This is a genomic window from Micromonospora sp. CNZ297 (assembly GCF_007827625.1).
Genome location: NZ_VISU01000002.1, coordinates 346,499 through 402,738, shown reverse-complemented (window position 1 = coordinate 402,738; position 56,240 = coordinate 346,499). Strand labels below are relative to the sequence as shown.

The 56,240-nt window shown below is 73.5% G+C and carries 57 protein-coding genes (1 of these 57 cut by a window edge); 31 read left to right on the top strand and 26 right to left on the bottom strand.

Annotated elements, in window-relative coordinates:
• Both macS and FB454_RS05325 read left to right on the top strand, forming a co-directional pair.
• On the top strand, nt 1-200 hold the 3' end of the coding sequence (gene macS, locus FB454_RS05330) for a MacS family sensor histidine kinase (protein WP_013475260.1). The gene continues 922 nt to the left of window position 1, outside the view; only the last 200 of its 1,122 coding nucleotides appear in the window; its start codon lies beyond the left edge, outside the window; the stop codon is at nt 198-200.
• A gap of 11 nt (nt 201-211) precedes the next feature.
• On the top strand, nt 212-844 hold the full coding sequence (locus tag FB454_RS05325; RefSeq protein ID WP_030275127.1) for a response regulator: 633 nt from the start codon (nt 212-214) through the stop codon (nt 842-844).
• Nucleotides 845-848: 4 nt separating this feature from the next.
• On the opposite strand, the gene FB454_RS05320 is transcribed toward FB454_RS05325, so the two are convergent.
• The 3 genes from FB454_RS05320 to FB454_RS05310 all read right to left on the bottom strand — a co-directional run bounded on the left by FB454_RS05320 (nt 849) and on the right by FB454_RS05310 (nt 3,227).
• Nucleotides 849-1,421 (bottom strand): DUF5709 domain-containing protein, encoded by a 573-nt coding sequence (locus tag FB454_RS05320; protein ID WP_013288384.1) that lies wholly within the window; start codon nt 1,419-1,421, stop codon nt 849-851.
• Between the two features lie 79 nt (nt 1,422-1,500).
• Entirely contained in the window at nt 1,501-2,172 is a 672-nt protein-coding gene (locus FB454_RS05315) for an ATP-binding protein (protein ID WP_083791369.1), read from the bottom strand.
• A 56-nt stretch (nt 2,173-2,228) separates the two neighbouring features.
• Nucleotides 2,229-3,227, bottom strand: a complete 999-nt coding sequence (locus FB454_RS05310; protein ID WP_013288382.1) for an SDR family oxidoreductase — start codon at nt 3,225-3,227, stop codon at nt 2,229-2,231.
• A 192-nt stretch (nt 3,228-3,419) separates the two neighbouring features.
• Between FB454_RS05310 and FB454_RS05305 the strand changes: the two genes are divergently transcribed.
• Nucleotides 3,420-4,688, top strand: coding sequence for a glycosyltransferase (locus FB454_RS05305; RefSeq protein WP_013288381.1), 1,269 nt, complete (start codon nt 3,420-3,422; stop codon nt 4,686-4,688).
• Here the strand turns inward: FB454_RS05305 and FB454_RS05300 are convergent.
• The 4 genes from FB454_RS05300 to aroA form a co-directional block, all read right to left on the bottom strand.
• Nucleotides 4,571-5,536, bottom strand: coding sequence for a hypothetical protein (locus tag FB454_RS05300; RefSeq protein ID WP_030275121.1), 966 nt, complete (start codon nt 5,534-5,536; stop codon nt 4,571-4,573). The genes FB454_RS05305 and FB454_RS05300 overlap by 118 nt on opposite strands.
• A gap of 60 nt (nt 5,537-5,596) precedes the next feature.
• The gene (hisN, locus tag FB454_RS05295) at nt 5,597-6,415 is read right to left on the bottom strand and encodes a histidinol-phosphatase (RefSeq protein ID WP_013288379.1); all 819 of its coding nucleotides are present in this window, start codon (nt 6,413-6,415) and stop codon (nt 5,597-5,599) included.
• A gap of 60 nt (nt 6,416-6,475) precedes the next feature.
• On the bottom strand, nt 6,476-7,411 hold the full coding sequence (gene rsgA / locus FB454_RS05290; protein ID WP_013288378.1) for a ribosome small subunit-dependent GTPase A: 936 nt from the start codon (nt 7,409-7,411) through the stop codon (nt 6,476-6,478).
• 163 nt (nt 7,412-7,574) lie between these two features.
• Nucleotides 7,575-8,876, bottom strand: coding sequence for a 3-phosphoshikimate 1-carboxyvinyltransferase (gene aroA, locus FB454_RS05285; protein ID WP_047892768.1), 1,302 nt, complete (start codon nt 8,874-8,876; stop codon nt 7,575-7,577).
• Nucleotides 8,877-8,978: 102 nt separating this feature from the next.
• Here aroA and FB454_RS05280 point away from each other — a divergent pair, with 102 nt between their 5' ends.
• The 5 genes from FB454_RS05280 (at nt 8,979) to rsrA (ending at nt 12,328) form a co-directional block, all read left to right on the top strand.
• Entirely contained in the window at nt 8,979-9,686 is a 708-nt protein-coding gene (locus FB454_RS05280; protein ID WP_013475266.1) for an SOS response-associated peptidase, read from the top strand.
• Nucleotides 9,687-9,898: 212 nt separating this feature from the next.
• On the top strand, nt 9,899-10,291 hold the full coding sequence (locus FB454_RS05275) for a WhiB family transcriptional regulator (RefSeq protein ID WP_013288375.1): 393 nt from the start codon (nt 9,899-9,901) through the stop codon (nt 10,289-10,291).
• A gap of 97 nt (nt 10,292-10,388) precedes the next feature.
• Nucleotides 10,389-11,000: an alpha/beta hydrolase family protein gene (locus FB454_RS05270; protein WP_013288374.1), complete on the top strand. Its 612-nt coding sequence runs from the start codon at nt 10,389-10,391 to the stop codon at nt 10,998-11,000.
• 228 nt (nt 11,001-11,228) lie between these two features.
• Entirely contained in the window at nt 11,229-12,038 is an 810-nt protein-coding gene (locus FB454_RS05265) for a sigma-70 family RNA polymerase sigma factor (RefSeq protein WP_013288373.1), read from the top strand.
• Nucleotides 12,039-12,040: 2 nt separating this feature from the next.
• Entirely contained in the window at nt 12,041-12,328 is a 288-nt protein-coding gene (gene rsrA / locus FB454_RS05260) for a mycothiol system anti-sigma-R factor (RefSeq protein WP_013288372.1), read from the top strand.
• A 79-nt stretch (nt 12,329-12,407) separates the two neighbouring features.
• Here the strand turns inward: rsrA and FB454_RS35285 are convergent, their stop codons facing one another.
• On the bottom strand, nt 12,408-12,482 hold the full coding sequence (locus tag FB454_RS35285; RefSeq protein WP_369752275.1) for a 50S ribosomal protein bL37: 75 nt from the start codon (nt 12,480-12,482) through the stop codon (nt 12,408-12,410).
• A 238-nt stretch (nt 12,483-12,720) separates the two neighbouring features.
• Between FB454_RS35285 and FB454_RS05255 the strand changes: the two genes are divergently transcribed.
• Entirely contained in the window at nt 12,721-12,936 is a 216-nt protein-coding gene (locus tag FB454_RS05255; RefSeq protein WP_013288370.1) for a biotin/lipoyl-binding carrier protein, read from the top strand.
• Entirely contained in the window at nt 12,933-13,445 is a 513-nt protein-coding gene (locus FB454_RS05250) for a GNAT family N-acetyltransferase (protein ID WP_013288369.1), read from the top strand. The genes FB454_RS05255 and FB454_RS05250 overlap by 4 nt, the downstream gene beginning before the upstream one ends.
• Nucleotides 13,446-13,451: 6 nt before the next feature.
• Here FB454_RS05250 and FB454_RS05245 read toward each other — a convergent pair whose 3' ends face one another.
• A complete protein-coding gene (locus tag FB454_RS05245; RefSeq protein WP_013288368.1) occupies nt 13,452-14,027 on the bottom strand; it encodes a TetR/AcrR family transcriptional regulator in 576 nt (191 codons plus the stop codon).
• A gap of 119 nt (nt 14,028-14,146) precedes the next feature.
• On the opposite strand from FB454_RS05245, the gene FB454_RS05240 reads away from it, so the two are divergent.
• Complete coding sequence (locus FB454_RS05240; RefSeq protein WP_145822591.1) at nt 14,147-15,745, top strand: MDR family MFS transporter; 1,599 nt, start codon at nt 14,147-14,149, stop codon at nt 15,743-15,745.
• Between the two features lie 87 nt (nt 15,746-15,832).
• Here FB454_RS05240 and FB454_RS05235 read toward each other — a convergent pair whose 3' ends face one another.
• On the bottom strand, nt 15,833-17,434 hold the full coding sequence (locus tag FB454_RS05235) for a tetratricopeptide repeat protein (protein ID WP_030275112.1): 1,602 nt from the start codon (nt 17,432-17,434) through the stop codon (nt 15,833-15,835).
• 185 nt (nt 17,435-17,619) lie between these two features.
• Here FB454_RS05235 and FB454_RS05230 point away from each other — a divergent pair, with 185 nt between their 5' ends.
• On the top strand, nt 17,620-18,648 hold the full coding sequence (locus tag FB454_RS05230) for an SIS domain-containing protein (protein ID WP_030275110.1): 1,029 nt from the start codon (nt 17,620-17,622) through the stop codon (nt 18,646-18,648).
• Nucleotides 18,649-18,673: 25 nt separating this feature from the next.
• On the top strand, nt 18,674-20,266 hold the full coding sequence (locus FB454_RS05225) for a PAS domain-containing sensor histidine kinase (RefSeq protein WP_145753018.1): 1,593 nt from the start codon (nt 18,674-18,676) through the stop codon (nt 20,264-20,266).
• Here FB454_RS05225 and FB454_RS05220 read toward each other — a convergent pair.
• Nucleotides 20,241-22,112 (bottom strand): glycosyltransferase family 39 protein, encoded by a 1,872-nt coding sequence (locus FB454_RS05220; RefSeq protein WP_486485395.1) that lies wholly within the window; start codon nt 22,110-22,112, stop codon nt 20,241-20,243. The two genes, FB454_RS05225 and FB454_RS05220, sit on opposite strands and share 26 nt — an antisense overlap.
• 624 nt (nt 22,113-22,736) lie before the next feature.
• Here FB454_RS05220 and FB454_RS05215 point away from each other — a divergent pair.
• Genes FB454_RS05215 through FB454_RS05205 form a run of 4 tightly spaced genes read left to right on the top strand, consistent with a single transcriptional unit; the run spans nt 22,737 to nt 26,078 of the window.
• Nucleotides 22,737-24,446 (top strand): nitrite/sulfite reductase, encoded by a 1,710-nt coding sequence (locus tag FB454_RS05215; RefSeq protein ID WP_145822590.1) that lies wholly within the window; start codon nt 22,737-22,739, stop codon nt 24,444-24,446.
• Nucleotides 24,443-24,601, top strand: a complete 159-nt coding sequence (locus FB454_RS34780) for a hypothetical protein (protein ID WP_013288361.1) — start codon at nt 24,443-24,445, stop codon at nt 24,599-24,601. Before FB454_RS05215 ends, FB454_RS34780 begins: the two co-directional genes overlap by 4 nt.
• Complete coding sequence (locus FB454_RS05210) at nt 24,598-25,347, top strand: phosphoadenylyl-sulfate reductase (protein ID WP_013288360.1); 750 nt, start codon at nt 24,598-24,600, stop codon at nt 25,345-25,347. The genes FB454_RS34780 and FB454_RS05210 overlap by 4 nt, the downstream gene beginning before the upstream one ends.
• Nucleotides 25,329-26,078, top strand: coding sequence for a sirohydrochlorin chelatase (locus FB454_RS05205; RefSeq protein WP_030271875.1), 750 nt, complete (start codon nt 25,329-25,331; stop codon nt 26,076-26,078). The genes FB454_RS05210 and FB454_RS05205 overlap by 19 nt, the downstream gene beginning before the upstream one ends.
• A gap of 63 nt (nt 26,079-26,141) precedes the next feature.
• Here FB454_RS05205 and FB454_RS05200 read toward each other — a convergent pair whose 3' ends face one another.
• Nucleotides 26,142-26,399, bottom strand: a complete 258-nt coding sequence (locus FB454_RS05200) for a WhiB family transcriptional regulator (RefSeq protein ID WP_013288358.1) — start codon at nt 26,397-26,399, stop codon at nt 26,142-26,144.
• A 450-nt stretch (nt 26,400-26,849) separates the two neighbouring features.
• On the bottom strand, nt 26,850-27,800 hold the full coding sequence (locus tag FB454_RS05195; RefSeq protein ID WP_030271872.1) for a diacylglycerol/lipid kinase family protein: 951 nt from the start codon (nt 27,798-27,800) through the stop codon (nt 26,850-26,852).
• A gap of 43 nt (nt 27,801-27,843) precedes the next feature.
• Between FB454_RS05195 and FB454_RS05190 the strand changes: the two genes are divergently transcribed.
• Complete coding sequence (locus tag FB454_RS05190; RefSeq protein ID WP_041784529.1) at nt 27,844-28,245, top strand: hypothetical protein; 402 nt, start codon at nt 27,844-27,846, stop codon at nt 28,243-28,245.
• Nucleotides 28,246-28,356: 111 nt separating this feature from the next.
• On the opposite strand, the gene FB454_RS05185 is transcribed toward FB454_RS05190, so the two are convergent.
• From FB454_RS05185 to sodN, 3 genes are read right to left on the bottom strand one after another with little or no spacing between them, the layout of a single operon-like run.
• Nucleotides 28,357-28,764, bottom strand: coding sequence for an ATP-binding protein (locus tag FB454_RS05185; RefSeq protein WP_047894358.1), 408 nt, complete (start codon nt 28,762-28,764; stop codon nt 28,357-28,359).
• A 33-nt stretch (nt 28,765-28,797) separates the two neighbouring features.
• On the bottom strand, nt 28,798-29,322 hold the full coding sequence (locus FB454_RS05180) for a GNAT family N-acetyltransferase (RefSeq protein WP_047894357.1): 525 nt from the start codon (nt 29,320-29,322) through the stop codon (nt 28,798-28,800).
• Nucleotides 29,319-29,723, bottom strand: a complete 405-nt coding sequence (gene sodN / locus FB454_RS05175; RefSeq protein WP_047894356.1) for a superoxide dismutase, Ni — start codon at nt 29,721-29,723, stop codon at nt 29,319-29,321. Before sodN ends, FB454_RS05180 begins: the two co-directional genes overlap by 4 nt.
• Nucleotides 29,724-29,801: 78 nt before the next feature.
• Between sodN and FB454_RS05170 the strand changes: the two genes are divergently transcribed.
• From FB454_RS05170 to FB454_RS05160, 3 genes are all read left to right on the top strand, one after another.
• The gene (locus FB454_RS05170) at nt 29,802-30,140 is read left to right on the top strand and encodes a S24/S26 family peptidase (protein WP_047894355.1); all 339 of its coding nucleotides are present in this window, start codon (nt 29,802-29,804) and stop codon (nt 30,138-30,140) included.
• Nucleotides 30,141-30,297: 157 nt separating this feature from the next.
• Nucleotides 30,298-31,473 carry an NAD(P)-dependent malic enzyme gene (locus FB454_RS05165; protein WP_013288351.1) on the top strand — a complete coding sequence of 392 codons (1,176 nt, stop codon included), beginning with the start codon at nt 30,298-30,300 and terminating at the stop codon, nt 31,471-31,473.
• 76 nt (nt 31,474-31,549) lie between these two features.
• Entirely contained in the window at nt 31,550-32,512 is a 963-nt protein-coding gene (locus tag FB454_RS05160) for a zinc-binding dehydrogenase (RefSeq protein ID WP_049800099.1), read from the top strand.
• Between the two features lie 78 nt (nt 32,513-32,590).
• Here FB454_RS05160 and FB454_RS05155 read toward each other — a convergent pair whose 3' ends face one another.
• The 3 genes from FB454_RS05155 to FB454_RS05145 form a co-directional block, all read right to left on the bottom strand.
• A complete protein-coding gene (locus FB454_RS05155; protein WP_145822589.1) occupies nt 32,591-33,556 on the bottom strand; it encodes an alpha/beta hydrolase in 966 nt (321 codons plus the stop codon).
• Nucleotides 33,557-33,596: 40 nt separating this feature from the next.
• Nucleotides 33,597-34,139: a nucleotidyltransferase domain-containing protein gene (locus FB454_RS05150; RefSeq protein WP_145822588.1), complete on the bottom strand. Its 543-nt coding sequence runs from the start codon at nt 34,137-34,139 to the stop codon at nt 33,597-33,599.
• A 165-nt stretch (nt 34,140-34,304) separates the two neighbouring features.
• A complete protein-coding gene (locus FB454_RS05145; RefSeq protein ID WP_047894697.1) occupies nt 34,305-35,423 on the bottom strand; it encodes an alpha/beta hydrolase family protein in 1,119 nt (372 codons plus the stop codon).
• Between the two features lie 181 nt (nt 35,424-35,604).
• Between FB454_RS05145 and FB454_RS34775 the strand changes: the two genes are divergently transcribed.
• Nucleotides 35,605-35,778 (top strand): hypothetical protein, encoded by a 174-nt coding sequence (locus FB454_RS34775; protein WP_186461534.1) that lies wholly within the window; start codon nt 35,605-35,607, stop codon nt 35,776-35,778.
• 59 nt (nt 35,779-35,837) lie between these two features.
• Here FB454_RS34775 and FB454_RS05140 read toward each other — a convergent pair whose 3' ends face one another.
• Both FB454_RS05140 and pta read right to left on the bottom strand, forming a co-directional pair.
• Nucleotides 35,838-36,950: an acetate/propionate family kinase gene (locus FB454_RS05140; protein WP_145822587.1), complete on the bottom strand. Its 1,113-nt coding sequence runs from the start codon at nt 36,948-36,950 to the stop codon at nt 35,838-35,840.
• Nucleotides 36,947-39,022: a phosphate acetyltransferase gene (gene pta / locus FB454_RS05135; protein ID WP_085985949.1), complete on the bottom strand. Its 2,076-nt coding sequence runs from the start codon at nt 39,020-39,022 to the stop codon at nt 36,947-36,949. Before pta ends, FB454_RS05140 begins: the two co-directional genes overlap by 4 nt.
• A 93-nt stretch (nt 39,023-39,115) precedes the next feature.
• Here pta and FB454_RS34770 point away from each other — a divergent pair, with 93 nt between their 5' ends.
• A complete protein-coding gene (locus FB454_RS34770; RefSeq protein ID WP_186461532.1) occupies nt 39,116-39,649 on the top strand; it encodes a hypothetical protein in 534 nt (177 codons plus the stop codon).
• Nucleotides 39,642-41,972, top strand: coding sequence for a bifunctional polysaccharide deacetylase/glycosyltransferase family 2 protein (locus tag FB454_RS05125; protein ID WP_145822585.1), 2,331 nt, complete (start codon nt 39,642-39,644; stop codon nt 41,970-41,972). The genes FB454_RS34770 and FB454_RS05125 overlap by 8 nt, the downstream gene beginning before the upstream one ends.
• Before the next feature lie 35 nt (nt 41,973-42,007).
• Here the strand turns inward: FB454_RS05125 and FB454_RS05120 are convergent, their stop codons facing one another.
• The 5 genes from FB454_RS05120 to FB454_RS05100 form a co-directional block, all read right to left on the bottom strand.
• Nucleotides 42,008-42,187 (bottom strand): DUF6104 family protein, encoded by a 180-nt coding sequence (locus FB454_RS05120; RefSeq protein ID WP_013288341.1) that lies wholly within the window; start codon nt 42,185-42,187, stop codon nt 42,008-42,010.
• A 66-nt stretch (nt 42,188-42,253) separates the two neighbouring features.
• The gene (locus FB454_RS05115; protein ID WP_145822584.1) at nt 42,254-45,997 is read right to left on the bottom strand and encodes a multifunctional oxoglutarate decarboxylase/oxoglutarate dehydrogenase thiamine pyrophosphate-binding subunit/dihydrolipoyllysine-residue succinyltransferase subunit; all 3,744 of its coding nucleotides are present in this window, start codon (nt 45,995-45,997) and stop codon (nt 42,254-42,256) included.
• 258 nt (nt 45,998-46,255) lie between these two features.
• The gene (locus tag FB454_RS05110) at nt 46,256-47,083 is read right to left on the bottom strand and encodes an ABC transporter permease (RefSeq protein WP_013288339.1); all 828 of its coding nucleotides are present in this window, start codon (nt 47,081-47,083) and stop codon (nt 46,256-46,258) included.
• Nucleotides 47,080-48,021, bottom strand: coding sequence for an ABC transporter ATP-binding protein (locus tag FB454_RS05105; RefSeq protein ID WP_013288338.1), 942 nt, complete (start codon nt 48,019-48,021; stop codon nt 47,080-47,082). The genes FB454_RS05110 and FB454_RS05105 overlap by 4 nt, the downstream gene beginning before the upstream one ends.
• A 138-nt stretch (nt 48,022-48,159) precedes the next feature.
• Entirely contained in the window at nt 48,160-48,816 is a 657-nt protein-coding gene (locus FB454_RS05100; RefSeq protein WP_145822634.1) for a hypothetical protein, read from the bottom strand.
• A 173-nt stretch (nt 48,817-48,989) separates the two neighbouring features.
• On the opposite strand from FB454_RS05100, the gene FB454_RS05095 reads away from it, so the two are divergent.
• The 7 genes from FB454_RS05095 to FB454_RS05065 all read left to right on the top strand — a co-directional run bounded on the left by FB454_RS05095 (nt 48,990) and on the right by FB454_RS05065 (nt 56,115).
• The gene (locus tag FB454_RS05095) at nt 48,990-49,766 is read left to right on the top strand and encodes a GNAT family N-acetyltransferase (RefSeq protein ID WP_013475288.1); all 777 of its coding nucleotides are present in this window, start codon (nt 48,990-48,992) and stop codon (nt 49,764-49,766) included.
• The gene (locus FB454_RS05090; RefSeq protein WP_091330855.1) at nt 49,763-50,647 is read left to right on the top strand and encodes a lysophospholipid acyltransferase family protein; all 885 of its coding nucleotides are present in this window, start codon (nt 49,763-49,765) and stop codon (nt 50,645-50,647) included. The genes FB454_RS05095 and FB454_RS05090 overlap by 4 nt, the downstream gene beginning before the upstream one ends.
• A 124-nt stretch (nt 50,648-50,771) precedes the next feature.
• Nucleotides 50,772-51,602 (top strand): DUF4097 family beta strand repeat-containing protein, encoded by an 831-nt coding sequence (locus FB454_RS05085; RefSeq protein WP_013475290.1) that lies wholly within the window; start codon nt 50,772-50,774, stop codon nt 51,600-51,602.
• Nucleotides 51,599-52,219 (top strand): PadR family transcriptional regulator, encoded by a 621-nt coding sequence (locus tag FB454_RS05080; protein WP_030271849.1) that lies wholly within the window; start codon nt 51,599-51,601, stop codon nt 52,217-52,219. The genes FB454_RS05085 and FB454_RS05080 overlap by 4 nt, the downstream gene beginning before the upstream one ends.
• Before the next feature lie 64 nt (nt 52,220-52,283).
• Nucleotides 52,284-52,985, top strand: coding sequence for a response regulator transcription factor (locus FB454_RS05075; protein ID WP_030271847.1), 702 nt, complete (start codon nt 52,284-52,286; stop codon nt 52,983-52,985).
• Nucleotides 52,982-54,538: a sensor histidine kinase gene (locus FB454_RS05070; protein WP_013475292.1), complete on the top strand. Its 1,557-nt coding sequence runs from the start codon at nt 52,982-52,984 to the stop codon at nt 54,536-54,538. Before FB454_RS05075 ends, FB454_RS05070 begins: the two co-directional genes overlap by 4 nt.
• A gap of 62 nt (nt 54,539-54,600) precedes the next feature.
• Nucleotides 54,601-56,115, top strand: a complete 1,515-nt coding sequence (locus FB454_RS05065; protein ID WP_145822583.1) for a trypsin-like peptidase domain-containing protein — start codon at nt 54,601-54,603, stop codon at nt 56,113-56,115.
• Nucleotides 56,116-56,240 lie beyond the last annotated feature (125 nt).

The window sequence follows — 56,240 nt, the reverse complement described above, 5'->3', positions numbered from 1 at the left end:
AGACGGTGACCGTCTCGGTACGCGACGAGGGACCGGGCATCCCGGAGGGGCGGCTGGCGGAGGCCGCCGCGCAGGGGCGGCTCGGGGTGGCGCAGTCCATCCGGGGCCGGGTGGCCGACCTGGGCGGCGAGGTGCGGATCGTCTCCGCGCCCGGCGCCGGCACCGAGATCGAGCTGGTCGTGCCGAGGAGCCGCGGGTGAGCATCCGGGTGATGGTGGTCGACGACCACCCGATGTGGCGCGAGGGTGTCGCCCGTGACCTCACCGAGGCGGGCCACCAGGTGGTGGCGACCAGTGGTGAGGGGCGGCAGGCGGTAAGGGTTGCGGCCGCGGCCCGTCCCGACCTGGTCGTGCTCGACCTCCAGCTGCCGGACATCTCCGGCGTCGAGGTGATCCGGGGCCTGCGCGCCGCGCTGCCCGACGTGCGGGTGCTCATGCTCTCGGCCAGCGGCGAGCCGCAGGGCGTGCTGGACGCGGTCAAGGCCGGCGCCACCGGCTACCTGATCAAGTCGGCCGCACCGGCGGAGTTCCTGGACGCGGTGCGCCGCACGGCGGCCGGTGAGCCGGTGTTCACGCCCGGCCTGGCCGGGCTGGTGCTGGGGGAGTACCGGCGGCTGGCCGCGGAGCCGCCCGCCCCGCACGACGACGCACCCCGGCTCACCGAACGGGAGACCGAGGTGCTGCGTCTGGTCGCCAAGGGGCTGTCCTACAAGCAGATCGCCGACCGGCTGAGCCTGTCCCACCGGACCGTGCAGAACCACGTGCAGAACACCCTGGGCAAGCTCCAGTTGCACAACCGGGTCGAGCTGACCCGGTACGCCATCGAGCGGGGCCTGGACGACTGAGCGGTCAGCGCGCCTCCGGCGGCCGGGTCTCGTGCACCGCCAGCTCCTCCGCGCTGGCCCCGCCACCGGCCGCGCCCGCGTCGTACGCGACGTTGTCGGTCTCCTGGTCGGTGTGTGCGCCCTCGTCCGGCTCGACCAGCCGGCCCACCTGGTGGTCGGCGACGGTACCGAGCTGGCCGTGGTCGTACACCGACACCGGGGAGTGCGGGTCCGAGACCGGGCCCGGGTCGATCACGTCGGCGTCGAGCTGGGCCTGCGCGGCGGCCTCCTCGCTGTCCGCCTCGGCGGCGATGTCCGGGTCGACCGGGCCGGCGAGCGGGTCGTCGGCGGGACGCTCGTACTGCTCGCGCTGGAGCTTGTAGTCCAGCGACTCGCCGTCGAGCTGCTCCTCCGCCGTGGTGCCGAACTGGTCCACGGCGACCGGCGTGCGGTCACCGGGGAGCTGGGCCGGCTCGGGGCCGTCCGCCTCGCGCCCGGTCAGCACGTCGTCGTTCGCGGTGGAGTCGTCGTCGGCGGTGTCGGGCAGGCCCGCCGCCTCGGGATCGGACACGGGGGTGGGGTACTCGTCGTCGCGCATGCCCGGGAACTACCCACTGCGCTACCCGGCCTAACCGCGACCGGCCGGGTGGATCGGGAGAAACAGTGCGAAAAGCACCTCAGTTGCGGTACGCCGCCTCGTCCTCGGCGTACAGCACGCACCACACCACCTTGCCGTCGGGCAGCGCCGTGCTGCCCCAGCGCCGGGCCACCGTGTCGATGAGCAGCAGCCCCCGCCCGCCCACCGAGTCCACCGGCGCCGGACCGCCGTACGTGGGCCGCCCGGTCGAGTGGTCCCGCACCGCAAGATGCAGCGCGCCGCCGCGCGGGGCCAGCCGGAGCGTCATCGGCGTGACCGCGTGCGCCACCACGTTGTTGACCATCTCGGTGACCGCGATGCAGGCCGGCTCGGTCAGCTCCGGCAGTCCCCACCTGGCGCAGCCGCCGGCCACCAGCACCCGCGCCTCCCGGGCGGCCTCGGCCACCGGGGGCAGCTCGGCGTCGAGCGGCTCGGGCGGGGCGTCCGGTGGCGGCCCGTGCGGGTCGAGCAGCAGCCGCGCGGCGGGCCAGTCGTCGACCGCCCGGCAGACCTCGTCCAGCGCGTCGCGTGCCACCGGGTCGGGGATCCGCACCCCGGACAGGTCCACGAGCAGCACCCCGGGGTGCCGCCACAGCCGGGCGAGCAGCGCGTCCCGTACGGCCTCCACCTCGGAACGGTCGAGGACCCCGGTCAGCCGGACCGTCGGGGAGGACTCGTCGGTCTCCACCAGGCAACGCGCATCCGTCGGCATGATCGCCCCATTGTGCACGTCGGTCCGCGCCCGCGCACCGGTCCGGTCGACGGGACTCACGGCCGGCCGGCCCGGGACCGGCGGCTGAGCGCCGCCACCGTGCCGACAGCCGTGCCGGCGGCCAGCCCGACCGCCGCGGTCAGCCGCAGCACCTGCCCGCGCCGGCCGGACCATCCGTCGGTCCGCTCCGCCGCCGAGTCCGGCGTGAACACGGCGCCTGTGGAGTCGTCGCGTACGCCGGGACCGAACTGGGTGCGCGCGGTGTACCAGCCCAGCGCCCGCTCGGCCAATGCCGGGGCGAGCCGCCACTGGAGGCCGATCAGCCGGGCCGCGCCGCCCGCGTACGCCTCGCGCCGGGGCCGGCGCAGCAGCCGGACGATCGTCTCGGCGACCATCTCGGGCGGGTACACCGGCGGCGGCGGGGTCAGCTCCCGGCCGGAGTGATTGGCCGCGTGCCGGAAGAACGGCGTGTCGATGGTGGCGGGCAGCACGGTGCAGATCGAGATGTTCCCCCGGCCGGTCACCCGTAGTTCCTGCCGCACCGTGTCGGCCAGCCCGCGGATCGCGTGCTTCGTCGCGTTGTACGCCGACTGGTACGGCATCGCCACCTCGGCCAGCACCGAGGCGTTGTTGACGAGCACCCCGCCGCCGGCCGCGCCCAGCCAGGGCAGCGCGGCCCGCGTCCCGTACACGGCGCCGAGCAGGTTCACGTCCACCACCCGGCGGAACTCGGCCACCGGGATCTCGTCGAACAGTCCCACGGTGCCCACTGCCGCGTTGTTGATCCACGCGTCGATCCGGCCGAACTCGGCCACCGCCCGCCCTGCCAGCCGCTCCACCGCCTCCGGGTCGGTCACGTCGGTGGGCACCACCAGGGCGCGCCCGCCCAGTTCCCGGCAGAACGACGCGACCCGGCGCAGCGCGGACTCGGTCCGGGCGGCCAGCACCACGTCGGCGCCCCGGCGGGCCAGCGCGTACGCGGTGGCCGCGCCGATCCCGCTGGAGGCGCCGGTGATGACGACTGTGGCGTCGGAGAGGCTGCGGGTCAGCGGCATTCCCCGTCGGTACCCCGGGCCGGGGCGGTCATGCCGACCGTTTTCGCCGGTGATCGGCATCGGTCGGCTGTCCCGCCCACGGGACGCACTGGCCGGGTGACCCCGATCTGTCAGGTTTGGACGCACCGGACCTGGGTTAATGGGACGCTCTGACCGGAGACCCCGCTCGCGAGAAACGCATGGAGGTGCACCATGCGCGTCGGCCTTGTATGCGCGCACGCCGGCTCGTCCACCGACGGTCCCACTGTCGGGACGCAGGAGCACATTGCGCGCGTGGCGGCGGAGCTCGCCGCCCGGGGCCATGACGTCCGCGTCTACGAGCGTCGTGCCGCGTCCGCCCAGCCCGCCCTGACCGAACTCGACGGCTACCGGGTGGAACGTGTCCCGGTCGGCCCGCCCGACATGCTCTCCACCGCCGAGCTGGTCCCGTTCGTCGCCGAGTACGGCCGCTGGCTGGCCGGGCAGTGGGCCGGGGACTGGACGCCCGACGTGGTGCACGGGCACTACTGGGTCGGCGGGCTGGCGGCCGCCCACGCGGTACGCGCGACCGACATCCCGGTGGTGCAGACGTTCCACTCGCTCGGCGTGGAGCAGTTGCGTCACCTCGGCCGGGAGTACAGCGGGCCGGGGGAGCGCATCCCGCTGGAACGGGCGCTGACCCGGGCCGTGGACGTGGCGGTGGCCCAGTGCAACGACGAGGTCGACGAGCTGACCCGGATGGGCCTGCAACGGACGTCGGTGGCGATGGTGCCGACCGGGGTGGACACCGGCCAGTTCCACCCGGACGGCGAGGCGGCGCCGCGGGACCAGCGGCCGCGGATCCTCTCCGTCGGCGGGCTCGCGCCCGGGCACGGCCAGGACGACCTGATCCGGGCGATGCGGCTGGTCGGTGACGCGGAGCTGGTGATCGCGGGCGGCCCGCCGGCCGAGCGGCTGGACGGGCACGCCGAGGCGCGCCGGCTGCGCGAGCTGGCCGAACGGGCGGGCGTGGCGGAGCAGGTGAAGCTGGTCGGCGCGGTGCCGCACGACCAGATGGCCACCTGGTACCGCTCCGCCGATCTGGTGGCCTGCACGCCGCACTACGCGTCGGCCGGGCGGGTGTCGCTGGAGGCGATGGCCTGCGGCGTGCCGGTGGTCGGCTACGCCATGGGGGGCATCGCGGACGCGGTGGTGGACGAGGTGACCGGCAAGCTGGTGCCGCCGGGTGACGTGCGCATGCTCGGAGTCACGCTGCGCCGGCTGCTGTCGGACAACGCCGGCCGGTTCGCGTACGGGCACGCCGCGGTGGACCGGGTCCGGTGCAGCTACACCTGGGAACGGACCGCCGCCGCGCTGGAGCGTCTCTACGAGCGGGTGATCGGGCGGCGCCGCCCGGCTACGCCGATCGAGCCGACGCCGGTCGAGGTGACGCCGCCGGTCGAGGTGGTCGTCTCCGAACGCGGGCCGGTCGAGGCGGCCTGAACCGGCACCATCCCGGCGCCCACCATTGCCTTCTGGCGGGCGCCGGCGTGGTGGTGCTGCGGTTCGGCGTACCGGGTCAGGCCGACCACCGCCGCGAGCGTCACCAGGAAGCCGAGCCCGGCCAGCCACTCCCGGCCGGGCCAGATCTTGTCGTTGAGCAGCAGCAGGCCGACGATCGCCGCTGGCACCGCGCCGGCGGCGTCCATCGCGGCCACCGCCGCCGTGGTCGACCCGCGCTGCATGGCCAGCCCGAGCAGCAGCTGGCCGATCACCGAGTGGACGATCAGCAGGTAGAGCAGCGGGTCACGGACGAACGCCTCCACCGACCCGGCCGAGGCGAGCGGGCGGGCCGCCACCGCGGCGGCGGAGAACGCCATCCCGGCCAGTGAGCCGAGCACCACCGACCCGAGCGCGCCGTGCAGCCGGGCGGCGAAGAAGCCGGAAGCGGCGATCGCGACCACCGCCACCGCCAGGCCGACCAGCCCGGCGGTGCCGAGCTGCCGCGACGGCGCGGGCTGGGCGGAGAGGACGAGCGCGGTGATGCCGGCGAACAGCAGCACCAGCAGCACCACCTCGGCTGCGGGCAGCCGCCACTTGAGCACCAGCACGCCGAGGACGGCGGTCACCCCGAGCCCGGCCGCCACGCTGGCCTGGACCAGGAACAACGGCAGGTCACGGCGGGCCAGGAAGGCCAGCACGAAGCCGACGACCTGGCAGGCCAGGCCGATCAGGTACGTCCGGTGCCCGGCGAGGCGCAGCAGCAGCCCGGGATCGAACGTGTGGTGCACTGTGGTCCGCGCGGCTGCGACCGACTGGAGAAGGTTGGCGAAGCCGTACGCGATGATCATCGCCGCCAGGAAGCACCAACCGGAGGAAACCACCTGGCGAGGATAGAGGCTTCCCCCGGGTCAGCGCTCGGCTGGACGGCCGAGCCGGGCCAGGATGTCGTCGTGCAGCGCCCCGTTGCTGGCCACGGCGCTGATGTCGGCGGAGTCGGCGCCGGCCGGGGCGGGCCGCCCGGCCAGGTCGGTGACGATTCCGCCCGCCTCGGTGACGATCGGGACCAGCGCGGCGATGTCCCACAGCGACAGCTCGGGCTCCACCATCACGTCCAGTGCCCCCTCGGCCAGCAGCATGTAGCCGTAGAAGTCGCCGTACGCCCGGCTGCGCCAGGTGTCGCGCATGAGCTGGAGCACCGCGTCCAGCCGCCCGGCCTGCTCCCACCCGGTCAGCGACGAGTAGCAGAAGCTCGCGTCGCCGAGCGCTGTCACGCCGGAGACCCGGATCGGCGTGCCGTCCGCCGGACCGGTGCCGGCGAACGCGCCCGCGCCGAGCGCGCCCCACCAGCGGCGGCCCAGCGCCGGGGCGGAGACCAGGCCGAGCACCGGCCGGTCGTGCTCCAGCAGCGCGATCAGGGTGGCCCAGACTGGTACGCCCCGGACGAAGTTCTTCGTGCCGTCGATCGGGTCGATCACCCAGCGCCGCCCGTCGGGGCCGGCCGGCGGCTGCTCGCCGTACTCCTCGCCGAGCAGGCCGTCACCGGGACGGTGCTCGGCCAGCAGCGCCCGGATCTCCCGTTCGACGGCGGTGTCCGCGTCGGAGACCGGCGTCAGGTCCGGCTTCGACTCGACGCGCAGGTCGAGCGCGCGGAACCGGGCCGAGGAGACGGCGTCCGCGGCGTCGGCGAGCAGGTGGGCGAGGGCGAGGTCGTCGGCGTACCCGGTCATGACTGACACGCTAGTGGCGGCGGCCCGGCCTTCGACGGCGGGTCGCCGCCGGTCCGCCGCTCAGGACCCGGCGAGCGGGTCGCCGGGGTTGCGCTCCGGCTCGCGCGGGTCGCCCTCGCCGCTGCGGGAGGCCAGCAACCGGCGGTACGAGGCGAGCCGGCGCGCGTCGGCCTTCCCGGCGGTCACCCAGGCGTCGAGCGCGCAGTCCGCCTCGTCGGCGGTGTGCGGGCAGTTGGCCGGGCAGTCGACTGTCGCCTCGACCAGGTCGGGGAAGCCGTGCAGCAGGCTCTCAGCGGACACGTGGGCCAGCCCGAAGCTGCGTACCCCCGGGGTGTCGACGATCCAGCCGGTGTCGCCCTCGGCGCCGGGCTCGGCGGGCAGGCGCAGCGCGACCGCGCTGGTCGAGGTGTGCCGGCCCCGGCCGATCGCGCTGACCGTGCCCACCGCCCGTTCGGCTTCCGGGACGAGGCGGTTGACAAGCGTCGACTTGCCCACCCCGGAGTGGCCCACCATCACCGAGACCCGGCCGGCGAGCAGCGCCCGCAGCGCGGCCAGGTCGGAGTCCGGGCGGATCAGCACGTACGGCAGCTCCAGCTCGGTGTAGTAGCCGAGCACCGCCTCCGGGCCGGCGAGGTCGGCCTTGGTGAGGCAGAGCAGCGGCTCGATGCCGGCGTCGTACGCGGCCACCAGGCAGCGGTCGATGAACCCGGTACGCGGCGGCGGGTCGGCGAGCGCGCTGACGATCACCAACTGGTCGGCGTTCGCCACCACCACCCGTTCCAGCCGCCCCTCGGCGGTGGTCTCGTCGTCGTCGGCGGTACGCCGCAGCACCGAGGTCCGCTCGGCGATGCGCACGATGCGGGCCAGCGCGCCCGGCGCACCGGAGGTGTCCCCGACCAGCCCCACCCGGTCGCCCACCACCACCGACTTGCGTCCCAGCTCGCGGGCGCGCATGGCGGTCACGAGCGGCGCGTCCGGTCCGGCGCCGGGGATCACACAGGTGTAGCGGCCCCGGTCGACGGCGATGACGAAGCCGTCGACGGCGTCTGCGTGCCGGGGCCGGGTGCGTGTACGCGGGCGCGAGGACCGGCCCGGTCGTACCCGGACGTCGTCCTCGTCGTACTCGCGCCGCTTCGTCGTCAGGACGTCCCCCCCGCTGTCAGTTCTTGCCTGTCACCATCCCCGACCATAGTGCCGGGAACTCCGGCATGGTCTTGGAGGTGCACGCCACGTCGTCGACCTCGATGCCGGGGACGGCGAGCCCGGCCACCGCCGCCGCGTGCGCCATCCGGTGGTCGGCGTACGTGCGGAACGTCCCGCCGCGCAGCGGCCGGGGCCGGATGTCCAGGCCATCGCGGGTCTCGGTGATGTCCGCGCCGAGCGCTGTGAACTCCTTGGCCAGGGCGGTGACCCGGTCGGTCTCGTGACCGCGGATGTGGCCGATGCCGGTGAGCCGGGACGGGCCGTCGGCGAGCAGCGTGAGCGCGGTCAGCACCGGGGTCAGCTCGCCCACGTCGGAGAGGTCGGCGTCCAGCCCGCGCACGGTGCCGGTGCCCCGCACCGTCAGGCCGTCGGTGCCGAGGCTCACCTCGCCGCCCATCCGGTGCAGCAGCTCGCGGAGCTGCTCGACCGGCTGGAGGCTGCTGCGCGGCCAGCCCTGGAGCGTCACCTCGCCGCCGGTGACCAGCGCGGCGGCGAAGAACGGCGCGGCGCCGGACAGGTCCGGTTCGATCTCCCACCCGCGCCCGGACAGCGGGCCCGGCTCGACCGTCCAGACGTCGGGCGTGGTGTCGTCGACGGCGGCGCCGGCGGCGCGGAGCATCTGCACCGTCATCCGCAGGTGCGGCGCGGACGGCACCGGCGGCCCCTCGTGCCGGACCACGACGCCCCTGTCGAAACGCGGCGCGGCGAGCAGCAGACCGGAGACGAGCTGGCTGGACGCGGAGGCGTCGATCACCACGTCACCGCCGGTCACCCGCCCCGCGCCGAGCACGACGAGCGGCAGGCTGCCGGCCGCTGGCGCGTCGATGCGGACGCCGAGCGTGCGCAGCGCGCCGATCAGCGGCCCGAGCGGGCGGGTCCGGGCGTGCGGGTCGCCGTCGAACGTGACCCGCCCGGCGGCCAGCCCGGCCACCGGGGGCAGGAAGCGCATCACGGTGCCGGCCAGGCCGACGTCGACGTGCGCCGGGCCGGCCAGCGGATAGGGACGGACCAGCCAGCGGTCGTCGTCCGAGATCGACATGTGGGCGCCGAGTGCGCGCAGGCCACCGGCCATCAGTTCGGTGTCCCGGGCGCGCAGTGGACGGGCGAGTGTCGACGGCCCGCCGGCGAGTGCGCCGAGCACCAGGGCCCGGGCGGTCATCGACTTGGAACCGGGCAGGCGCAGCGTCGCGGCGACCGGGTCGCTCGCGGTCGGCGCGGTCCACGGCTGCGGCGGACTCGTCGCGGTCGGATTGCTCACCGTTACATTCTGCCAAGCTCACGGGCCGGTGGAACCGCCCGTCGCCGCTGCTCCCGTTGGGCGGGACAGCCGGAACGTCCGGATGCGGCTAGCGTGGGCGCCATGTGCGGGAGGTACGCCACGACCCGGAGCGCCGCCGATCTGAGCGCGCTGTTCGAGTCGGCCGACGAGACCGGTGGGGTGGCGCCGGACTACAACGTCGCGCCGACCGACCCGGTGCCGCTGGTCCGGCTCGCCCCGGAGGGGCACAGGCTGCTCTCCCTCGGCCGCTGGGGCCTGCTCCCGCAGTGGTCGCGCAGCGCCGCCGGAGCCGCCCGCATGATCAACGCGCGGGCCGAGACGGTCGCCACCAGCCGGGCGTACGCGCCGTCCTTCGCCCGCCGCCGCTGCCTGGTCCCCGCCGACGGGTGGTACGAGTGGGTCCGCCTCGCCGACGGCGGACGCCAGCCCTACTTCATGACACCGCGGGACGGCTCGGTCCTGGCCTTCGCCGGCATCTGGTCCGTGTGGGAGTCGGCGGGTGCGGCCCGGCTCACGTTCAGCGTGCTCACCACCGCTGCGGTCGGCGAGCTGGCCGAGGTGCACGACCGGATGCCGCTGCTGCTGTCGCCGGAGCGCTGGGCGGAATGGCTCGGCCCGGCCGAGGAGCCGGCAGAACTGCTCGCGCCGCCGGACGCCGGCCTGCTCGCCGGGCTGGAGATCCGGCCCGTGTCCCGGGCCGTCGGCGACGTCCGCAACGACGGCCCGGAGCTGATCGCCGCGGTGGCTCCGGCGGGTGTCGGGACGGCCGCCGGACCGACGCTCTTCTGATCACGCTCCGCCACATTTGCGTGCCCCGTTTGCCGGGGTTGGGCCGGAAAAGTCGCCCGGACGTTCAGTCAGTTTCATTGAAGACTCTTGTCCTTGCGTATTCGAATGCGATAGAACACAGCGCCGGTGATGGGCGTCTGTTCGCACGGGGCGGATGACACCCATCGATCTTGTAAAGATCTACGCCGGTTCCCACGGGGGAGGTGGGTGTATTGACACGGGCACGTATGCCGCGTCCGCACGAGGTAGCCGCCGCGCGGCGCGATCCGCGACTGCTGCGGGCGCTGAGCGAACGACGCCAGGACGACGCGTGGCGCACCAGAGGCACCTGTCAGAACGTCGATCCGGAGACGTTCTTTCCGGCACCGAACGAACCGGCCGACGCGGCGGTGGCGCTCTGCCGCACCTGCGACGTCCAGGGCTCCTGCCTGGCCTGGGCGCTGGAGGTGGGCGACTGTCACGGCGTCTGGGGCGGCACCACGCCGCGTGAGCGGCGCGCCATGCTGGTGGCCTGGCGCAGCGAGGTGCAGCCGGATCCGGACGCGCTCGACGACGCCGGTCCGCCGGTGCGCGACCGCCTGCTCACGCTGGTCCCGCTGAGCTGATCCCGACGTCGCCCGTGGCCCGCTCCGGCAGGCCGCGGGCGACGTCCGTTTCCGCGCCCGATCACCGGCGGGCCGGCCGGCCGCGCAGAATGAGCCGGTGCGGCACGACGACGAGATCGACACACCACGGGGGCCCGCCCGGCTCCGGTTCGACCCACCCGCCGACGGCACCACGGTGCTGGTGCTCGGTCACGGCGCCGGCGGTGACGTGGACGCGCCCGACCTGACCGCCGTCCGGGACGCGGTGCTCGCCGCCGGGGCCGGGGTGGCCCTGGTGACCCAGCCGTACCGGGTTGCCGGGCGACGCGCGCCCGCTCCCGCCGGGCACCTCGACGAGGCGTGGACGGCGGTGCTGGCCGACCTGCGCCGGCGTGCCCCGCGGGTTCGCCACTGGGTGGTCGGGGGCCGGTCCAGCGGCGCCCGGGTGGCCTGCCGTACCGCCGCCGCCGTCGGGGCGGCCGGAGTCGTCGCACTGGCGTTCCCGCTGCACCCGCCGGGACGACCGGAGCGATCCCGGGCCGGGGAACTGCTCACCGGCCTGCCCACGCTCGTCGTCAACGGCGACCGGGATCCGTTCGGCGTGCCCGAGTCCGGCCCCGGCATCGAGGTGGTGGTCCGGCCGGGGGAGCGCCACGACCTGCGCGGCGACCCGGCCGGCACGGCCGCCGTGGTGCGGGACTGGCTGCGCGTACACGGGTGGTCGTCCTGACCGGGCGGCGCGCGCCGTGACCGTCCGCCGCGGCGGGTCGTTGCACCGGTTGGTGCCGGCCGCCCGGTTCGGGCGCGCCGGGGCCACCCTCCCAGGCCCTTCCTGGTCCCAGCGTCGGTCGCGGCCGAGGCCGGGACCAGGATCGGGTGGGGCCGGAGGAATGCCATGCCCCACAACTCGCGTTATCTCCCTTGGACGACGACAGAGCCAGCGCGAGGGGGGTGACCGGTGCCGATCGAGACACGGAGCCGGGAACGGGACGAACGGGACGAGCGTCAGCTCCGGCGGCTGCTCGACGCGCCGGAGTGGCCCGCGGCGGCGTCGGTCGTGAGCACCGGCACACACTCCGGAAGTGAATCTGCCGGTAGGTGGGTACGCGTATCCTCGGCGGGAAAGCATCCGACGCGAGGGGATGTGCGGTTGACCACCGAGAAGACGGACGAGCGCAGGGCCCGCTTCGAGCGGGACGCGATGCCCTTCGTCGATCAGCTCTACGCTGCCGGACTGCGGATGACCCGCAACCCGGCGGACGCGGAGGACCTGGTTCAGGAGACGTACCTGAAGGCGTACGCCGCCTTCCACCAGTTCGAGCAGGGCACGAACCTGAAGGCCTGGCTCTACCGGATCCTGACCAACACCTACATCAACACCTACCGCAAGCGGCAGCGCCAGCCCATCCAGGCGCCGACCGAGGAGATCACCGACTGGCAGCTCGCCGAGGCGGAGTCGCACACGTCCAGCGGCCTGCGCTCGGCCGAGACGGAGGCGCTCGACCGGCTGCCGGACAGCGACGTCAAGGAGGCCCTCCAGCAGTTGCCGGAGGAGTTCCGCCTGGCCGTCTACCTGACCGACGTCGAGGGCTTCTCCTACAAGGAGGTCGCCGACATCATGGGCACGCCGATCGGCACCGTGATGTCCCGTCTGCACCGTGGCCGACGTAATCTGCGGAAGCTGCTGGAGCAGTACGCGGCGGAGCGGGGTTTCAGCGCCGCCTCGTCGAAGAAGGGTTCGACCGCCGCCGCCGGCCGGGAGGTGTGACCGTGAGCTGTGGACAACCGCACGAGACGGACTGCCGCGAGGTGCTCGCCGAGGTCTACCTCTACCTCGACCTGGAGTGCGCCGAGGAGCGCCGGGTGCTGATCCGGCACCACCTGGACGAGTGCGGGCCGTGCCTGCGCGAGTACGGCATCGAGCAGGAGGTCAAGGCGCTCGTGGCCCGGTGCTGCGGCAACGAGGCGGCCCCGGAGAAGCTGCGTGAGCGGTTGCGCCTGCGGCTGACCGAGCTGGTGGTCTTCGAGAGCACCGAGTCCCGCGAACTGGCCGACTGACAAGCGACGCAACGGCCCGGGTCCGATCACGGACCCGGGCCGTTGCGCTGTCCGGCGACTGCGCCGCCTGATCGGATGATCAGGAGTTGGGGCGCTTGCCGTGGTTGGCGCTGCTCTTCTTACGGGCCTTCTTCTTGCGGGCCTTCTTCGCCATGCTCTGCCTCCTTGTGCTGGTCACGGTTCCGTCCGCGGCTGGGCGCGGCGGAGGTCGCGGTGCGGCCCTCCGGGCTCGCCGGTGGCCGACCCGCACGATGCTAGTGCCGTCGCCGGCGGTCGGGGCGCGGCGGGGCGGATCGCGCGCGGCGGTGGTGCGCGGCCCGGCGTGACCGGCGTCATGATTGGATACCGTTCGCAGGATTGTCGGGGAGCTGTCGGGGAGAGGGAGGGCCGAGATGGCCGAGGAGATCCGCGCCGAGATGGTGGCGAACGTCTGGAAGGTCGTCGTGTCGGCCGGTGACACGGTGTCCGAGGGCGACACCCTCGTCATCCTGGAGTCGATGAAGATGGAGATCCCGGTGGTCGCCGAGTCCGACGGCGTGGTGCAGAAGCTGGCGGTCAACGAGGGCGACGTGGTGCAGGACGGCGACCTGATCGCGGAGATCGGTTGACCGGCCTCCGGGTGCGCCGCGCCGAGCCGGCGGACTTCCCGGCCGTGGCCCGGCTGACAGTCGCCGCGTACGAGGCGGACGGCCAGCTCAAGGACGAGAGCGGGTACGCGCCGGTGCTCGCCGACGTGGCCGGCCGCGCCGAGACCGGCGAGGTGCTGGTGGCCGTCGACGACGCCACCGGCCAGGTGCTCGGCGCGGTGACGTTCGTGCTGCCCGGCACCCCGTACGCCGAACTGGCCGGCCCGGGCGAGGCCGAGTTCCGGATGCTCGCTGTGGATCCGGCCGCGCAGGGCCGGGGCGCGGGCGCCGCGCTCGCGGCCGCGTGCGTGGCGCGCGCCACGGAGCTGGGCTGCACCGCCGTGGTGATCTGCGTCCGCGCCGGGATGGCGGCGAACGCACACCGCCTCTACGAGCGGCTCGGTTTCGTCAGGTACCCGGAGAAGGACTGGACGCCGCTGCCCGGCATCGACCTGCGTGGCCTGCGGCTGGATCTGACCGCGGCGGGCTGAACCGGCTCAGCCCTGGCCGGTCTCGCCGATCTTGGCGAGCAACTCGTCGGCCACCTGGAGCGCGATCCGCTTGCGCTCGTCGTCGGTGATGCCCGGCACGCGTACCGCGAACCAGCTGCTGTGCACCGCGAACAGCGTGAGCGCGGCACGGAGCTGGGCGGCGGGCGAGTCGTCGCCCCGGCACAGCTCGTGCGCCAGCCGCATCATCCGGTCCCGCATCTGCTGGCCGGCGACCAGGCTCTTGAGCACGGTCTGGTTCTGCTCGAAGAAGCGCATCACCTGGGGCAGGTCGCCGGCGAACATGCTGTCGGCGTACCTGCCGATCAGGGCGCGCCGGGTAGCCAGGGTGGGCGGCTGGTCGGCGGCCCAGGCGATCAGCTCGTCCATCCGGCGCAGCCGGTCGTCGACCAGGCTGGTGACGATCTCGTCCTTGCTCTTGAAGTGGTAGTAGAGCGCCGCCTTGGTCACGCCCAGCCGCTCGGCGATCTCCCGCAGCGACGTCTTCTCGTAGCCCTGCTCGGTGAAGAGTTCCAAGGCGACGGCCTGGATCCGCTCGCGCGTGCCACCTGTGGTCTCCCTCACCGGCCGACATCCTTCCAATCCGCTTGACGTGCGCCCGCCATCAGCTTACCGTCCGGCTAGTAAGCAAACTAGCCGGGCGGCAAGTAAGTCGATCATCCGATCTGCGGGGGAGCCTACCGATGAGTCAACCAGCCCAGGTGACCACGAGACCCAATGTCCGGGTCGTCCTGTTCGGTCTGATGATCGCGATGATGCTCGCGATGCTCGACAACATGATCGTCAGCACCGCGCTGCCGCGGATCGTCTTCGAGTTCGGCGGCGCCGACCACTTCACCTGGGTGGTCACCGCGTACGTGCTGGGCACGACGGTCTCCACGCCGATCTGGGGCAAGCTCGGCGACCTCTACGGCCGCAAGACGGTCTTCCTCACCGCTGTGGTGGTGTTCCTGGTCGGCTCCGCGCTCTGCGGCATGTCCGGCTCCGGCGTCTTCGGCGGCGCCGACACCGGCATGACCGAGCTGATCGCCTTCCGCGCCGTCCAGGGCCTCGGCGCCGGTGGCCTGATGGTCGGCGTCATGGCGATCATCGGTGACCTGGTCCCGCCGCGCGAGCGGGGCCGCTACCAGGGCATGATCGCCGGGATCATGGCCATCGCCATGGTCGCCGGTCCGCTCGTCGGCGGCTTCATCACCGACAACCTCTCCTGGCGCTGGGCGTTCTACGTCAACCTGCCGCTGGGCGGCGCGGCGCTGCTGATCCTCGCCACCACCATGCACCTGCCGAAGTACCGCACCGAGCACAAGATCGACTGGTTGGGCGCGGCGCTGCTGTCCGTCGGCATCACCGCGATCGTGCTGGTGACCACGTGGGGCGGCAACGAGTGCGACTGGGTATCGCCACAGATCCTCGGCCTCGCCGTGCTGGCGGTGCTCGCCCTCGGCGCGTTCGCGGTGGTGGAGCGGCGCGTGCCGGAGCCGATCCTGCCGCTGAGCCTTTTCGCCAACCGCAACTTCGCGCTGATCTCGGTGATCGGGTTCCTGCTCGGCTTCGCCATGTTCGGCGCGATGAACTTCCTGCCGCTCTACCAGCAGACCGTCCAGGGGGCGTCGGCCACGAACAGCGGCCTGCTGCTGCTCCCGCTCATGTTCGGCATGCTCGTGGTGTCGCTCGTGGTCGGCCGGACCATCACCAGGACCGGCCGCTACCGCGTCTTCCCGATCGTCGGCGGCGTGGTGATGGTCGCCGGGATGGGCCTGCTCAGCCTGCTGGACGTGGACACCAGCAAGGCGCAGTCCTCGATCTACATGATCGTGCTCGGTGTCGGCATGGGCTTCCTCATGCAGACCTCGATGCTGATCGCGCAGAACAGCGTGGAACAGAAGGACCTCGGCGCGGCCAGCGGCGCTGCGACCTTCTTCCGGTCCATCGGCGGCTCGTTCGGCGTCTCCCTCTTCGGCGCGATCTTCGCCAACCGCCTCGCCGACTCGGCCGCCGGTTCCGCGTTCGCGGGCTCGGGCGGCGAGGGCGGCGAGGGCGGCGCGATGGACCTGGAGGCACTCAAGAAGCTCACCGGCCCGATGCGCGAGGCGGTGCTCGGCGGCCTCTCCGACGCCATCTCGCACGTCTTCTTCTGGGCGGTCCTCTTCACGGTGGCCGTACCGGTGCTCGCCTGGTTCATCAAGGAGGTGCCGCTGCGCGCGACGAACGACGTACCGCCGGCCGGCGCCACACCGGAGGACGAGGCCGAGGCCGCGCTCGGCAAGGCCCCCGTCGCCTGACGTGCCTCGCGCCCGCTGCTCGCCAGCTCGGGGTAGTGGCGGGGTCGAGGGCGAGTTGATCGCGCCACTTCGGCGAAGTGGCGGCGGTCAGTTCCGGCGGAACAGGGCTGTGAACCGTCGCCAGAGACGGCGCAGCGGACCGCCGGCGGCGCCGGCGATGAGCGAGTCGGCGGTGGCACGGGTGGCCGGGTCGAGGGCCGGGGTGGCCCGCGCCAGGTACGCCAGTGACACCGCCACCGGGGTGCGCCGCATCGGCCCGGCCGCCACCTCGGCGACCCGCCCGGACACCAGCGCTGCTACGTCGGCGCGGGTGTCCGGGTGCACCCAGGCGGCGGTGACCAGGGCGAACAGTGCCGCCTCGGCGGCCGGGCCGAGATCACCGGCGGCCAGTTCCCCCAGCACCCGACGCCGGGTCGACAGCTCCCACGGCTCGTCGGTGCGGTGGTGCAGCAGGCCGAGGCAGGCCCAGACCTGCGCGCAGCGCGTCCACAGTGCCGGATCCTGCCCGCCGAGCACCCGGCCCAGCGCTGTCGCCGGTGCCTCCGGTGGGTGTGCCAGCAGGGCGAGCAGGTCGGCGAGGTCCAGTGTGGCGAGCCCGACCGCGGCGTCGTACGCGGCCGGCGGGTGCGCCCACGCCGGGTGCGCGAGCTGCTGGAGCCGCCGTACCGCTGCCGCCGAGGGGGCGGGACCGTCGAGGGCCGGGGTGTCGTCGCCGGCCGGGGTCACCTGCCCGAGCCAGGGGCGGCCCCGGCAGCACTCGGCGAGGTCACCGTGCTCGTGCGTGTCGTCCGGGTGGTCGCGGACGAAGTCGGCGAGCGCCACCAGGTGGTCCACGTCGCCGTCGCGCAGGTAGCGCAGCCGGTGCGCGGTGTGCACCGCGCAGTCGAAGGTGGGGTCCTTCGCCAGCGCCCGGTCGATCCAGCCCAGCGCCGCGTCGAGCCGGCCGTTGTCGGCCAGCGTGCCGGCGATGTCCGCGTAGACAGCGAGGTCGTCGGGGTCGAGCGCGACAGCGCGTTCCAGTGCGGCGAGCGCCTCGGCGGTCCGGCCGGCGCCGCGGTACGCGTACCCGAGCCACACCTCGCCGAGTTTGGTGGGCTGTGCGCGTACCCCCCGGGTGGCCCAGGTGACGGCGAGGGTGACCTCGCCGAGGCGCCGGGCCAGCGCGGACGCCGCGCCCAGCAGCAGCGGATGGGCCGGATGGACGGTGATCGCGTTGCGGGCCAGCGTGAGGTACGGCGCGAGCGGCTCGCGCAGCCGGCGCGGCGCGGGGTCCGGCGCCGCCGCGCAGACCTGCATGAGGATCCGGGCGGTGCGCTCGGGATCGAGGCGTTCCGGCAGGTCGGCGGCGGTCACCCAGGGCACTGCGGCCCAGGGCGCGGCCGGCGCGTAGCCGGTGGCGGCGGCGAGCAGGTCGAGCCCTTCGGCGGGCCGGCCGGCGGCGGCGAGCAGGTGCGCGCGGGCCACCACGGCGCCGACGAACGCCTGCTGACCGAGCGGGAAGAGGTCCAGGTCGCCGCCGCTGGCCGCGTTCAGCCGGGCGAGCGTCTCGTGCGCCTCGGGCAGCGTGGGGGAGCGGACCAGCGCGGCGGCCACGTGGTCGGCGGCGTGCCGCAGGTCGCCCTCGCCCAGCGCAAGCCGGGCCAGCGCGAGTTCCTCCTCCGCCGACAGCGCGGCGTCGTCCTCGGGCACGTCGTCCTCTCGGCGGGTCGGGTCGGTCAGCCGGGCAAGCCTAGGGGATCTTCCGTCAGTTAGTGATCCACTGCGCACTCCTGCTCGTTGCGTTGATTGAGGCTACTGAAACGTGCAAGACTGAGCATCGAACGCGCGGGAAACGCGCAGAAGGAGGTTCCGGAGTGACGCAAGCAGGGGCCGGTATGGCCGCCGACATCGACGAGCAGCCGGCCGGTTACGAGCGTCTGCTCTCCACCGAGCACGCGGCGGCCATCGCCGAGGTGGCGGCCGTCGTCGCCGAACGCCGCCCCCGGCACGTCGTCTTCACCGCCCGGGGCACCTCCGACCACGCCGCGCTCTACGCGGCCTACCTGACCGAGATCCGCCTCGGACTGCCCGCCGGGCTGGCCTCCCCGAGCGCGATCACCGTCTTCGGCGCCCGGCCCGACCTCTCCGACGCGCTCGTCGTCGGCGTCAGCCAGAGCGGCGGCTCGCCCGACCTGGCCGAGGTGCTGCGGGTCGCCCGCGCGTCCGGCGCGCTCACCCTCGCGGTCACCAACAACCCCGGCTCGCCGTTGGTGGAGACCGCCGAGCTGAGCGTCGACATCGCCGCCGGCCACGAGCGCGCGGTCGCGGCCACCAAGACCTACACCGCCGAGCTGCTCGCGCTGCTCATGCTGATCGAGGGCGTACGCGCCGGCGACGGCGTGCTGCCCGCCGAGGAGCACGCCGCCCTGAGCCGCCTGCCCGAGCTGGCCGCGCAGACGCTCGCCGACGACACCCCGGCCCGGCTCGCCCCGCGCTACCGGTTCGCCGCCCAGCTCGTCACCACCGGCCGGGGGTACGCGTACCCGACCGCCCGGGAGGCGGCGCTGAAGCTGATGGAGACGTCGTACCTCCCGGCGCTCGCCTTCTCCGGCGCCGACCTGCTGCACGGCCCGCTCGCCATGACCGACCCGGACGTCCCGGTGCTCGCCGTGGTCGGCTCCGGCCCCGGCGGCACGTCGATGCGCGAGGTGCTGCCCCGCCTCGGCGAACGCCGCGCCGACGTGGTCGTGGTCGGCTCCGCCGAGGTCGGCGAGACCCGGATGGCGGTTCCCGAGGTCGACGAGCGGTACGCGCCGCTGCTCGACATCCTGCCGCTGCAACGGCTCGCGCTGTCCCTGGCCCTGGCCCGGGGCGAGGACCCGGACGCGCCGCGCGGCTTGAAGAAGGTCACGGCGACGATGTGAGGTCCGGCGTGGCACGCTGTGTGGCGTGTCCACCCTCCGTGACCTCGCCGAGGAGCACACCGCGCTCCGCCCGGCCGACATCGACCACCTGCACCGGATCGCCGGCGACTGGCAGCTGCTGTCCGACCTGTCCTTCGCCGACCTGCTGCTCTGGGTGCCGGTGGACGGTGACGGCACGTTCCTCTGCGTGGCCCAGGTCCGTCCCACCACCGCGCCGACCGCCTACCTGGACGACCAGGTCGGGCGCATCGTCGGCGGGGCCGAGGTGGCCCACCTGGAGGTGGCCCACCGGCAGGGACGGATCTGGCGCGAGGGCGACCCGGTCTGGTACGGCGACGTCCCGGCCCGCCACGAGGCGATCCCGGTCCGGCTGCGCACCGGCGACGGTGAAGCCGGCGAGGTGATCGCCGTGGTGGGCCGGGACACCAACCTGTCCACCGCGCGCACCCCGAGCCAGCTCGAACTGAACTACCTGACCACCGCCGACGACCTCGCTCAGATGATCGCCGACGGCACGTTCCCGCCGCCCCGGCACCCCGGCGAGACCACCTCGGCACCTCGGGTCGGCGACGGCCTGGTGCGGCTCGACGCCAACGGCAAGGTCACCTACGCCAGCCCGAACGCGCAGTCCGCGTACCGCCGCCTCGGCTACGCCTCCCACCTCGTCGGGGAGGACCTGGCCAAGCTGCATCGCCGGCTCGCCGGCGACCCCCTCGAAGGCACCGACGCGGGCAACGCCGTGCTCGCCGCGCTGCGCGGCGAGGCGCCACCCCGCCGGGAGATCGACGCGCGGGGCGCCACCATGCTCACCCGGGCGCTGCCGCTGATGCCCGCCGGAGTGCCGATCGGCGCGCTGGTGCTGGTCCGCGACATCACCGAGGTACGCCGCCGCGACCGCGCCCTGATCACCAAGGACGCCACCATCCGGGAGATCCACCACCGGGTGAAGAACAACCTCCAGACCGTCGCCGCGCTGCTGCGCCTCCAGGCCCGGAGGGTTGCCATGCCCGAGGCGCGGGTGGCGCTCGAAGAGTCGGTACGCCGGGTCGCCTCGATCGCTCTCGTCCACGAGACGCTCTCCATGTCCAGCGACGAGGCGGTCGAGTTCGACGGCATCGTGGACCGGGTCGCCAGCGCCGCCACCGAGGTCGCCGCCACCGAGGTGAGCGTCGGCATGCGCCGCCGCGGCACCTTCGGCGTACTGCCCGCCGAGATCGCCACCTCGCTGGTGATGGTGCTCAACGAGCTGCTGCTCAACGCCGTCGAACACGGCTTCCCGCCGGCCGACGAGGAGGCCGGTGCCCCGTCGCCCGCGGACGCGGCCCGGCCCGAGGCCGTGGTCTCCGCGCCCCGGCCCGAAGTGGTGGTCTCCGCGCACCGGGCCCGCAAGCAACTGCACGTCACTGTCACCGACAACGGCCGAGGGCTGCCCGAGCAGTTCGACGCCGAACGCGGCGGCAACCTGGGCCTCCAGATCGTCCGGGCGCTCGTCACCGGCGAGCTGCGCGGCACCATCGACCTGCGCAACGGCGCCGACGGCGGCACCGAGGCGGCCATCGTCGTACCGCTGGCCCGCGGCACCACCGACCGCCTCACCGGACGAGCAGGGCCACCGTGATCCCCGGCCGCGGCCACACCTGCCGCACCGTGTAGCCCGCGCGCAGCGCGTCGCCCTTCGCGCCAGGCACCGCCGCCGGCGGGTCGGCGCGGCGGCCGGTGACCACCAGCCACACCCGGTCCACCCCGGCCAGGCACCGCGCCGGGTCGTCGCACTCCACGGCCCAGAGGCTCGCGTCCTGCCGCTGGTCGCGGACCACGAGCACGTCGCGCGGCAGCCTCCGCCCCATGTGGTACGCCATGCCGAGATCCGGGAACAGCCACCCGTCCCGGGGCGAGTAGACGATCGCGTCGCCCGGCCGCTGCTCGGCGCGGATGATCCCGGCCGCGCCCGCGTAGTCGACCGGTGCGCTGCGCGGCCACTCGTGGGTACGGCGCAGGGCCACCTGGTCGGGCAGCCCGAGCAGCCCGGCCAGGACCACCACCGCGATTCCCGCCGCGGTCCGTCCGCGCGGCGACGTCGGTCCCTGCTCTGCTTCCGCGGGCGCGGCAGTGCGGCCGGCTGCGGCGGGTGTCGCCGTGCGCTCGGGTTCGGCGGGCGTCGCTGTTCCCGGCGTTCGGGCCGGCGCGGGAGTGACCCGCGCGGCAGCCAGCGCGGCGCCGGCAAGTACACAGGCGAACGGCACGGTGAAGACGAGGTAGCGGGTCACCCACAGCGGCACAATCGTTCCGGCGGCGAAGACCAGCACCACCGGCAGCAGCACGGCGGCGACCGGCAGCAGCGCCCGGCGACCCAGCCGGGCCGCGCCGAGCGCCGCGAGCGCGAGCACGAACCCGCCGACGACACCGCTCTGCGCCAGCGCGCCCGGCAACGCCGCCAGGTCGGGCAGGCGCGCCGGGTCCACCCAGTCGAGTTGCCGTCCACGCTGCCCCCGCGCCGCCAGCGCCAGTGGGGTGACGAGCACGACGACCGGCACCAGCGCCAGCAGCCACCCGGCCAGCACCCGTCGGCCGGGCGCCGACCCCTCCCGAGCCTCGCCGGTCACGTCCTGCCGTTCCGCTTCCGGCGCGTCCGTGCCGTGCTCCCTGCTCCCGGGATGCGGTGACACCTGTGGGGTTCCACCGGCGCTCGATCTCGTGGCTGGGTGGAGCGCCGCGGGTGTCTGCGGGGCGCCGTGACACCCGTGGCGTTCCACCGGCGCTCGATCTCGTGGCTGGGTGGAACGCCACGGGTGTCTGCGGCATGGCCGGCTCGCGTCGGGCATCTCGGCTCGGGACCGGCCGGGCGGATCGACGACCGCCGCGGGGCCACGTGCGGCGGTCAGCAGCACCACCACGGCGTGGGCGGCGAGCAGGGTGAGCGCGATCAGGTGGAGCAGGGCGAGCGCGGCGACGGCGAGGGCGTACCCGGCCCAGCGTCGCCAGGTCGGCCGGCGCAGCGCCTCGACCAGCAACAGCGTGGCCAGCACGGCGAACAGCGTGGCGAGGGCGTACGGGCGGGCCTCCTGGCCGTACCGCGAGGTGACCGGCAGCACCGCGAACAGCAGTCCGGCCAGCAGCCCGGCGCGACTGCCGACGAGCATCGCGCCGAGGCGGGCGGTGAGCGCGGCAGCCACTGCCATCGCGAGCGCGGAGGGTAGCCGCAGCGCGGTCGGCGACGCGCCGGCCAGGGCGGTCCAGCCGTGCATGAGCAGGTAGTACGGCCCGGTAGCGGCGTCGATCGTGCGGGTCATCCGGACCAGGTCCGGTACCGGGCGAATGGCGGCGCTCCAGGTCGCCAGCTCGTCCCGCCACGGCTGGGCGTGCCCGATGCCGGTCAGTGTCACAGCGAGCGTGAGCAGTCCGGGTATCACCCACACCACCGGACCCGGCCGGCTGCGGACGGACGCGGGCGCGAACCTCCTCACCCCCGCAGCCTCACACGCCCAGCCCTTCCCGCCCGTCCGCTCCACCGATTCCCACCCACCCGGCCCCCGACCCGGCCCCCCGACCCGGCCCTCGCCCCGGCCCCACGCCCGGACCCGGTCGATCATGAAGTTGACGGCACGCACCGTCCCTTTTGTCCCCGCCAACTTCATGATCAATGGAGCGGGTGGGTGGGGTTGAGCTTGTTGACCAAGGAGATTGCGGCCTGGGGTGGTGGGTTGGGGGACGTTAACTCCTTGATCACCGGGGAGGGGGTGGGGAGAGGGCGGGGAGGGGGAGAGGGCGGGGAGGGGGATGGGGGTCGATGTGGGGGTGGTGGGCCCGTGATGTGGGATCACAGTGCGGAGCTGTGGTCGTGCGGGGCGTGGTGTGGCAGCATGAGGCACATGACCGCCGCTGTCGTCCGCCGCTTCGTGGCTCGTCGCCACGTCGATTACGGCCGCGTGCGCAGCGCGATCTGTCCGGCCCACTGACGACGCCCGACCTTTCCGTCTCGGGCGCGTACTCGCGCCGGCCGTCATCGACATCGCCGTCCACGGCCCTCTCCAGGGCCGGCCGCCGCGTCCGCGCTCCAGGCACCGCAGCAGACCATGGAGGACGCCGCGATGGCGGTCAGCAGCACCCCGACCCGTCCCGACACCCCGGCGCCTGCCGCCCGTGCGCCCCGCCGGCCACGCGGCGAGGGGCAGTGGGCGCTCGGACACCGTGAGCCGCTCAACCCCAACGAGCGGATCAAGAAGGACGACGACCCGCTGAACGTGCGGGACCGGATCGAGAACATCTACGCCCACAACGGTTTCGCCTCGATCGACCCGCAGGACCTGCGCGGCCGGTTCCGCTGGTGGGGCCTCTACACCCAGCGCAAGGCCGGCATCGACGGCGGGCGTACCGCGGTGCTGGAGCCGCACGAGCTGGAGGACGAGTTCTTCATGCTCCGGGTCCGGGTGGACGGCGGCCAGCTCAACCTGGCCCAGCTCCGCGTGATCGCGGACATCTCCCGCGAGTTCGCCCGGGACACCGCCGACATCACCGACCGGCAGAACATCCAGTACCACTGGATCCGGGTCGAGGACATGCCGGAGATCTGGCGCCGGCTGGAGGCGGTCGGCCTGCAGACCACCGAGGCGTGCGGCGACTGCCCCCGGATCGTGCTGGGCAGCCCGGTCGCCGGGGTGGCCCGGGACGAGGTGCTCGACCCGACGCCGGCGATCGACGAGATCGTCCGCCGGTACGTCGGCGACAAGGCGTACTCCAACCTGCCCCGCAAGTTCAAGACCTCGATCTCCTGGCTGGTCGACACGCCGTACGAGGCGAACGACATCGCGTTCCTCGGCGTGGAGCACCCGGAGCACGGGCCCGGGTTCGACGTGTGGGTCGGCGGCGGGCTCTCCACCAACCCGATGCTCGCCAAGCGGCTCGGCGTCTGGGTGCCGCTGAACGAGGTACCGGACGTGTGGGCCGGTGTGGTCGGCATCTTCCGCGACTACGGCTACCGTCGGCTGCGCAACCGGGCCCGGCTGAAGTTCCTGGTCGCCGACTGGGGCGTGGAGCGCTTCCGGGAGGTGCTGGAGAAGGAGTACCTGGGCCGCACGCTGCTCGACGGTCCGGCCGCCGACCTGCCGGCGAAGCCGGTCGACCACATCGGCGTGCACCAGCAGAGTGACGGCGCGAACTACGTGGGCGCGGCCCCGGTGGTGGGCCGGGTGTCCGGCACGCAGCTGGCGCAGCTCGCCGACGTGGTCGAGGCGCACGGCAGCGACCGGGTGCGGCTCACGCCGTACCAGAAGCTGCTCGTGCTGGACGTGGCGCCGGAGCGGACCGACTCGCTGGTCACGGCGCTGCGCGGGATCGGCCTGGAGGCCCGGCCGTCGGCCTGGCGGCGCGGCACGATGGCCTGCACCGGCATCGAGTTCTGCAAGCTCGCCATCGTCGAGACCAAGCGGCGCGGTGAGGAGCTGGTCGCCCGCCTGGAGGAGCGGCTGCGCGACTTCGACGCGGACATCTCCATCCACCTCAACGGCTGCCCGAACGCCTGCGCCCGCACCCAGGTCGCCGACATCGGGCTCAAGGGCCAGCTCGTGGTCGGCCCGGACGGCCGGCAGGTCGAGGGCTTCCAGGTGCACCTCGGCGGCGGCCTCGGCATGGCGCAGGGGCAGACCGCCGGCTTCGGCCGCAAGCTGCGCGGTCTGAAGACCACCGCCGAGGAGCTTCCGGAGTACGTGGAACGGCTCGCCCGCCGCTACCTGGCCGGCCGGACCGAGGGTGAGACGTTCGCCAACTGGGTGATCAGAGTCGACGAGGAGGAGCTCCGATGAGCGATGCCCGATCTGCGCCTCTCTACTGCCCGTACTGCGGCGAGGAGGACCTGCGACCGCACGAGGCCGGGCACGGCGCCTGGGAGTGCCACGCCTGCGCGCGGGTCTTCGCGGTGAAGTTCACCGGCCTGCTGAGCCGGGCGGTGACCCGGTGAGCGGCCTCGTCTCCGCCGCCGGCCTCGGCCTGATCGGCGCGGCCGAGCCGACGCGCCGCGACCCGGAGGAGCTGCGCGCGCTGGCCGAGGAGGCCGGCCGGGAGCTGGCCGACGCGCCCGCGATCGAGATCGCCCGGTGGGCGGTGGAGACGTTCGGCGAGCGGTTCTGCGTGACCAGCTCGATGGCCGACGGCGTGGTGGCGCACCTGGTCTCCCGGGTCGCGCCCGGCGTCGACGTGGTGTTCCTGGACACCGGCCTGCACTTCCCGGAGACGCTGCGCGTCCGCGACGAGGTGGCCCGGCGGATGCCGGTGCGGGTGCGCTCCATCCGGCCGCGGATGACTGTGGGGCAGCAGGACGGCCAGTACGGTCCGCGCCTGTTCAACAGGTCCCCGGACGACTGCTGCCAGCTGCGCAAGGTGGAGCCGCTGGAGCGGGCGCTGTCCGGGTACGACGCCTGGGCCGCCGGGCTGCGCCGGGACGAGTCGCCGACCCGGGCGAACACGCCGGTGGTGGGCTTCGACGCGCGGCGCGGCAAGGTCAAGGTGAACCCGATAGCGGCCTGGACGCAGCGGGAGGTGGACGCCTACGTGGCCCGGTACGACATCCCGGTCAACGAGCTGTTCGCCCGCGGCTACGGCTCGATCGGCTGCTGGCCGTGCACCCGGCGGACGAAGGCGGGGGAGGACCCGCGTGCCGGGCGCTGGGCGATGTTCGAGAAGACCGAGTGCGGCCTGCACACCTGAGCGCCGGGCCGCCGGTGGTGCTGGTGGCGCACGGCAGCCGTGACCCGCGTGCGGCGGAGGCGACCCGGGCGCTGGCCCGGGCCGTGGCGGACACCTGCCCCGGCCGTCCGGTGCTGCCGAGCTGGCTCGATCACACCGATCCCGGGCCGGCCGAGGTGCTGCGCGGGCTGGCCGACGCCGGTCACTCCCGGGCGGTCCTGGTGCCGCTGCTGCTGACCGCCGCGTACCACCGGAAGGTGGACATCCCGGCGGCGGTCGCGGCGGCCGGCGCGGACATCGAGGTACGGGTGACGGATGTGCTGGGGCCGACCGGTGGCGGGGTGGACGGCGGGCTGCTGGACGGGCTGCGCCGCCGTCTGGCGGAGGCGACCGGTGACGGGCCGGGTGGTCTGGACGCGGTGGTGCTGGCGGCGGCCGGTACCCGGGATCCGGCGGCGCGCGCCTCGGTGGGCCGGGTCGCCGCGGCGTTCGGCGCCGGGCTCGGAGTGCCCTGCCGCGTCTCGTACGCCTCGGCGGCGCCCCCGGAGGTCGGCGGCGCGGTCACGCGACTGCGCGCCGCGGGCGCCCGCCGGGTCGCGGTGGCCGCCTACTTCCTGGCGCCGGGCCGGTTCCACGACGGGGTACGCGCGTCGGCCCGGTCGGCCGGCGCGGTGGCGGTGGCGGACCCCCTGACCGACCTGCCGGAGCTGGCGGACCTGGTCCGGCGGCGGGTGGAGGCGGTGACGGGCTGACCCGGTCCGGGACAGCAGAACGCCCCGGCCGGAATCCCGGCCGGGGCGGTCAGCGTGTACGGGTCAGGCGGAGTGAGCGCGCAACACCCGGAGGCCGCCGCGGCGCTTCACCGCGCGACGCTCCTCTTCGCTCATCCCACCCCAGACGCCGGCGTCCTGACCGGACTCCAGCGCCCACTGCAGGCACTGGTCGGTCACGGGGCAGCGCCGGCAGACAGCCTTCGCCTGCTCCACCTGAAGGAGGGCCGGGCCGGACGTCCCGATCGGGAAGAACAGCTCCGGGTCCTCGTCGCGGCAGACCGAATCGTGGCGCCAGTCCATGGCGGCAACACTCCTCATTCTTAGTGGGTGGCCAGATAACGCTTCGTTGTTGCTATTTCTATAGGCGTCCGCATTGCCGAATGGTGACGGTCAGCATCCATCAATTCGGCGCAGCGTGAGCAGGCTGTGGGGTGCCCGGACCTGCTGGAACAGCTCAACCGAACGAGCATATCCAGGCAATGTCCCGGCAACACGAGTTCGCTTGTGAATACTTTCACGAACTACAGCGATGTCAAGGGTGACGCTCGGAAAAACTCCGAACAGTGAGCGGGCTCACCACCCATTTGTCCGGGTTTGCCAGAGCCCTGGTTACCCGGCGTGCCACAGTCGATAATCAATGTAGTACGGTCTGCGTGACGTTGCTGACATTTCCGGCACCCTTCCTCGGCGTGGCGGCCACCGCGCCCGCGCGGCGGGCGGTCCGCGTCAACCGACTGGGATACCCGAGACCTAGCAGATTACTCTCAGTGCGGCCGGTACGGATGTGAATCGGACTTTCTCCCGCTCGCCGAGGTAGTCCCCGTCCAGCTGGAACGGCAACGGCCGGTCCGAGACCAGCGTGAACTCCGCCACGTCGTGCAGCCGCAACACCTGCTTGCCGTGCGGATCCGGTTGCTTCGAGAAGAACTGCACCGCCGTACGGGCCGTGCTGGCGACCCGGAGCCGCCGCAACGCGAGCACGTCGAGCCCGAGATCGAACGACGCCTCCGGGTTCGGGTTGATCTCGCGGTCGCCCAGGTACGTCCACGGCGCGGTGTTCTGGATGATCGCCGTGGCCAACTCCGTCGCGGGCGCCTCACCCGGGCGCTCCAGCGTGATCGACGGGTGGCGGCGGTCCGAGCCGACGAAGTACTGACTCGCTGTGGAACGGAAGTAGAGCGCCGGGGTGGAGACGCGCCCCTTCTTGCGGGCCTGCTCCACCCGGCGGATGACGGCCGCGTCCAGCCCGAAGCCGGCGCAGAACGTGAAGTAGCGGTCGTCCGCACGGCCCAGCCCGATCGTGCGGGACCGGCCCAGTCGCAGCCCTTCCAGGATCATGCTGGTGCCGTCCGGCCACTCCCGGGGCAACCCGAGCGCGCGGGCGAACACGTTCGTCGAACCGCCCGGCACGGTGGCCAGCGCGGGCAGCCGCTCGGCCGAGGTCTGTCCGGTACGGAACGTCGGCGGCTCCGCCGCCATCAGGCCGTTCACCACCTCGTTGACGGTGCCGTCACCGCCGAGCGTGACGACCAGGTCGACGCCCTCCTGGGCGGCCTCCCGGGCCAGGTCCGTGGCGTGGCCCCGTCGGCGGGTGTAGCGCACCGACAGGTCGACTTCACTGCGCAACGCCCGGACCAGCACGTCCCGGCTGCGCTCGCTGGTGGTGGTGGCCTTCGGATTGACCACCAGGACGGCCCGCATGGGCGGCACTGTACCGCGACTACCCACCGGTATCGTGGCGCCCGTGACGATCGACTCCGACCCGCTCCCCGGCACGCTGCGCGCCGCGGTGCTCCTGCTACGTGCCCAGGCGGTGGCGCTGGGGCTGATCGCGGTGTGGCTCATCTGGTCCGACCTCACCGCCGACACGACGGATCTGACCTCGGCGCTGCTGGTGACCGTCTTCGCCGTCGGCGGCGCGGTGGCGCTCTGGGCGCTCGGCGGCGCGCTGTCCCGCCGCCGTGCCGGGGCTCGCGCACCGGCCATCGTGCTCCAGCTCATGCTGCTGCCGGTCGGCTGGTTCATGATCGAGGGCGGCATGGGCTGGCTCGGGGTACCGCTGATGGCGCTCGGGATCGGCATGGTCGGGCTGCTGGTGAGCGGTCCGACCAACCGCGCGCTGGGTTTCGGCGAGCCGGCCGGCTGAGCGCCGCCCGGTCTTGACGCGGCCCGTTCTGGACCGCAGCCGGGTCTGGACGCCGCCGGGCCGTGGCCGCCGCCGGGCCGTGGCCGCCGCCGGGCCGTGGCCGCGCGTCGGTCAGAAGCCGCCGGCGCGGCGGGTCAGCAGCGAGATGGTGGCCCGGCCGCCTGATGCGTGGGCGTTCGCCCCGGTGGTCAGCGCGGTCAGCACCTTCCAGGCGAACGACGACTCGGACGGCAGCGTGGCGCCCCGGACCGTCGGCACCGTCACCTCGACGGTGAGCGCGTCCTCGGTCACAGCGAACCGGCACTCCAGCTCGGCGTCGCGGGTGGCGATGGCGAGCAGCATGGCGCACGCCTCGTCGACGGCGATGCGCAGATCCTCGATCTCGTCGAGGGCGAACTGGAGCCGGGCCGCGAGGCCGGCCGTGGCGGTGCGGAGCACGCCGAGGTAACCACCGTCGGCGGGCACGGTGAGGTGGACGACGTCGTCATCGGTCGTCGGGTGCCCGGTCAGTTGAGTCACGGCTCCTCCCCCCCGGTGCGGGACTCTACCCGGTCAGCGGGCGGGGCGCGTGGGCGCGGCCGTCGCGTGCGTCGCTAGCTCGTGCAACGCCGGCCCGGCCAGGCGGTACGGCGTCCACTCGTCCATCGGCGTGGCACCGATCGCGGCGTAGAAGCGGGCCGCCGGGTTCCAGTGGATCATCCACCACTCCAGGCGCTGGTAGCCGCGCTCGACGCAGATCGAGGCCAGCGTGGCGAGCAGCATCCGGCCCGCGCCGGTGCCCCGGGCGTCCGGGCGGACGTAGAGGTCCTCCAGGTAGATGCCGTGCACGCCGGCCCAGGTGGAGAAGTTGAGGAACCAGAGCGCGAAGCCGACCGGCTGGTCCGAGGCGTCGACGGCGACGTGGCCGTACAGCGCCGGGGACGGGCCGAACAGGGCCGCGTCGAGCTGTGCCGTGGTGAGGTGGCACTGCTCGGGTGCGCGCTCGTACTCGGCGAGTTCGTGCACCATGGCGACGACGGCCGGTACGTCCTCGGGACGTACCGGCCGGATCGTCGGAGTGCCGTCGGGCGACGTCACGCCTGCTTGGTCTCCCAGAAGATCTTCGAGATCTCGTCGATCTTCGACAGCAGCTCGTCGGCCTTGGCCGGGTCGGTGGCGCCCTTGGCGCCGGCCGCGCCGGCCAGCTTGGTGGCCTCGTTGAACAGCTGGTGCAGGTGCGGGTACTTCTCGAAGTGCGGCGCCTTGAAGTAGTCGGTCCAGAGCACCCACAGGTGGTGCTTGACCAGCTCCGCCCGCTGCTCCTTGATCAGGATGGCGCGGGTGCGGAACTCCGGGTCGGTGTTGGCCTGGTACTTCTCGCAGATCATTTTGACCGACTCGGCCTCGATCCGGGCCTGGGCCGGGTCGTATACGCCGCAGGGCAGGTCGCAGTGAGCGCTGGCCGTCACCCGGGGCGTGAGGATGCGGGGAAGGCGCATCAGGGTCCTCCATGGGTTGTTTGCGATGATCCAAGACGACATTACTCCTGGAGACGCCCTCCGGGGCTGGGAGGTGACATGGCGCCCACCGGTGAACCTCCGGCCCTGCGCGGCCCGCTGGTGCCGGTGCTGGTGACCGGCCCGTCCATGGCCCCGACGCTGCGTCACGGCGACGCGGTGCTGGTCCGCACGAGAGGCCGGCCGGTACGCTCCGGCGACGTCGTCGTCGCGGTGTTCCGCAGCCGTCCCGACCTGCTCGTCGTCAAGCGGGCGGTGGAACCCCGCGACGGCGGATGGTGGTTGCGCGGCGACAACGAGTTCGTCGCCGACGACTCCCGCGCGTACGGCGTGGCCGACGTCCGGGGCCGGGTGGTGGCCCGCTGGTGGCCGCGTCCGGGACGGGTCAGGGGACGGTAACGACCGGAGCGGATATGACCCCGCTCACATACTGGGTGCCGAAGCGTGACTATGCTCGAAAAGTGCCCGGGTGACCCCCGCACCGCCGCGCCGCCGGTCGCTGACCACCGCTGACCACGCCGGCCGGTCCGTCTGCTCGACAGATCCTGGAGTCACCATGTCTTCGTCCACCCCGGACCCCGCCGATCCCGTCTTCCGCCTGCACGTCGGCGGCAAGATGGCAGTCGCCTCCACAGTGCCGCTGACCAGCCGCGAGGACCTCTCCCTCGCGTACACCCCGGGTGTGGCCCGGGTGTGCGAGGCGATCGCCGCCGACCCCGCGCTCGTCGACACCTACACCTGGGTGTCGCACACCGTCGCCGTGGTCACCGACGGTTCCGCCGTACTCGGTCTCGGCAACATCGGCCCGCGCGCCGCGCTGCCCGTGATGGAGGGCAAGGCGGTGCTGTTCAAGCAGTTCGCCGGCGTGGACGCGGTGCCGGTCTGCCTGGACACCCAGGACGTGGACGAGATCGTGGCGACGGTCAAGGCGCTCGCGCCCTCGTTCGGCGGGATCAACCTGGAGGACATCAGCGCCCCGCGCTGCTTCGAGGTGGAGCGCCGGCTCGACGAGGCGCTGGACATCCCGGTCTTCCACGACGACCAGCACGGCACCGCGATCGTGGTGCTCGCCGCGCTGCGCAACGCCGCGGCGCTGCTCAACCGCAAGCTCGGTGACCTGCGGGTGGCGGTCAGCGGCGCGGGCGCGGCCGGGGTGGCGGTCACCAAGATGCTGATCGCCGGCGGCGTCGACCCGGACCGGGTGGTGGTGTGCGACTCGCGCGGCATCATCGGCCGGCACCGCGAGCTGACCGGCACCAAGGCCGAACTGGCCGAGCTCACCAACGCCGAGGGCCGCCAGGGCGACATCACCGAGGCGCTGCGCGACGCGGACGTGCTCGTGGGCGTCTCCGGCGGCCAGATCCCGGAGGCGGCGGTGGCCGGCATGGCCCCCGGCGGCATCGTGTTCGCGCTGGCCAACCCCACCCCGGAGGTGCACCCCGAGGTGGCCGCCCGGCACGTGGCGGTGGTCGCCACCGGGCGCAGCGACTACCCGAACCAGATCAACAACGTGCTCGCGTTCCCGGGTGTGTTCCGGGGCGCGCTGGACGCCGGGGCCACCCGGATCACCGACTCGATGAAGGTGGCCGCCGCCGACGCCATCGCCGGCGTGGTGGCCGAGTCGCTGACCGCCGACGCGATCGTGCCGTCGCCGCTGGACCCGCGAGTCGCCCCGGCGGTGGCCGAGGCCGTCGCGGAGGCCGCCCGCCGCGACGGGGTCGCCCGCCGCTGAGATGTAAGGAAGGGGCCCTTCCTAACGCCTCCGGTAGAGGAAGGGCCCCTTCTTAACTGCTGCTCAGCTTGTTACCGTGCCGATCATGCGTGCTGCCTATGCCTCGGCCTTCGACGCCGACAACCCGCTCGCCGCGCTCGCCGTCGGCGACCGTCCCGAGCCGACCCACCCGCAGGACGACTGGGTCACCGTGCAGGTCCGGGCCAGCTCGCTCAACCACCACGACCTATGGTCGCTGCGCGGCGTGGGCCTGACCGCCGGCCAGCTCCCGATGATCCTGGGCTGCGACGCGGTCGGCACCGACCCGGACGGCAACGAGGTGGTCATCTACCCGGTGGTGCCCACCCCCGGTGACCCGCGCGGGGTCTCCATCCTCTCCGAGCACTACCAGGGCACGTTCGCCGAGCGTGTCGCCGTACCCCGGATGAACCTGCTGCCGCTGCCCGACGGCCTGTCGGCCACCGACGCGGCGTGCCTGCCCACGGCCTGGCTCACTGCGTGGCGGATGCTGACCACCAAGGGCCGGGTCGCCGACGGCGAGTCGGTGCTGGTCCAGGGCGCCGGCGGTGGCGTGGCCACCGCGGCCGTCGCGCTCGGCGTCGCGCTCGGCAAGCGGGTGTACGCGACCAGCCGCGACGCCGCCAAGCGGGAACGGATCGCCGAGCTGGGCGCGACCGCGCTGGAACCCGGCGCGCGGTTGCCGGAACGGGTCGACGTGGTGATCGAGACGGTCGGCGCGGCCACCTTCGACCACTCGCTCAAGTCGGCCGCCCCGACGGCCCGGATCGTGGTCTCCGGCGCCACCTCCGGGCACGAGCCCAAGATCAACCTGCGGCGGGTCTTCGCCATGCAGCTGGAGATCCTCGGCACCTCGATGGGCACCCCGGACGAGCTGACCGAGCTGCTCGCGTTCTGCGCCGAGCACGAGGTGCGCCCGGTGGTCGACCGGGTGGTGCCGTTCAGCGAGATCTCCGAGGCGTTCGCCCGGCTGCACTCCGGCGACGTCTTCGGCAAGGTGGTCGTCGACCACACCGCCTGACGCGGACGGCGCGCGGCGCGGGCGGCGTGTTAAGAAGGGGCCCCTTCTCTACCGGAGACGTTAAGAAGGGGCCCTTCCTTACAGGCGGTCGTCGAGGGTGGCCAGGTTGCCCCGGGCGGCGTCGGCCGGGAGGCGCTTCTTCGCCGCCGGGTCGCCGTAGAGCGTCCAGCGGAGGAACTCGACAGTGGTGTCGGCGACCACGCCCAGCGCCTTGCCGTCGCCGAGCAGCGCCCGGCCGTGGTCACCCTTCGGCAGGCTGAGCATCGCCTTCGGCCACGGCACCACGTCGTACACGGCCTTGCCGGCGGCGTACGACACCACCTCGTCGGCCTCGCCGTGCACGAACAGCTGCGGCGCGGCGGCGCCGGCGAACGCGGTGCCCACACCGAGCGCGGTGCCGGCGAAGACGATGCCCGCGTCCAGCCGCTCGTCCCGGCCCGCGGTGAACAGCCCGATCGTGGTCACGCCACCGGCGCTGTGCCCGGTCGCGGCCACCCGCTCCGGGTCCAGCCGGCCGCGCAGCGGATCGCCCGCCTTCTCGCCGAGCGCGAGCACGCGCGTCAGCACGTACGACACGTCGGCCGGCTGGTTGAGCACGTCCAGCGGGTTGCCGTCGGTGCCCCGGGAGGTGTGCGGGAAACGCGGCGCGGCGACCACGAACCCGGCCGCCGCCCAGCGGGTCAGCAGCGCCTGGTAGTCCTCCGGCCGGGCGCTGAGCCCGTGGCTGAACAGCACCACCGGGAACCGCCCGTCCGCCGCCGGGGCGGAACGTTCGACCGCGCCACCGGCCGCGCCCGCCGCCGGGTACCAGAGCGTCACCGGCAACGGCCGGTCGCCGTCGCGGTTCAGCTTCACCTGGCGTACGCCGACCGCGAAGCTCTCCGTGGGCGCCTTGCCGGCGGTTACGCGCGGCGCCGGCGTGGCACTGGTCGGTGGGGCGTCGGGGGCGGGCCGCCCGGCCGGGGCGGTGGGCTGCTCCGAGCAGCCGGTGAGGGCGGCGCCGAGCACGGCGGCGGTGATCAGGGCGGCGGGACGACGGCGCATGAACTCGATTGTGCCTCGCGATCGCGGCGGCCAGGCCCGGTCAGCGCGGCGGGTGACCGCCCGCTGACGCCCGGAGACGAGCCAGGTCGGCGGCGTCCTTGGCCCGGCGCTGGCGTTCCGGCATCCAGACCGGGAACATCTCCTTGAACTCGATCTGCGCGGCGACGCTGATCACCGGTGCCGCGAGCGGGCCGATCCGGCCGGGCGGCCCGGCCAGCATGCCTTCCGGCAGGGCGGTGCCCGCCCACGGTCCGGCGCCGACGACGACCCGGCCGTCCGCGTCCCGGTCGAGGTACGCGAAGCTCAGCTCGACGTCGTCGCGCAGCAGGTCGAGTTGCGTCGTGGCGGGCATCCGGGGGTCGGGGCGCCAGCCGAGCGCGCCGAGCCGGTCGGCCAGCGTCTCGGCGTCGCGCCGCCAGCAGTACCAGTCGACGTCGACATGCGGACGGGTCACCTCGCCGAGGTGGAAGTCCATCGCCCAGCCCCCGCGCAGCCACACGTCGATCCCGCACGCGCCGGCGACGTCGACGACCTCCCGAATGGCCCCCAGCTGCCGACCCGCCACCCCGTCCACCCCGCGCACGCTACCCACCCCGCCCGGACCCCGCTGCCCGCCCAGACCCTCACCCCCGCCCAGACCCGGTCGATCATGAAGTTGGCGGCGACAAACCGGACAGCGGACGCCGTCAACTTCATGATCGACGGGACAAGGGGGAGGGTGGGAGGTGGGGGGTGGGAGGCGGACGCTTCAGGTGGGGAGGGCGCGGGTGGTGAGGGTGGTGCCGGGCGCTGTCGCGTCGGTGGGGAGGCGGTGCAGGGCGGCGCGGTCGGCGTAGAGCGTCCAGCGCAGGAAGTCGGTGGTGGTGGCGAGCACCTGGGCGAAGCCGGGCCGTCCCGGCGTCAGGTACTCGCCGTGGCCCTGGCCGGTGAGGCTCAGGAAGGCGGCCGGCCCGAGGCAGCGGGCGTACGCGGCCCGGCCGATCGACTCCGGCACGATCCGGTCGGCGCTCCCGTGCACGAACAGCATCGGTGCGAGTGGGCGGGAGAGCCCGGCGACCATCCGGCCACCGGCGATCACGATTCCGGCCCGTACCGGGGACGGCTGCCCGGAGGCGAACATGCCGAGCGTGGTGTGCCCGCCGGCCGAGTGCCCGGCGGCGGCGAACCGGTCCACGGCCATGTGCGCGCCGAGCGGATCCCCGTGGCGGGCGCCCAGCCGGACCAGATGACGGATCAGTCGCCAGGCGTCGGCGGGCTGGTTGCGCACGTCGTCGCGGGTGTAGGCGCGGGCGCGCTGGTTCGTACGCGGATAGGTGGGTGCGACCACCACGAACCCGGCGGCGGCCCAGCGGGTGGTCAGCGCGGCGTGCAGGGCGGGCAGGCTGCGCAGCCCGTGGCTGTAGAGGACCACCGGGAAGCGTCCGGCCGCGAACGGCGCACCCGGCCGCACACGCGGTCCGGGGCTCGCCGGTGTGGCGCGTCCGGAGGGAGCCGCGACGACGGACGGCAGGGAGGAAGCGCGCGGCCCGCGCGGGCCCGGCAGGACCGGCGCCTGATCGGCACCTGCCGAGCCAGGGCCGGCCGAAGGAGGACCGGCCGAGCCAGGGCCGGCCGAGCCGGAACCAGTCGGGCCGGGGCCGGCCGTGTGCGGCCGTGCGGGAGACGGTGGTTGCGCCGGGTACCAGACGGTGACCGGCAGCGGCCGCCTGCCGTCCGGGTCGAGCGTGAACTGTCGCATCCCGACCGAGTACGGGCGCTCCGGCGCGGGCCCGACGGCGGCCGGGACCGGGTCGGGCGTGGCCACGGCCGGGCCGCAACCGGCCAGCAGCGCCGTCATCAGCGCGGCGACCAGCCGCTGCCCCCTCACACCTGCACGGTAGGCAGCCGAGCGGTCGGCCCGCGCCCGCCGTCCGGGCCGGTCGGTGCCGCCACCCGGGCGGCTCCCGCCTCCACCGGGTGGCCGGGTTTGCCCGATCCCGCCACCCGGATCCGCAGGTGGCGGCCCGGCGGGACATTCCGGTCCGGTCGGCTTCGCTAGGGTCAGCCGCATGGCTGAGAACTACACCGACCCGAGTGGCAACACCGCGCAGTTCCGCGCTTTCGTCGATTCTCCCGAGCCGGCCGCGTCGGCGTCGGCGTCGTCCCGCCTGCCGCTGATCGCCGGCGTGGCCGTCGCCGCCGTCGTGGTGGTCGCCCTGGTCGCCTGGATCGCCCTGGGCTGACCCGGCTGACCCGGGCTGACCGTGGCTGATCCGGCCCGGCCGCGCGGAGGGCCGGGCGGTCAGACGGCGAGCACCTCGCGGGTCTCGCGGGCGATCTCCCGCTCCTCGTCGGTGCCGACCACCAGCACCGCCACCTCCGCGCCGTCGGGGGAGACGAGCCGGTCGCCGTGGCCGTCGTTGCGCGCCGGGTCGACGGCGACACCGAGCCGCTCCAGCCCGGCCAGCGACGCCGCCCGTACCGGCGCGGCGTGCTCGCCGACCCCGGCGGTGAACGCGATCGCGTCGACCCGGCCGAGCAGCGCGTAGTACGCGCCGACGTAACCGGTGATCCGGCGGCAGTAGACGTCGAACGCCAGCGTCGCGTCCGGGTCACCGGCGTCGCGGCGGGCCAGCACCTCGCGCATGTCGTTGACGCCGGTCAGCCCGAGCAGGCCGCTGCGGTGGTTGAGCAGGTCGTCGATGTCGTCCACCACCATGCCGCCCTCGCGGCGCAGGTGGAAGATGACTGTCGGGTCGAGGTCGCCGCTGCGGGTGCCCATCACCAGGCCCTCCAGCGGGGACATGCCCATCGAGGTGGCCACGCTGCGCCCACCCTGGACGGCGCACGCGCTCGCCCCGTTGCCCAGATGCAGCGTGATCGTGTTGAGCTGGTCGTACGGGCGGTCGAGCAGGTCGGCGACGCGACGCGAGACGTACGCGTGCGAGGTGCCGTGGAAGCCGTAGCGGCGCACCCCGTACCGCTCGGCGGTGGCCTTGTCGATCGCGTACGTGGCGGCGGCCTCGGGCAGCGTGTGGTGGAACGCGGTGTCGAAGACCGCCACCTGCGGGACGTCCGGCAGCGCCTCCCGGGCCACCCGGATGCCGGCGAGGTTGGCCGGGTTGTGCAGCGGCGCGAGCGGCACCAGATCCTCGATCGCGGCGACGACCGCGTCGTCGATGCGTACCGGCGCGCTGAACTTCCGCCCGCCGTGCACCACCCGGTGGCCGACGCCGGTCAGCCCGGTCAGGTCGAGCCGGCCGATGATCTCCCGGACCGCGCTCTCGTGGTCGGCCGGCCCGCCGCCGGGTTCGCCGATCCGTTCGACCGTGCCCTTGTCCAGGACGTCGTCGCCGTCGTACAGCCGGTACTTGACCGACGAGGATCCGCTGTTGAGGACCAGGATGCGGCTCATTCCGACGCCTCCGCGGCGGCCTGGATGGCGGTGATCGCCACCGTGTTGACGATGTCCGGCACTGTGGCGCCGCGGGACAGGTCGTTCACCGGCCGCCGCAGGCCCTGCATGACCGGCCCGACCGCCACCGCCCCGGCCGACCGCTGCACCGCCTTGTACGTGTTGTTGCCCGTGTTCAGGTCCGGGAAGATGAACACCGTGGCCCGCCCCGCGACCGGGCTGTCCGGCAGCTTGGTGGCTGCCACCTGCGGGTCGATCGCGGCGTCGTACTGGATCGGGCCCTCGACCAGCAGGTCCGGCCGGCGTTCCCGGACCAGCTTGGTGGCCGCCGCGACCTTCTCCACGTCGGCGCCGGCGCCGGAGCTGCCGGTGGAGTACGACAGCATCGCCACCCGCGGCTCGATGCCGAACCGGGCCGCCGTGTCGGCCGACGAGATGGCGATGTCGGCGAGCTGGTCGGCGTCGGGGTCGGGGTTGACGGCGCAGTCGCCGTACACCAGCACCCGGTCGGCGAGCAGCATGAAGAAGACGCTGGAGGCGACGGAGACGCCGGGCACGGTCCGGATGATCTCGAAGGCCGGGCGGATGGTGGCGGCTGTGGTGTGGGTGGCGCCGGAGACCATGCCGTCGGCATGACCGGTCTGCACCATCATCGTGCCGAAGTAGTTGGGCTGCGCCACGATGTCGTGCGCCAGCTCCACGGTGACGCCGCGGTGGGCGCGCAACTGCGCGTACGCCTGCGCGAACTCGTCCCGCCACGGGCTGGTCACCGGGTCGACGACCTGGGCGTCACCGAGGTCGACGCCCAGCTCCCGGGTCCGCCGGGCGATCTCGTCCGGGCGGCCGAGCAGGGTGATCTCGGCGACGCCCCGGCGCAGCAGCACCTCGGTCGCGCGCAGGATCCGCTCGTCGGCGCCCTCGGGCAGCACCAGCCGGCGGCGCCGGGCGCGGGCCCTGTCGATCAGGTCGTTCTCGAACATCAGCGGGGTGACCCGCGCGGACCGGCTGACCCGCAGCCGGCGGGCCAGGTCGTCGGTGTCCACGCAGCGTTCGAACGCGCCGAGCGCGGCCTCGACCTTGCGCGGGTTGGCGGTGCTGGGGCGGCCCTCGATCCGGCTGGACGCGGCCACCGTGTCGTAGCTGTCGCTCGGCACCGACAGCACGGGGAGCCCGGTGTTCATCCGCTCGACCAGGCGCATGGCCCGCGGATCGGGCTGCTCGCCGAGCGTGAGCACCAGCCCGGCCAGCGACACCTGCCCGGCCACGTGCGCGGCGCCGGCGGCGACCAGCAGGTCCGCCCGGTCGCCCGGGGTGATCACCAGCGCCCCGTCGGTGAGGTGGTCCAGCAGCGTCGGCACGTGCGCCGCGCCCACCACGTAGTCGAGCACGTCGCGGTCGAGTGCGGTCTCGTCGCCGGTGAGCACCGTGCCGTGCAGCGCCGCCGCCACCTCGGCCACCGTCGGCGCCGACACGGTCGGCACCTCGGGGATCGCGTACGCGGGCACCGGCAGCTCGGGCAGCGTCATCGGCTCCGGCACGCGGTTGGCCAGCGCCGCGATCACCGTCGCGCCGAGGTCGGCCAGATCGTGGTACGCGCCGCGCAGCGCCGCCGCGATCGTGTCGGGCGTCTGCCCGAACCCGTCCACGACGGGCACCACGACGCTGCCGAACTCGGTCGCCAGCCGGGCGTTGAAGGCCAGCTCACGGGGACCGGTGCCGTCGCCGTAGGCGAAGTCGCTGCCGACCACCACTATCGCCGGGCAGCGCCGCTCGACCTCCCGGTAGCGGGTGACGATCCGGGAGATCAGCTCCTCCCGGCGGCCGTCCGCGACGAGCGCGCTCGCCTCGGCGTACGTGGCGCCGTACAGCTCGTCGACCGGCAGTTCCATCCGGTAGCGCTCGGTGAGCAGGGCGAGGATCGGGTCGGTGCCGTCACCGGCGACGAGCGGCCGGAACGCACCTATCCGTTCCACCTGGCGGGACAACAACTCGGCCAGGCCGAGCGCCACTGTCGATTTTCCCCCGCCCGAACCAACGCCGGTCAGGTACACGCTGCGCGCCACGGCACCCAACCTACAAGATCGAGGTCAGTGCTGCCCGTTCTGCCTGGTCACACCGGCTAGCCAGGGGAGAAGGCGGGACTTTTTCGCATCTACACTTGCCGCGTGGATGGCCCGACCGCACTGATTCCCGTCGTACCGGAATCGCCCCCCGTCTTCGTCGACCCGAGCGGACGGCGACGCCGGCGGCTGCGCCGTCTCGCCTACTGCGCCGGCGCGGCGGGTGTGGTCTACACGGTCATGGTCGGGGTCAGCTTCGCCGGCGGGCCGATCGCCCCGGACAGCGTCATCCCGTTCGTCGAGCCGACCAGCGAGCAGCGGCTGCCCTCGCCGAACCCGCCGGCGTCGCCCGCGCCCGCTGTGACCCGTCCCACGCCGGACGCGCCCGCCGACGTCCGGACCGCTCCGGTGCGGGTGCCGGCCACCTCCGTCGCCCCCGCCGCCACGGCCTCGCCGAGCCCTCGGTACCCACGGCCGACCCGGACCGCCCCGACCGTGCCGCGGACCACCCCGGCGGCCACCACCGCGCCGCCCACCGCCCCCACTGCCGAGGTGCCGCCGCCACCCGCTGTCGATCCACCGCCGGTCGTCGACCCGCCCGCCGACCCCGTCGCGCCGGCCGATCCCGCCGATGAGTGACGAGGCGCCCGCCCGCCCGTCGACAGGTGACCAGCCCACCGCCCCACTGGACCCGCGCCGCGTGCACGCCGCCCGCCGGCACCGGGCCGGGCGGCGGCCGGACGACGCGTCCACAGTCGTGCTGGACGTCCGGCAGACCCCCGGCGCGCGGCAGATCCCCGGCGCGCGCCGGTCCCGTGGGCGGCGTCTGCTGCCCCGGCCGAGCTGGGCCCTGGTCACCATGGTCGTGGTCGTCCTGGCCGGTCTGCTGGTCGTCGAGGCGTACACGAACGCCGCGTTCGTGCCCGACAACCGGGTGACGCCCGGCAGCCAGCGGGAGGTCCCCAGCTCGGTCATCGGGGGCGGCCCGATCGTCAACGTCGGCGCGGAGGGCCGGACCCAGTCGCACCGGCTGCCGCCGCGTACCGTCGCGCTCACCTTCGACGACGGGCCCGACCCGCGGTGGACGCCGGAGGTGCTGCGCGTCCTGGACAAGTACCAGGTGAAGGGCACCTTCTTCGTCATCGGCTCACAGGTCGTCCGCAACCCGGAGGTGACCCGCCGGCTGGTGACCGAGGGACACGAGCTGGGCGTGCACACGTTCACCCATCCCGACCTCGCCGCGCTGCCGGACTGGCGGCGGGAACTGGAGTACGCGCAGACGCAGCTCGCCGTCGCCAGCACCACAGGCGTCCGGCCGTCGCTGCTGCGGTTCCCGTACTCGTCCCGCGCGGACGCCTACACCGACCGGGACTGGCCGATGCTGCGGCAGGCCGGCGAACTGGGCTACCTCACAGTGGTCAACGACGTCGACAGCCGGGACTGGGAGCTTCCGTCGGTCGAGGAGATGGTCGCCAACGCCACGCCGGACGGGACGGCCGGCACGATCGCGCTCTGGCACGACGCGGGCGGCGACCGGTCCGGCACCGTGGCCGCGCTGGACCGGTACATCCCGATGATGCTGGAGCGCGGCTACCGCTTCACCACGGTCAGCGAAGGGCTCAACCAGACGTTCGCGGCGGCAGGCGTATCAGGCCCGGTCGGCGGGCAGACGGCGGCCCCGCTCGACGAGCGGTGGCGGGGACACGTGCTGGTCGGCGCGGTACGCGTGGCAGACGGCATGTTCGGGATGCTCGGCGTCTTCTTCGTGCTCGTCGGGGTGCTCACCGTCGGCCGGGCCCTGCTGCTGTTCGTCCTGGCACCACGGCACGCGGCCCGCCGCCGTCGCCGCGACTGGTCCTGGGGGCCGCCGGTCACCGAACCGGTCTCGGTGATCGTCCCCGCGTACAACGAGCGGGAGGGCATCGCCGCGGCGGTCCGCTCGCTGGCCCTGGGCGACCACCCCGGCGGCATCGAGGTGGTGGTGGTCGACGACGGCTCGACCGACGGCACCGCCGACATCGTGGCGGCGCTGCGCCTGCCGAACGTCCGGGTCGTGCGCAAGCCCAACGGCGGCAAGCCGAGTGCGCTGAACACGGGTGTCGCGCTGGCCCGGCACGACCTGATCGTCATGGTCGACGGCGACACGATCTTCGAGCCGGACTCGGTGCGCCGGCTGGTCCAGCCGTTCGCCGACCCCCGGGTCGGCGTGGTCGCCGGCAACGTCAAGGTCGGCAACCGCCGCGGCCTGATCGCCAAGTGGCAGCACATCGAGTACGTCATCGGCTTCAACCTCGACCGCCGCCTCTACGAGACGCTGCGCTGCATGCCCACCGTCCCGGGTGCGATCGGCGCGTTCCGGCGCCAGGCGCTGGAGCAGGTGGGCGGCATGACCGACGACACGCTGGCCGAGGACACCGACGTCACCATCGCCCTCGGCCGGGCCGGCTGGCACATCGTGTACGAGGAGAGCGCCCGCGCCTGGACCGAGGCCCCGACCACCGTCGGCCAGCTGTGGAAGCAGCGGTACCGGTGGAGCTACGGCACCCTCCAGGCGATGTGGAAGCACCGGCGCTCGGTGATCGACAGCGGTCCGTCGGGCCGGTTCGGCCGCCGGTGCCTGTCGTTCCTGACGCTGTTCGGCGTGCTGCTGCCGCTGGCCGCACCGGTGATCGACCTGCTCGCGATCTACGGGCTGATCTTCCTGGATCGCAGCGACACGGTGGTGGCCTGGCTGGCGATGCTCGCGCTCCAGCTCCTCACCGCGGTGCTCGCCTTCCGGCTGGACCGGGAGAAGCTCGGCGTGCTCTGGGTGCTGCCGTTGCAGCAGTTCGTCTACCGGCAGGTGATGTACCTGGTGCTGCTCCAGGCCGTCGGCACCGCGCTGACGGGCGGCCGGCTCGGCTGGCAGAAGCTGCGGCGTACCGGAGACCTCCGGGTCGCCGGGCGGGGCGCGACCGGCTGAGACCCGGCCGCGCGGTGCGTCGGTCCGTCGCCCGGTCAGTCGTCGTCCGGGTCGTCGAGGCGGGCCAGCCAGGTGGCGAACCGCTCGATCGGGGTCTCGAACTCCGGGTTCAGATCGATGAAGTCACGCAGCCGCTCGCCCAGCCACTCCATGCTGACCTGCTCGTCGCCACGGCGCTCGACCAGCTCCTCGATGCCACGGTCGGTGAAGTACACGGTGTTCCTCTCGTCGTCGTACGGCAGCGGCCCGCCCCGGGTCGGGACGGGCCGCTGCCGGTGATGTCACGGGCGGGGGAGAGCCGCCTCGATCAGCGCGTTCTGCTCGACCTCGTGCATCTTCGCCGAGCCGACCGCCGGGGCGGCGGCGGCCGGGCGGGAGATGCGGCGCAGCCGGACCTCGGGCAGGTGCTCCAGCAGGTTGAGCGCGACGAACGACCAGGCGCCCTGGTTGGCCGGCTCCTCCTGGACCCAGGCGAAGTCCTCGGCGTTCGGGTACTGCGCCAGCGCGGCCCGGACCTCCTCGACGGGCAGCGGGTAGAGCTGCTCCATCCGGATGATCGCGGTGTCGGTGACGCCCCGCTCCTGCCGGGCCTGGAACAGGTCGTAGTAGACCTTGCCCGAGCAGAGCAGCACCCGCTTCACCTGCTCCGGCGCCGGAGCCGCGGTGTCGGCCAGCACCGGCTGGAACGTCCCGGTGGTGAAGTCCTCCACCGGCGACACGCAGAGCTTGTGCCGCAGCAGCGACTTCGGCGTGAACACCACCAGCGGCTTGCGCTTGGGCGACAGGGCCTGGCGGCGCAGCAGGTGGAAGTAGTTCGCCGGGGTGGTCGGGATGGCCACCCGCATGTTGTCCTCGGCGCAGAGCTGGAGGAACCGCTCCGGGCGGCCGGAGGTGTGGTCCGGGCCCTGGCCCTCGTGGCCGTGCGGCAGCAGCAGGGTCACCGCGGAGCGCTGGCCCCACTTCACCTCGCCGGAGGAGATGAACTCGTCGATCACCGACTGGGCGCCGTTGACGAAGTCACCGAACTGGGCCTCCCAGGCCACCAGCGCGTTGATGTTCTCCACCGAGTAGCCGTACTCGAAGCCCATGGCCGCGTACTCGGAGAGCAGCGAGTCGTGGACGAAGAAGCGCGACCGCTCGCCGTCGGCGGTGAGCGACTTCAGCGGCAGGTAGTCCTCGCCGGTCTTGGCGTCGACCACCGAGGCGTGCCGCTGGACGAACGTGCCGCGGCGCGAGTCCTGCCCGGCGAGCCGGACGGTGACCCCGTCGTGCAGCAGCGTGCCGAACGCGATGATCTCGGCGAAGCCCCAGTCGATGCCGCCCTCGACGGACATCTTGCGGCGCCGCTCCAGCAGCTGCTGGATCCGCTTGTGCGGGGTGAAGCCCTCCGGCAGGTTGACGTGCGCCTCGCCGATCGCCTTGACCACTGCGGCGTCGGTGGCGGTGTCGACCTGCGGCTCCGGCTCCTCCTCCCGCGCCGGGCGGCTGAGCTGACGCGGGGTGGTCGCGGCGTCCCGGGTGGCCTTGAAGACCCGCTCAAGCTGCCCCTGGTAGTCGCGCAGCAGCTCCTCCGCGTCCTCCACGGTGATGTCGCCGCGCCCGATCAGCTCCTCGGTGTAGAGCTTCCGGACGGACCGCTTCGAGTCGATGATCTTGTACATCTCCGGGTTGGACATCGACGGGTCGTCGCCCTCGTTGTGCCCGCGCCGGCGGTAGCAGACCATGTCGATCACGACGTCCTTGTTGAACGCCTGCCGGTACTCGAACGCGAGCCGGGCCACCCGGACCACGGCCTCCGGGTCGTCGCCGTTCACGTGGAAGATCGGCGCCTGGATCATCCGGGCCACGTCGGTGCTGTAGAGGCTGGACCGGCTGTACTCCGGGGCGGTGGTGAAGCCGACCTGGTTGTTGACGACCACGTGCACGGTGCCGCCGGTGCGGTAGCCGCGCAGCTGGGACAGGTTGAGCGTCTCGGCCACAACGCCCTGGCCGGCGAAGGCGGCGTCACCGTGCACCGCCAGCGGCAGCACGGTGTAGCCCTCCAGCTTGAGGTCGATGCGGTCCTGCTTGGCCCGGACGATGCCCTCCAGCACCGGGTCCACGGCCTCCAGGTGCGACGGGTTCGCCACCACCGACACCTTGACCGCGTGCTCGCCGTCCGGGGTGGTGAACTTGCCGTTCTGGCCGAGGTGGTACTTCACGTCGCCCGAGCCCTGCGTGGACCGCGGGTCGAGGTGCCCCTCGAACTCGGAGAAGATCTTCTCGTACGGCTTGCCGACGATGTTCGCCAGCACGTTGAGCCGGCCGCGGTGGGCCATGCCGATGACGACCTCGTCCAGCCCGGCCTCGGCGGAGCACTCCAGCACCTCGCCGAGCAGCGGGATCAGCGACTCGCCGCCCTCCAGCGAGAAGCGCTTCTGGCCGACGTACTTGGTCTGGAGGAACGTCTCGAACGCCTCGGCGGCGTTGAGCCGGTTCAGCACGTGCTTCTGCTCGTCGGAGCTGGGCTTCTCGTACTTGCGCTCGACCCGCTCCTGGATCCAGCGCCGCTCCTCCGGGTCCTGGATGTGCATGTACTCGATGCCGACCCGGCGGCAGTACGAGTCGCGCAGCACGCCGAGGATCGACCGCAGCTTCATCCGCTGCTGGCCGGCGAAGCCGTTGACCGGGAAGACGCGGTCGAGGTCCCAGAGCGTGAGCCCGTGCTGGAGCACGTCCAGGTCCGGGTGCTTACGGATCTTGAACTCCAGCGGGTCGGTGTCGGCCATCAGGTGGCCGCGCACCCGGTACGCGTGGATCAGCTCGTGCACCCGAGCGGTCTTGTTGATCTGGCCCTCGCTGTCGACGGCCACGTCGCGCATCCAGCGCACCGGCTCGTACGGGATCCGCAGCGAGGTGAAGATGTCGTCGTAGAAGCCGCGCTCGCCGAGCAGCAGCTCGTGCATGACCTTCAGGAACTCGCCGGACTGCGCGCCCTGGATGATCCGGTGGTCGTACGTGCTGGTCAGCGTGATGACCTTGCTGACCGCGTTCTCGGCCAGGGTGGCCTCGCTCATGCCCTGGTAGGGGGCCGGGTATTCCATCGCGCCGACGCCGATGATGGCGCTCTGCCCCTGCATCAGGCGCGGGATCGAGTGCACCGTGCCGATGCCGCCCGGGTTGGTGAGCGAGATCGTGGTGCCGGAGTAGTCCTCCATGGTCAGCTCGTTGCGGCGGGCGCGCCGGACCACGTCCTCGTACGCCTGCCAGAACTGCCGGAAGTCCATCTGCTCGCAGCCCTTGATGGACGGCACCACCAGGTTGCGCGAGCCGTCCGGCTTGACCAGGTCGATCGCGATGCCCAGGTTGACGTGCTCCGGGCGGACCATCGCCGGCTTGCCGTCGACCTCGGCGAAGGAGTTGTTCATCTCCGGGTGCTCGACGACCGCGCGGACGAGCGCGTACCCGATCAGGTGGGTGAAGCTGACCTTGCCACCGCGACCGCGGGTCAGGTGGTTGTTGATCACGATGCGGTTGTCGACGAGCAGCTTGGCCGGGACGGCGCGCACGCTCGTGGCGGTCGGGACGGCGAGCGACGCGTCCATGTTCTGCACGATCTTGGCGGCGACGCCGCGCAGCGGCGTGGTGCCCGCGGCGCTCGCGGTCGGCGCCTTGGCGGCCGGCTTGGCCGGGGCGGACTTCTTGGCCGGCTCGGGCGCCTTCGCCGCCGGCTTGGCGGCGGGCTTGGCCGGAGCGGGCGCGGCCTTGGGGGCGGCCTTCGGCTCGGTCTTGGCGGGCTGCGCGGTGACGGTCGCCACCGCCTCCTGCTGCTCGGCCGGCTCCGGCTTCGCGGCCGGCTTGGCCTGCCCGTCCGGGCGCGGTGTGGCGGCGCCCGGGGCCGGCCGGTAGTCGGCGAAGAAGTCGTGCCAGGCCGAATCGACGCTCGAGGGGTCGGCGAGGTAACGCTGGTACATCTCCTCGACGATCCACTCGTTCGGGCCGAAACCCGCCAGTGGGTTCTCCTGCGAAGTCTGCTGGGTCGACACGGCCGCTAATCGCCTCTTTCACGCGGTTGTGAATGTCACGGTGGCCCCCGGTGACCCCCGGTTGCCGACGCTGGGTAAACCGATGCCAAGGCTACGCCGTGCGCTGCGCGCAGGCATTCTCGCCTCCGGCTGGTGGTCCGTTTCACAGAAGATGCCAGAAGTTCGGCAAACGCTGCGTGATCCGTCGACTCCTGCTAGACGAGCGAGACCCCGGCCGATGACGTCCGTCACCGACCGGGGTCCGTCCCCGACGCGAGGTCAGGAGATGTCGCGCTTGCGGATCGTGGCCACGCCGATCGCGCCGGCCACCACCGCGTACCCGATCAGCACCAGGGCGCCGGCCCACTGCGGCGGGTTACCAGGGATGTCCGTGTCACCGCCGACCATGAGCCCGGAGGCCAGCGACGGGACCAGCAGCTGGAGCTTGTTGATCCAGTCGCCGTACCGCGCCGCGAGGAGGCTGAGGACGATGACCGCGCCGATCGCGCCGCCCAGGTAGAACAGGATGCCGGTCACGGTGGCGCCGATCTGGCTGCGGATCAGCACGCCGAGCCCGACGCCGAGCACCGACCACAGCAGGTACGCCAGGCCGTTGAGCGCGATCGCCCGCCACACGGCGCCGCTGCCGAGCTGCGAGCCGACGTCCACCGAGCTGAGGATCAGCGGCGCGGTGACCAGGTTCAGCACCGTGGTGACGAGCCAGAACAGCAGCGCCAGCACGCCGGCCGCGGCCAGCTTGGCCAGCATCACAGCGGTGCGGTGCGGCGCGGTGAGGAACGTGGTGGTCACCGTCTGGTGGAAGAACTCGCTGGTCACCACCACGATGCCCAGCAGCAGCACGATGAGCAGCCCGAAGAACTGGCCGTTCGTGTAGAGGTTGGCCGCCAGGTTGTCGGCGGCCGAGATGGCCTGCAACTGGTCGGACTGGTCGGCCGGCACCTCGCCGAAGTCCCCGCCGGCCAGCGCCTCGGTCTGCAACCAGTTGAAGAACAGCGTGAGCGCCCACAGCGCCAGGCTGATCAGCCCGAAGATCCACCAGGTGCTGGTGGTACGGATCTTGAGCAGTTCGGATCGGACAAGCGTCATCGGATCTCCGCCTTTCCGGCCGTCAGCTCCAGGAAGACCCCTTCGAGGTCGGGGCGCTCGGTGGTCAGCTCGTGCAGCTCGACCTTGGCGGCCAGCGCGACGCGGCCCACAGCCGGCGCGTCCACGCCGGTCACCAGCAGCGCGCCGTGCGGGTCGGTGTCGACGACGGCCGACTGCTCGCGCAGCGCCGCGGTCAGTTCGTCGGCCTGCGGGGTGCGCACCCGCACCCGCACGTCGTGCGTCATCGACGCCATCACCTGGTCGACCGGGCCCTGCCGGACCAGCTTGCCGGCCGCGATGATCACCACGTCGTCGGCGAGCAGCTGCATCTCGGAGAGCAGGTGGCTGGAGACCAGCACCGTCCGTCCCTCGGCGGCCAGCCCCTTGAGGAAGCCGCGCATCCAGCGGATGCCCTCCGGGTCCAGGCCGTTGGCCGGCTCGTCCAGGATCAGCACCTGCGGGTTGCCGAGCATCGCGGCGGCGATGCCGAGCCGCTGCTTCATGCCGAGCGAGTAGCCCTTGAACTTGCGCTTGGCGGCGGGCGAGAGCCCGACCAGGGCGAGCGCCTCGTCGGCGCGCTCCTTCGGCAGGCCCGCCGCAGCGCAGATCACCCGCAGGTGGTTGATGCCGGTGCGGCCCTTGTGCGCGCTGGACGCCTCCAGCACCGCGCCGACCGTACGCAGCGGATCGGGCAGGTCGGCGTACCTGCTGCCGCCGATGGTGGCCGTGCCGGCGCTCGGCGTCACCAGGTTGAGCAGCATGCGCAGCGTGGTCGTCTTACCGGCGCCGTTGGGGCCGAGGAAGCCGGTGACCCGGCCCGGCTCGACCGTGAACGACAGGTTGTCCACCGCGCGGACGGTCTTGTATTGCTTGGTCAGGCCGGACACGATGATCTGGCCGGTCCCGGCACTGGGGCGTGGCTGCCCGTCGGACATCATTCTCCTCTCCTGCCCCGGCGGGCTCGTCGCGCGCCGGTGGGGGCGCCGTTGCGGGGGCACCCGGCAACAGCCTTCCAACCCGGCGCAAGGGGGTCAATCAGGCGGGACGCGTACGCGCCGTCCTCCTCAGGGAGGAGATCACCGGGTCGGCAGCGCCACCCAGGTGGCCCGGGCGCGGCCGAGCAGCGCGCCGTCCGAACCGTACAGGCTGGTGTGCACCTCGGCCTTGCGTCCCTCACCGCCGACCGCGAGGCCCGTCACCACGCACTCGTCGCCGGGCCGTGGCAGCGCCGTGACCTGCGCGGCGATCCGCCCCAGCACGTACGGCCGGCCGGGCGCGAGCACCGCCCAGCCACCCGGGCAGTCCAGCGCCGCCCACACAGTCGAGGGCACCACGTCGGCCGGCGCGCGGAACGGCGCGGCGGTCCGCCCGTCCGGCAGCCGCCCGGGGAAGATCCGCAGCCCGTCCGGGTTCGCCGGGCCGCAGACGTAGCAGCGGGGGAAGGGGTGGTCGACCAGACCGGGGTACGCCCGCGCGGCGTCGGCCGCCGTCGCCCGGTCCACCGGCGGCACCACCGCGTCGACCGGTTCGACCCGGCGTACCTGGGCGATCAGGTGTCCGTCCGGATCGCGTACCTCGCCGTCGGCGGCGGTCAGCGGCGTGTCCAGCGGCGGCGGCCGGCGCAACGTGACCTCCACCGGGCCCCGGTCGTCGATCAGCGCGGCGAAGATCCCGGCGCTCCAGCCGCCGTTGCCGGAGCCGTCCGGCCCCTGGAAGCGGGCCTCGACCAGCATGTGCACCTCCGGTTCCCCTCCGCCGGCGCCGTCGCGGGCGGTCCGCCCGGCAGCCTCGCACACGCCGGTCCCGTCCCGGCCGTCCCGGTTCGCACGCCACCGCCGACCGGCGTTCACCGGATCGACACCCCTCATCCCGCCCGGTGGCAACCCGGGGCACCTACACAGGAGTCATGGCCGTTCTGCACGCCGCTGGCGCACCGCTCACGACCAGCGGTTACACCCTGCTGATCGCCGACGACCCGACACTGGTCGCGGCCGCGCAACGCCTGCGCCACGAGGTGTTCGCCGGCGAACTCGGCGCCACCCTGCCGACCGCCGCCACCGGGCTCGACACCGACGGGTTCGACGCGTACTGCGACCACCTGGTGGTGCTGCACGAGGGGACCGGGGAGGTCGTCGGCACGTACCGGCTGCTGCCGCCCGGCCGCACCGACCGCCGGTACGCCGACGCCGAGTTCGACCTGGGCCCGCTCGCCCCGCTCCGCGACGACCTGGTCGAGGCGGGCCGCTCCTGCGTCCACCCGGACCACCGCACCGGCGCCGTGATCAACCTCATGTGGGCCGGGATCTGCCGCTACCTGCACCTGCGCGGCGCCCGCTGGCTCGGTGGCTGCGCCTCGGTGCCGGTCGCCGACGGCGGGACCGCCGCCGCGCAGGTGTGGGCCGAGGTCACCGCCCGGCACCTCGCCCCGCCGCTGCTGCGGGTCACCCCGCGCCGGCCCTGGTTCGCCGAGGCGCCCGCCGCCGACCTCGCCGCGCTCACCCCGGCGCGACGCCGGGCGCTCGTGCCGCCGCTGCTGCGCGGCTACCTGCGGCTGGGCGCCTGGGTGGCCGGCGAGCCCGCGTACGACAGGGACTTCGGCTGCGCCGACTTCTACGTGCTGTTCTCGCTGGACCGGATGAACCCGCGCTACCTGCGGCACTTCCTCGGCGAGGCCGGGTCGTGACCGCCGCCGCCGAGCCGTGGGCGGCCGGTCCGGTTGCCGGGGAGGGCCTGTGGCGGCCCGCCTCGGGCTGCGGGCCGGACTGTCTGCCGCCGCACGCCGCCCCGGACGTGTCGTGGCTGCGCCGGGCCGGGCGGCTGCTCGGCGTACTCGGAATGCTCCTGGCCGGGACGGGCCTGGTCGCGCTGCTGCCGGTGCTGCCCGCCGCCCGGGGCCGGGCCGCGTTGCGGGGCTGGGCGCGGTGGACGCTGCGTACCCTCGGGGTGCGTCTGCTGGTCCGCGGCCGGGCGCCGCGCGGGCGCGCGCTGCTGGTCGCCAACCACGTGTCCTGGCTGGACGTCCTGGCGGTGATCGCCGTGTCGCCGGCCCGGATGCTGGCGAAGCGCGAGGTCCGGAGCTGGCCGCTGGTGGGTGCCCTGGCCGCCGCGGCGGGCACCGTCTTCGTGGACCGGTCCCGGCCGCGTGACCTGCCGGCCACCGTCGCGCGGGTGGCCGGCGCGCTGCGGTCCGGGCGGTCGGTGGCGGTGTTCCCGGAGGGTACGACCTGGTGCGGCGCCGCGACGGACTGCCGCCCGAGCCGCGGCTTCCGCCCGGCGATGTTCGAGGCCGCCGTGGCGGCGGGTGCGCCGGTGGTGCCGTTGAGCCTGGGCTACCGGTACGCGGGCGACCCGAGCACGCTGCCCGCCTTCCTCGGCGAGGAGACGCTCTGGGCGTCGATGCGCCGGGTGCTCGCCGCCCGGGACCTGACCGTGTCGGTGACGCTGAGCGCCGCGCTGCACCCGGCCGAGGGCGCGGACCGCCGGGCGCTGGCCCGGATCGCCGAGGCCGCGGTCCGTCCGGCCCCGCGTCCCGTGCTCGCGACCCAGCTCGACCTGGCGGCCTGACCGCTCAGTCGTCGGGGACGCGACATAGTCGCGATAGTGTCTTGTTCAGTCGCGATGTATCGCGTTATGCTCCTCGCAACACCTGGCGTGCCGTGGGCCGGTACGCCGACGAGGGGAGCGTGTCATGGCCAGTTGGACGGTCGACAACCCGCAGCGCATCACGCTGGACGAGCCGATCACCCGGCTCGACGCCGAACTGATCAGCGGCCGGCTGAACGTGGTCGGCGCCGACGGTCCGGCCCGGGTCGACGTGACCCGGATCAGCAGCCGGCCGCTTCTCGTCGAGGTACGCGACGGGCGGCTGACGATCCGGCACAAGCGCAAGCCCGGCCTGCTCGGCATCTTCTCCTGGTTCGGCAACCGGATCCGGGCCGAGGTGTCGGTCGCCGTTCCGCCGGACGTGCTCGCCACCCTGTCGGTGGTCAGCGGCGCGCTCGTCGCCTCCGGGCTGCGCCGGGAGACCCGGGTCGACGTCACCTCCGGGCAGGTCACGCTGCGCGGTCTGCGGGGACGCACCAGCGCGAAGGTCATCTCCGGGCCGGTCGAGGCGCTCGGCATCGGCGGCGACCTGGACCTGGAGACGGTCTCCGGTGAGCTGATCCTCGCCGACAGCGCGCCCGAGCGGGTCCGCGCGCACGCCGTCTCCGGCTCGATCACCTGCGACCTGGACAACCCGCGCGGCAGCGAGATCCGGCTCAGCGCCATCTCCGGCAGCATCACCGTGCGGGTCCGCGAGGACAGCGACCTCACAGTGCACCTGCACACCACCTCCGGCAAGATCACCAGCGGCTTCCCCCAGGTGGACGGCGGTGGGCGCGGGCTGGGCTCGATCAAGGACAGCCACGGTGTGCTCGGTGGGGGTGCGGGTAGGCTCTGGGCCTCCGCGACCTCCGGCAGCATCGCGCTGCTCGCCCGCCCGGTCGCGCCCGCCGACCATGTGGAGGACGTGCCGTGACCGCCGTGTTCAGCCACGGCCGGCTCCGGCTCTACCTGCTGAAGCTGCTCGACGACGGCCCGAAGCACGGCTACGAGCTGATCCGTCTGCTGGAGGAGCGCTTCCTCGGCCTGTACGCGCCCAGCGCCGGCACCATCTACCCGCGCCTGCAACGGCTGGAGGCGGAAGGGCTGGTCACGCACACCGCCGCGGGCGGGCGCAAGGTCTACGAGATCACCGAGGCGGGCCGCGCCGAACTGCGGCAGCGCGCCGACGAGCTGTCGACGCTGGAGAGCGACATCGGCGCCGCCGTCGAGGACCTCTCCGCGCTGGCCGGTGAGATCCGCACCGAGGTACGCGGATCGGTGCGCGACCTGAAGCGGGAGCTGCGCGAGGCGGCCCGGCAGACCCGGCAGGGCGGCTGGACGGCGTCCGCGACCACCCGGCCGGCGGGCGACGGGGGATCGGCCCGCCCGGACGAGTCGCCGCTGCTCGCCGACTTCGACCAGCGGCTCGCCGCGTTCACCGTCGAGGTCGGGGCGCTGGTCCGGGCCCGGCGGCTCAGCGACAACCAGCTCCGTACCGCGATCCGGCTGCTCGACGGTGCGCTGGAAGGGCTGCGGCGGCTGCTCCGCTGATCTCACAGGTTGTTTCCAGGGAGCACCCAGCGCGGCCGCAGCCGGAGCACGGATGATGGGTGCCATGGCGGCTACCCAGACCGAGGCCCGGCTTCTCGTCGTCGAGGACGATCCCAACATCCTCGAACTGCTCTCCGCGAGCCTGCGCTTCGCGGGCTTCGACGTGGCCACCGCGACCAGCGGCAGCGCCGCACTCAACGCCGCCAAGGACCACCGGCCCGACCTGGTGGTGCTCGACGTGATGCTGCCCGACCTGGACGGCTTCGAGGTCATCCGGATGCTGCGCGAGGGCGGTACGCGTACCCCTGTGGTGTTCCTGACCGCGCGTGACGCCACCGACGACAAGATCCGCGGGCTCACCCTGGGCGGCGACGACTACGTCACCAAGCCGTTCAGCCTGGAGGAGCTGACCGCCCGTATCCGGGCCGTGCTGCGGCGTACCGCGACCGGTGAGCAGGCCCCGTCCCGCCTCACCTTCGCCGACCTGGAGCTGGACGAGGAGACCCACGAGGTGCACCGGGCCGGCCAGCGGGTGCAGCTGTCGCCGACCGAGTTCAAGCTGCTGCGCTACCTGATGCTCAACGCCAACCGGGTGCTCAGCAAGGCGCAGATCCTCGACCACGTCTGGAACTACGACTTCCGCGGTGACGACAACATCGTCGAGTCCTACATCTCGTACCTGCGGCGCAAGGTCGACAACACCCAGCCCCGGCTGATCCACACGCTCAGGGGAGTGGGATACGTGCTCCGCAAGCCGGCGGCGTGAACGTCGTCCACGACGCGAAGGGCAGGCTGCGCAGCGTCCCGCTCCGGCTGAAGCTCGTCGCCGCGGTCCTCGCGCTCGTGGCTGTGGCGCTGGTGGTGATCAGCGGCCTGACGGCGTTCCTGCTGCGGAACTATCTGATCGGGCAGGCGGACGACCAGCTCCGCGGCGGCGCGTACACGGTGGCCAACACGCTCGACAAGGCCGGCGGCGGCGGGATCAAGATCACCATTCCGTCGGACTACGTGGCGTCCGTCATGGCGCCCGGTGAGCTGCCGGAGGAGCCGACGCGCTACGAGGGCCTGCGCGAAGAGGAACTGCCCCGGTTCCCCGCCGACTACGCGGGCTACCAGGAGCGGGTGGGCGACCCGTTCACCGTGCGCTCCGAGGACGGCCGCAGCCGGTGGCGGATGCTCTACACCGCCCTGCCCGACGGGCGGATCATCGCGCTCGGGCAGCACCTCACCGGCGTAGACTCCGCGGTCGGCCGGCTGGTCTGGATAGACCTCCTGGTCGGCGGCGCGGTGCTGATCTCGCTGGCGTCGGTGGGCGCCGGGATCGTCCGTACCAGCCTGAAGCCGCTGGTGGAGATAGAGCGTACGGCGGCCGCCATCGCCGGCGGCGACCTGACCCGGCGGGTGCCCGACCCGGAGATGGGGCGGCCGTGCCCCACCTCGGAGCTGGGCCGCCTGTCCCGGGCGCTCAACGCGATGCTCGCGCAGATCGAGGCCGCGTTCACCGCGCGGGCCGCCTCCGAGGCGGCGGCGCGCAGCGCCGAGATGGGCGCGCGGGACGCCGCCGCGTACGCGCAGGCGTCGGAGGCGCGGGCCCGCCGGTCCGAGGAGCGGATGCGGCAGTTCATCGCCGACGCCTCGCACGAGCTGCGCACGCCGCTGACCACCATCCGGGGCTTCGCCGAGCTGTACCGCCAGGGCGCGGCGCGTGCGCCGGAGCAGACCGCCGACCTGCTGCGCCGCATCGAGGACGAGGCGTCCCGGATGGGTCTGCTGGTGGAGGACCTGCTGCTGCTGGCGCGGATGGACCGGGAACGGCCGATCGCGCTGGCCCCGGTCGAGCTGCCGGTGCTGGCGTCCGACGCGGTCGAGGCGGCCCGGGTGGTCGCCCCGGACCGGCGGATCGAGCTGGAGCGGGAACCGGGCGCCGGGCCGCTGGTGGTGCTCGGCGACGACGCGCGCCTGCGCCAGGTGATCGGCAACCTGATGACGAACGCGCTCACCCACACGCCGCCGGACACCTCGGTGACGCTGCGGCTGCGGGCCGAGGCGGGCAACCTCGCCGTGGTGGAGGTGGCGGACACCGGTCCCGGCCTCACCCCGGAGCAGGCCGAACGGGTCTTCGAGCGGTTCTACCGGGTGGACGCCGCCCGTACCCGCCGGGCCGGCGGGCCGATCAGCACCGGCCTCGGCCTGGCCATCGTGGCCGCGCTCGTCGCCGCGCACCACGGCACCGTCGAGGTGGCGGAGACACCGGGCGGAGGGGCGACCTTCCGGGTGAAGCTGCCGCTGCTGCCCGAGGAGCCCGAGCCCGGCGAGTGACATTCAGAAAACTTCCAGGCGGATTACAGGCTGGTGACAGTGCTACGGGGAAAGCTGATGGCATGACCGACCACGAGACCGATCCGCAGCGGTCGCCGGCCCCCGCCGACGCCGAGCCGTCGCACCACACCGCCGAGCTGCCCCGCGTCGAGAGCGGGACGTCGGACTCCTCCAGCACCCCGGCCGCGGCGTCGGTTCCGGCCGACTCCCCGGCCGCCGGAACCAGCACGCCCGCCGGGCACACGAACCCGGCGGTGAGCGCCGGAAACACCGCGCCCGCCGGGCCGTACCCGCCGCAGCCGGCGACGCCGTCCGCGCCGCCGTACCCGGCCTCGGGGCAGCCGCACCCCTGGTACGGGCAGCAGCACCAGCAGGGCGGCTGGAACCAGCAGACCGCCGCGGGCTACCCGTCCAGGCAGCACGGTGGGCCGGTGCCGTCGTACCAGGCACAGCCGTACCAGACGCAGCAGGGATACCAGTCGTACCAGCCCGGGCAGCCGATGCCGCAGTGGGGCCCGCAGCAGCCGGCACGCCCCAGCCGGGCCGGGAAGTTCGTCGGCGCGGGCGCGCTGGCGCTGGTCCTGATGCTCGGCTCCGGCGCGGCCGGTGGCGCGCTCGCCCTCGCGCTCGACGGGGACGGTCCCACCCGCACCTACTCCGCCGCGCCGGTGATCAACAGCGCCGACCTGCCCAAGATCGCGGCCTCCGTCCAGGACAGCATCGTCACGATCATGACGAACAGCGGTGAGGGCTCCGGGGTGATCCTCAGCGCCGACGGGTTCGTGCTCACCAACAACCACGTCGTCGCCGGCGCCGGCGGCGACACCGTGCGGGTGGTCTTCGCCGACGGCAAGAGCGCCTCCGCGAAGATCGTCGGCACCGACCCGAAGACCGACCTCGCTGTGGTCCAGGCCAGTGGCGTCAGCAACCTGAAGGCGGCCAAGTTCGGCGACAGCGACGCCATGCAGGTCGGTGACCAGGTGCTCGCCCTGGGCAGCCCGCTCGGCCTCCAGGGCTCGGTCACCGCCGGCATCCTCAGCGCCCGCGACCGCACCATCCAGGCGGGGGAGGGCGGCCAGCAGAACCCGCAGCAGGGCGCCAGCTCGATCTCAGGCCTGCTCCAGACCGACGCCCCGATCAACCCGGGCAACTCCGGCGGCGCGCTCGTCAACACCCGGGGCGAGGTGATCGGCATCAACACCGCCATCGCCACCGCCGGGCAGGGCAGCACCGGAAACATCGGCGTGGGCTTCGCCATCCCGAGCAACAAGGCCAAGAACGTGGCCGAGAAGCTCCAGCGCGGCGAGAAGATCAGCCACCCCTCGCTCGGGGTGAGCGTGAACGGCGCCGAGGACGGCGGCGCGCTGGTCGCCGCGGTCACGCCCGGCAGCCCCGCCGAGAAGGCCGGGATCCAGCGCGGCGACGTGATCACCAAGTTCGGCGACAAGGTGATCAACGACTCGAACGACCTGGTCGGCGCCGTGCAGGCCGGCAAGGTCGGTGACCGGGTCGAGGTGCAGTACAAGCGAAACGGATCCACCGAGAACGCAACCGTGACGCTCGCCGAGACGTCATAGTCCCGAGGACCTGCCTCCCTCCCGGGCGGGGGGGGGGGGGGGCCCCGGGGGGGGGGGGGGGGCCCCCCCCCCCCCCCCCCGGGGGGGCCCCCCCCCGCGGGGGGGCCCCCCCCCCCCCCCCGCGC

Bases quoted from the DNA above. Each gene is read 5' to 3' on its own strand.
- FB454_RS05215 (WP_145822590.1), top strand. From the start codon at position 22,737: ATGGCGGTCAGCAGCACCCCGACCCGTCCCGACACCCCGGCGCCTGCC.
- FB454_RS05140 (WP_145822587.1), bottom strand. From the start codon at position 36,950: ATGAGCCGCATCCTGGTCCTCAACAGCGGATCCTCGTCGGTCAAGTAC.
- FB454_RS05325 (WP_030275127.1), top strand. From the start codon at position 212: ATGGTGGTCGACGACCACCCGATGTGGCGCGAGGGTGTCGCCCGTGAC.
- FB454_RS05165 (WP_013288351.1), top strand. From the start codon at position 30,298: ATGTCTTCGTCCACCCCGGACCCCGCCGATCCCGTCTTCCGCCTGCAC.
- FB454_RS05230 (WP_030275110.1), top strand. From the start codon at position 17,620: ATGGCCGCCGACATCGACGAGCAGCCGGCCGGTTACGAGCGTCTGCTC.
- FB454_RS05310 (WP_013288382.1), bottom strand. From the start codon at position 3,227: ATGCCGCTGACCCGCAGCCTCTCCGACGCCACAGTCGTCATCACCGGC.
- FB454_RS05125 (WP_145822585.1), top strand. From the start codon at position 39,642: ATGAGTGACGAGGCGCCCGCCCGCCCGTCGACAGGTGACCAGCCCACC.
- FB454_RS34780 (WP_013288361.1), top strand. From the start codon at position 24,443: ATGAGCGATGCCCGATCTGCGCCTCTCTACTGCCCGTACTGCGGCGAG.
- FB454_RS05200 (WP_013288358.1), bottom strand. From the start codon at position 26,399: ATGGACTGGCGCCACGATTCGGTCTGCCGCGACGAGGACCCGGAGCTG.
- FB454_RS05320 (WP_013288384.1), bottom strand. From the start codon at position 1,421: ATGCGCGACGACGAGTACCCCACCCCCGTGTCCGATCCCGAGGCGGCG.
- FB454_RS05255 (WP_013288370.1), top strand. From the start codon at position 12,721: ATGGCCGAGGAGATCCGCGCCGAGATGGTGGCGAACGTCTGGAAGGTC.
- FB454_RS05315 (WP_083791369.1), bottom strand. From the start codon at position 2,172: ATGCCGACGGATGCGCGTTGCCTGGTGGAGACCGACGAGTCCTCCCCG.
- hisN (WP_013288379.1), bottom strand. From the start codon at position 6,415: ATGACCGGGTACGCCGACGACCTCGCCCTCGCCCACCTGCTCGCCGAC.
- FB454_RS05065 (WP_145822583.1), top strand. From the start codon at position 54,601: ATGACCGACCACGAGACCGATCCGCAGCGGTCGCCGGCCCCCGCCGAC.
- FB454_RS05195 (WP_030271872.1), bottom strand. From the start codon at position 27,800: ATGCGGGCCGTCCTGGTGGTCAATCCGAAGGCCACCACCACCAGCGAG.
- FB454_RS05300 (WP_030275121.1), bottom strand. From the start codon at position 5,536: ATGATCATCGCGTACGGCTTCGCCAACCTTCTCCAGTCGGTCGCAGCC.
- FB454_RS05240 (WP_145822591.1), top strand. From the start codon at position 14,147: ATGAGTCAACCAGCCCAGGTGACCACGAGACCCAATGTCCGGGTCGTC.
- FB454_RS05095 (WP_013475288.1), top strand. From the start codon at position 48,990: ATGGCCGTTCTGCACGCCGCTGGCGCACCGCTCACGACCAGCGGTTAC.
- FB454_RS05110 (WP_013288339.1), bottom strand. From the start codon at position 47,083: ATGACGCTTGTCCGATCCGAACTGCTCAAGATCCGTACCACCAGCACC.
- sodN (WP_047894356.1), bottom strand. From the start codon at position 29,723: ATGCGCCTTCCCCGCATCCTCACGCCCCGGGTGACGGCCAGCGCTCAC.
- FB454_RS05305 (WP_013288381.1), top strand. From the start codon at position 3,420: ATGCGCGTCGGCCTTGTATGCGCGCACGCCGGCTCGTCCACCGACGGT.
- FB454_RS05155 (WP_145822589.1), bottom strand. From the start codon at position 33,556: ATGCGCCGTCGTCCCGCCGCCCTGATCACCGCCGCCGTGCTCGGCGCC.
- FB454_RS05170 (WP_047894355.1), top strand. From the start codon at position 29,802: ATGGCGCCCACCGGTGAACCTCCGGCCCTGCGCGGCCCGCTGGTGCCG.
- FB454_RS05280 (WP_013475266.1), top strand. From the start codon at position 8,979: ATGTGCGGGAGGTACGCCACGACCCGGAGCGCCGCCGATCTGAGCGCG.
- FB454_RS05105 (WP_013288338.1), bottom strand. From the start codon at position 48,021: ATGATGTCCGACGGGCAGCCACGCCCCAGTGCCGGGACCGGCCAGATC.
- FB454_RS05100 (WP_145822634.1), bottom strand. From the start codon at position 48,816: ATGCTGGTCGAGGCCCGCTTCCAGGGGCCGGACGGCTCCGGCAACGGC.
- FB454_RS05075 (WP_030271847.1), top strand. From the start codon at position 52,284: ATGGCGGCTACCCAGACCGAGGCCCGGCTTCTCGTCGTCGAGGACGAT.
- FB454_RS05085 (WP_013475290.1), top strand. From the start codon at position 50,772: ATGGCCAGTTGGACGGTCGACAACCCGCAGCGCATCACGCTGGACGAG.
- FB454_RS34775 (WP_186461534.1), top strand. From the start codon at position 35,605: ATGGCTGAGAACTACACCGACCCGAGTGGCAACACCGCGCAGTTCCGC.